This window comes from Pseudarthrobacter scleromae (genome assembly GCF_014644515.1).
GTDB classification, from domain to species: Bacteria; Actinomycetota; Actinomycetes; order Actinomycetales; family Micrococcaceae; genus Arthrobacter; species Arthrobacter scleromae.
The window spans coordinates 228,701-284,265 of sequence record NZ_BMKV01000005.1; the positions used below are offsets into that span (position 1 = coordinate 228,701).

54 protein-coding genes and 1 riboswitch (2 of these 55 running past the window's edge) are annotated in these 55,565 nt (G+C 67.9%); of the genes, 24 read left to right on the forward strand and 30 right to left on the reverse strand.

Annotated features, from left to right (window positions below; all coding sequences use genetic code 11):
• Window positions 1–39: the 5' end (the start) of a hypothetical protein gene (locus IEX33_RS14320; RefSeq protein ID WP_188731255.1), read on the reverse strand. 381 nt of this gene lie to the left of the window's left edge; the window shows 39 of its 420 coding nt (coding positions 1–39); it begins with the start codon at window positions 37–39; the stop codon falls past the left edge of the window.
• 160 nt (window positions 40–199) lie between these two features.
• Between IEX33_RS14320 and IEX33_RS14325 the strand changes: the two genes are divergently transcribed.
• Window positions 200–1,501, forward strand: a complete 1,302-nt coding sequence (locus IEX33_RS14325) for an MFS transporter (protein WP_188731257.1) — start codon at window positions 200–202, stop codon at window positions 1,499–1,501.
• A gap of 8 nt (window positions 1,502–1,509) precedes the next feature.
• Complete coding sequence (locus IEX33_RS14330; RefSeq protein ID WP_188731259.1) at window positions 1,510–2,898, forward strand: MFS transporter; 1,389 nt, start codon at window positions 1,510–1,512, stop codon at window positions 2,896–2,898.
• Window positions 2,899–2,967: 69 nt separating this feature from the next.
• Here the strand turns inward: IEX33_RS14330 and IEX33_RS14335 are convergent, their stop codons facing one another.
• Window positions 2,968–3,732, reverse strand: coding sequence for a class I SAM-dependent methyltransferase (locus IEX33_RS14335; RefSeq protein ID WP_188731262.1), 765 nt, complete (start codon window positions 3,730–3,732; stop codon window positions 2,968–2,970).
• A gap of 327 nt (window positions 3,733–4,059) precedes the next feature.
• On the opposite strand from IEX33_RS14335, the gene IEX33_RS14340 reads away from it, so the two are divergent.
• Window positions 4,060–5,955, forward strand: coding sequence for a DEAD/DEAH box helicase (locus tag IEX33_RS14340; RefSeq protein WP_188731264.1), 1,896 nt, complete (start codon window positions 4,060–4,062; stop codon window positions 5,953–5,955).
• Window positions 5,956–6,043: 88 nt separating this feature from the next.
• Here the strand turns inward: IEX33_RS14340 and IEX33_RS14345 are convergent, their stop codons facing one another.
• Entirely contained in the window at window positions 6,044–6,694 is a 651-nt protein-coding gene (locus IEX33_RS14345; protein WP_188731266.1) for an MBL fold metallo-hydrolase, read from the reverse strand.
• 179 nt (window positions 6,695–6,873) lie between these two features.
• Here IEX33_RS14345 and betT point away from each other — a divergent pair, with 179 nt between their 5' ends.
• The 3 genes from betT to IEX33_RS14360 are packed head-to-tail and all read left to right on the forward strand — an operon-like array spanning window position 6,874 to window position 12,139.
• Window positions 6,874–9,057 carry a choline BCCT transporter BetT gene (gene betT / locus IEX33_RS14350; RefSeq protein WP_229675395.1) on the forward strand — a complete coding sequence of 728 codons (2,184 nt, stop codon included), beginning with the start codon at window positions 6,874–6,876 and terminating at the stop codon, window positions 9,055–9,057.
• Window positions 9,054–10,553 (forward strand): aldehyde dehydrogenase family protein, encoded by a 1,500-nt coding sequence (locus IEX33_RS14355; RefSeq protein WP_188731268.1) that lies wholly within the window; start codon window positions 9,054–9,056, stop codon window positions 10,551–10,553. Before betT ends, IEX33_RS14355 begins: the two co-directional genes overlap by 4 nt.
• 5 nt (window positions 10,554–10,558) lie before the next feature.
• Complete coding sequence (locus tag IEX33_RS14360; RefSeq protein WP_188731270.1) at window positions 10,559–12,139, forward strand: GMC family oxidoreductase; 1,581 nt, start codon at window positions 10,559–10,561, stop codon at window positions 12,137–12,139.
• A gap of 59 nt (window positions 12,140–12,198) precedes the next feature.
• Here IEX33_RS14360 and IEX33_RS14365 read toward each other — a convergent pair whose 3' ends face one another.
• From IEX33_RS14365 to IEX33_RS14390, 6 genes are all read right to left on the reverse strand, one after another.
• On the reverse strand, window positions 12,199–13,191 hold the full coding sequence (locus tag IEX33_RS14365) for an aldo/keto reductase (protein ID WP_188731272.1): 993 nt from the start codon (window positions 13,189–13,191) through the stop codon (window positions 12,199–12,201).
• Between the two features lie 64 nt (window positions 13,192–13,255).
• A complete protein-coding gene (locus tag IEX33_RS14370; protein ID WP_188731274.1) occupies window positions 13,256–13,894 on the reverse strand; it encodes a nucleoside/nucleotide kinase family protein in 639 nt (212 codons plus the stop codon).
• 24 nt (window positions 13,895–13,918) lie between these two features.
• Window positions 13,919–14,287 (reverse strand): DMT family transporter, encoded by a 369-nt coding sequence (locus tag IEX33_RS14375; RefSeq protein WP_188731276.1) that lies wholly within the window; start codon window positions 14,285–14,287, stop codon window positions 13,919–13,921.
• Window positions 14,287–14,610, reverse strand: coding sequence for a DMT family transporter (locus IEX33_RS14380; protein ID WP_188731279.1), 324 nt, complete (start codon window positions 14,608–14,610; stop codon window positions 14,287–14,289). Before IEX33_RS14380 ends, IEX33_RS14375 begins: the two co-directional genes overlap by 1 nt.
• A gap of 9 nt (window positions 14,611–14,619) precedes the next feature.
• A riboswitch (guanidine-III (ykkC-III) riboswitch) is annotated at window positions 14,620–14,685 on the reverse strand.
• Between the two features lie 145 nt (window positions 14,686–14,830).
• Window positions 14,831–15,361, reverse strand: coding sequence for a ferritin (locus tag IEX33_RS14385; protein WP_188731281.1), 531 nt, complete (start codon window positions 15,359–15,361; stop codon window positions 14,831–14,833).
• An 86-nt stretch (window positions 15,362–15,447) separates the two neighbouring features.
• Window positions 15,448–16,629 (reverse strand): ROK family transcriptional regulator, encoded by a 1,182-nt coding sequence (locus tag IEX33_RS14390; protein ID WP_188731282.1) that lies wholly within the window; start codon window positions 16,627–16,629, stop codon window positions 15,448–15,450.
• Between the two features lie 127 nt (window positions 16,630–16,756).
• On the opposite strand from IEX33_RS14390, the gene IEX33_RS14395 reads away from it, so the two are divergent.
• The 6 genes from IEX33_RS14395 to IEX33_RS14420 are packed head-to-tail and all read left to right on the forward strand — an operon-like array spanning window position 16,757 to window position 23,700.
• Window positions 16,757–18,088 (forward strand): ABC transporter substrate-binding protein, encoded by a 1,332-nt coding sequence (locus tag IEX33_RS14395; protein WP_104186467.1) that lies wholly within the window; start codon window positions 16,757–16,759, stop codon window positions 18,086–18,088.
• A complete protein-coding gene (locus tag IEX33_RS14400) occupies window positions 18,088–19,002 on the forward strand; it encodes a carbohydrate ABC transporter permease (protein WP_219816813.1) in 915 nt (304 codons plus the stop codon). The genes IEX33_RS14395 and IEX33_RS14400 overlap by 1 nt, the downstream gene beginning before the upstream one ends.
• Complete coding sequence (locus IEX33_RS14405) at window positions 18,999–19,883, forward strand: carbohydrate ABC transporter permease (protein WP_104186465.1); 885 nt, start codon at window positions 18,999–19,001, stop codon at window positions 19,881–19,883. Before IEX33_RS14400 ends, IEX33_RS14405 begins: the two co-directional genes overlap by 4 nt.
• Before the next feature lie 23 nt (window positions 19,884–19,906).
• The gene (locus IEX33_RS14410) at window positions 19,907–20,995 is read left to right on the forward strand and encodes an ABC transporter ATP-binding protein (RefSeq protein WP_188731284.1); all 1,089 of its coding nucleotides are present in this window, start codon (window positions 19,907–19,909) and stop codon (window positions 20,993–20,995) included.
• Window positions 20,992–22,356 carry a glucosylglycerate hydrolase gene (ggh, locus tag IEX33_RS14415; RefSeq protein WP_188731286.1) on the forward strand — a complete coding sequence of 455 codons (1,365 nt, stop codon included), beginning with the start codon at window positions 20,992–20,994 and terminating at the stop codon, window positions 22,354–22,356. Before IEX33_RS14410 ends, ggh begins: the two co-directional genes overlap by 4 nt.
• 3 nt (window positions 22,357–22,359) lie before the next feature.
• Window positions 22,360–23,700, forward strand: coding sequence for a Gfo/Idh/MocA family protein (locus tag IEX33_RS14420; RefSeq protein ID WP_229675396.1), 1,341 nt, complete (start codon window positions 22,360–22,362; stop codon window positions 23,698–23,700).
• On the opposite strand, the gene IEX33_RS14425 is transcribed toward IEX33_RS14420, so the two are convergent.
• Window positions 23,690–24,319, reverse strand: a complete 630-nt coding sequence (locus tag IEX33_RS14425; RefSeq protein ID WP_188731288.1) for a HutD/Ves family protein — start codon at window positions 24,317–24,319, stop codon at window positions 23,690–23,692. The two genes, IEX33_RS14420 and IEX33_RS14425, sit on opposite strands and share 11 nt — an antisense overlap.
• Before the next feature lie 119 nt (window positions 24,320–24,438).
• Between IEX33_RS14425 and IEX33_RS14430 the strand changes: the two genes are divergently transcribed.
• Window positions 24,439–25,050 (forward strand): phosphoribosylanthranilate isomerase, encoded by a 612-nt coding sequence (locus IEX33_RS14430; RefSeq protein ID WP_104186461.1) that lies wholly within the window; start codon window positions 24,439–24,441, stop codon window positions 25,048–25,050.
• Window positions 25,051–25,149: 99 nt separating this feature from the next.
• A complete protein-coding gene (locus IEX33_RS14435; protein ID WP_104186460.1) occupies window positions 25,150–25,551 on the forward strand; it encodes a YccF domain-containing protein in 402 nt (133 codons plus the stop codon).
• 77 nt (window positions 25,552–25,628) lie between these two features.
• Here the strand turns inward: IEX33_RS14435 and IEX33_RS14440 are convergent, their stop codons facing one another.
• A complete protein-coding gene (locus tag IEX33_RS14440; RefSeq protein ID WP_188731289.1) occupies window positions 25,629–26,438 on the reverse strand; it encodes a 2-phosphosulfolactate phosphatase in 810 nt (269 codons plus the stop codon).
• Window positions 26,435–27,304, reverse strand: a complete 870-nt coding sequence (locus IEX33_RS14445; RefSeq protein WP_188731292.1) for a DUF4031 domain-containing protein — start codon at window positions 27,302–27,304, stop codon at window positions 26,435–26,437. The genes IEX33_RS14440 and IEX33_RS14445 overlap by 4 nt, the downstream gene beginning before the upstream one ends.
• Window positions 27,305–27,559: 255 nt before the next feature.
• Between IEX33_RS14445 and IEX33_RS14450 the strand changes: the two genes are divergently transcribed.
• The 5 genes from IEX33_RS14450 (at window position 27,560) to clpB (ending at window position 33,544) form a co-directional block, all read left to right on the forward strand.
• Window positions 27,560–27,967 (forward strand): TOBE domain-containing protein, encoded by a 408-nt coding sequence (locus IEX33_RS14450; protein WP_104186457.1) that lies wholly within the window; start codon window positions 27,560–27,562, stop codon window positions 27,965–27,967.
• Window positions 27,968–28,008: 41 nt separating this feature from the next.
• Window positions 28,009–28,746 carry a molybdate ABC transporter substrate-binding protein gene (gene modA / locus IEX33_RS14455; RefSeq protein WP_188731737.1) on the forward strand — a complete coding sequence of 246 codons (738 nt, stop codon included), beginning with the start codon at window positions 28,009–28,011 and terminating at the stop codon, window positions 28,744–28,746.
• Between the two features lie 25 nt (window positions 28,747–28,771).
• A complete protein-coding gene (locus tag IEX33_RS14460) occupies window positions 28,772–29,653 on the forward strand; it encodes an ABC transporter permease (RefSeq protein WP_188731294.1) in 882 nt (293 codons plus the stop codon).
• Window positions 29,650–30,696: a sulfate/molybdate ABC transporter ATP-binding protein gene (locus tag IEX33_RS14465; protein ID WP_188731296.1), complete on the forward strand. Its 1,047-nt coding sequence runs from the start codon at window positions 29,650–29,652 to the stop codon at window positions 30,694–30,696. Before IEX33_RS14460 ends, IEX33_RS14465 begins: the two co-directional genes overlap by 4 nt.
• 202 nt (window positions 30,697–30,898) lie before the next feature.
• Complete coding sequence (gene clpB / locus IEX33_RS14470) at window positions 30,899–33,544, forward strand: ATP-dependent chaperone ClpB (RefSeq protein ID WP_188731298.1); 2,646 nt, start codon at window positions 30,899–30,901, stop codon at window positions 33,542–33,544.
• Between the two features lie 48 nt (window positions 33,545–33,592).
• Here clpB and IEX33_RS14475 read toward each other — a convergent pair whose 3' ends face one another.
• Window positions 33,593–34,252: a septum formation family protein gene (locus tag IEX33_RS14475; protein WP_188731300.1), complete on the reverse strand. Its 660-nt coding sequence runs from the start codon at window positions 34,250–34,252 to the stop codon at window positions 33,593–33,595.
• Window positions 34,253–34,522: 270 nt separating this feature from the next.
• Between IEX33_RS14475 and IEX33_RS14480 the strand changes: the two genes are divergently transcribed.
• Window positions 34,523–34,756: a DUF3073 domain-containing protein gene (locus IEX33_RS14480; RefSeq protein WP_050053419.1), complete on the forward strand. Its 234-nt coding sequence runs from the start codon at window positions 34,523–34,525 to the stop codon at window positions 34,754–34,756.
• Window positions 34,757–34,966: 210 nt separating this feature from the next.
• On the opposite strand, the gene IEX33_RS14485 is transcribed toward IEX33_RS14480, so the two are convergent.
• From IEX33_RS14485 to uraD, 11 genes are all read right to left on the reverse strand, one after another.
• Window positions 34,967–36,784: an ABC transporter permease subunit gene (locus tag IEX33_RS14485; protein WP_188731302.1), complete on the reverse strand. Its 1,818-nt coding sequence runs from the start codon at window positions 36,782–36,784 to the stop codon at window positions 34,967–34,969.
• Window positions 36,784–38,334 (reverse strand): ABC transporter substrate-binding protein, encoded by a 1,551-nt coding sequence (locus tag IEX33_RS14490; RefSeq protein WP_188731304.1) that lies wholly within the window; start codon window positions 38,332–38,334, stop codon window positions 36,784–36,786. The genes IEX33_RS14485 and IEX33_RS14490 overlap by 1 nt, the downstream gene beginning before the upstream one ends.
• An 80-nt stretch (window positions 38,335–38,414) precedes the next feature.
• Window positions 38,415–39,821 (reverse strand): MFS transporter, encoded by a 1,407-nt coding sequence (locus tag IEX33_RS14495; protein WP_188731306.1) that lies wholly within the window; start codon window positions 39,819–39,821, stop codon window positions 38,415–38,417.
• Window positions 39,818–40,678, reverse strand: coding sequence for an ABC transporter ATP-binding protein (locus IEX33_RS14500; RefSeq protein ID WP_188731308.1), 861 nt, complete (start codon window positions 40,676–40,678; stop codon window positions 39,818–39,820). The genes IEX33_RS14495 and IEX33_RS14500 overlap by 4 nt, the downstream gene beginning before the upstream one ends.
• Window positions 40,675–41,493, reverse strand: a complete 819-nt coding sequence (locus tag IEX33_RS14505) for an ATP-binding cassette domain-containing protein (protein WP_188731309.1) — start codon at window positions 41,491–41,493, stop codon at window positions 40,675–40,677. The genes IEX33_RS14500 and IEX33_RS14505 overlap by 4 nt, the downstream gene beginning before the upstream one ends.
• A 213-nt stretch (window positions 41,494–41,706) precedes the next feature.
• Window positions 41,707–42,015 carry a hypothetical protein gene (locus IEX33_RS14510; RefSeq protein ID WP_188731311.1) on the reverse strand — a complete coding sequence of 103 codons (309 nt, stop codon included), beginning with the start codon at window positions 42,013–42,015 and terminating at the stop codon, window positions 41,707–41,709.
• 381 nt (window positions 42,016–42,396) lie between these two features.
• Window positions 42,397–43,557 carry a phosphoribosylformylglycinamidine cyclo-ligase gene (gene purM / locus IEX33_RS14515; protein ID WP_174175153.1) on the reverse strand — a complete coding sequence of 387 codons (1,161 nt, stop codon included), beginning with the start codon at window positions 43,555–43,557 and terminating at the stop codon, window positions 42,397–42,399.
• On the reverse strand, window positions 43,554–45,233 hold the full coding sequence (gene purF / locus IEX33_RS14520; RefSeq protein ID WP_188731313.1) for an amidophosphoribosyltransferase: 1,680 nt from the start codon (window positions 45,231–45,233) through the stop codon (window positions 43,554–43,556). Before purF ends, purM begins: the two co-directional genes overlap by 4 nt.
• Window positions 45,234–45,291: 58 nt before the next feature.
• Window positions 45,292–45,606 carry a hypothetical protein gene (locus IEX33_RS14525; protein ID WP_104186446.1) on the reverse strand — a complete coding sequence of 105 codons (315 nt, stop codon included), beginning with the start codon at window positions 45,604–45,606 and terminating at the stop codon, window positions 45,292–45,294.
• A gap of 89 nt (window positions 45,607–45,695) precedes the next feature.
• A complete protein-coding gene (gene uraH, locus IEX33_RS14530) occupies window positions 45,696–46,034 on the reverse strand; it encodes a hydroxyisourate hydrolase (RefSeq protein WP_066279543.1) in 339 nt (112 codons plus the stop codon).
• The gene (gene uraD / locus IEX33_RS14535) at window positions 46,031–46,528 is read right to left on the reverse strand and encodes a 2-oxo-4-hydroxy-4-carboxy-5-ureidoimidazoline decarboxylase (RefSeq protein WP_188731314.1); all 498 of its coding nucleotides are present in this window, start codon (window positions 46,526–46,528) and stop codon (window positions 46,031–46,033) included. Before uraD ends, uraH begins: the two co-directional genes overlap by 4 nt.
• A 279-nt stretch (window positions 46,529–46,807) precedes the next feature.
• On the opposite strand from uraD, the gene IEX33_RS14540 reads away from it, so the two are divergent.
• On the forward strand, window positions 46,808–48,028 hold the full coding sequence (locus tag IEX33_RS14540) for a GAF domain-containing sensor histidine kinase (RefSeq protein ID WP_188731316.1): 1,221 nt from the start codon (window positions 46,808–46,810) through the stop codon (window positions 48,026–48,028).
• Window positions 48,029–48,065: 37 nt separating this feature from the next.
• On the opposite strand, the gene IEX33_RS14545 is transcribed toward IEX33_RS14540, so the two are convergent.
• Genes IEX33_RS14545 through IEX33_RS14560 form a run of 4 tightly spaced genes read right to left on the reverse strand, consistent with a single transcriptional unit; the run spans window position 48,066 to window position 51,894 of the window.
• Window positions 48,066–48,491 (reverse strand): ATP-binding protein, encoded by a 426-nt coding sequence (locus IEX33_RS14545; protein WP_188731318.1) that lies wholly within the window; start codon window positions 48,489–48,491, stop codon window positions 48,066–48,068.
• Window positions 48,484–48,816 carry an STAS domain-containing protein gene (locus IEX33_RS14550; RefSeq protein ID WP_066279537.1) on the reverse strand — a complete coding sequence of 111 codons (333 nt, stop codon included), beginning with the start codon at window positions 48,814–48,816 and terminating at the stop codon, window positions 48,484–48,486. Before IEX33_RS14550 ends, IEX33_RS14545 begins: the two co-directional genes overlap by 8 nt.
• Window positions 48,806–50,785: a glycosyltransferase family 2 protein gene (locus IEX33_RS14555; RefSeq protein WP_188731320.1), complete on the reverse strand. Its 1,980-nt coding sequence runs from the start codon at window positions 50,783–50,785 to the stop codon at window positions 48,806–48,808. The genes IEX33_RS14550 and IEX33_RS14555 overlap by 11 nt, the downstream gene beginning before the upstream one ends.
• Window positions 50,782–51,894, reverse strand: a complete 1,113-nt coding sequence (locus IEX33_RS14560; protein WP_188731322.1) for a PP2C family protein-serine/threonine phosphatase — start codon at window positions 51,892–51,894, stop codon at window positions 50,782–50,784. Before IEX33_RS14560 ends, IEX33_RS14555 begins: the two co-directional genes overlap by 4 nt.
• A gap of 221 nt (window positions 51,895–52,115) precedes the next feature.
• Between IEX33_RS14560 and IEX33_RS14565 the strand changes: the two genes are divergently transcribed.
• On the forward strand, window positions 52,116–52,430 hold the full coding sequence (locus IEX33_RS14565; RefSeq protein ID WP_188731323.1) for a hypothetical protein: 315 nt from the start codon (window positions 52,116–52,118) through the stop codon (window positions 52,428–52,430).
• Window positions 52,431–52,610: 180 nt separating this feature from the next.
• Here IEX33_RS14565 and IEX33_RS14570 read toward each other — a convergent pair whose 3' ends face one another.
• Entirely contained in the window at window positions 52,611–53,189 is a 579-nt protein-coding gene (locus tag IEX33_RS14570; RefSeq protein WP_188731325.1) for a GNAT family N-acetyltransferase, read from the reverse strand.
• Between the two features lie 125 nt (window positions 53,190–53,314).
• Here IEX33_RS14570 and IEX33_RS14575 point away from each other — a divergent pair, with 125 nt between their 5' ends.
• Complete coding sequence (locus IEX33_RS14575) at window positions 53,315–53,518, forward strand: hypothetical protein (RefSeq protein WP_188731327.1); 204 nt, start codon at window positions 53,315–53,317, stop codon at window positions 53,516–53,518.
• A gap of 59 nt (window positions 53,519–53,577) precedes the next feature.
• Window positions 53,578–55,074, forward strand: a complete 1,497-nt coding sequence (locus IEX33_RS14580; protein WP_188731329.1) for an MFS transporter — start codon at window positions 53,578–53,580, stop codon at window positions 55,072–55,074.
• Between the two features lie 161 nt (window positions 55,075–55,235).
• On the opposite strand, the gene bcp is transcribed toward IEX33_RS14580, so the two are convergent.
• Window positions 55,236–55,565: the 3' portion of a thioredoxin-dependent thiol peroxidase gene (bcp, locus tag IEX33_RS14585; protein WP_188731331.1), read on the reverse strand. 150 nt of this gene lie beyond the right edge of the window; only the last 330 of its 480 coding nucleotides appear in the window; its start codon lies off the right edge, out of view — the gene reads right to left on this strand; it ends in the stop codon at window positions 55,236–55,238.

The window sequence follows — 55,565 nt, forward strand, 5'->3', positions numbered from 1 at the left end:
CCGTTTCTCCGGTGGCTCATTTGGTGGGGGAACACCCATTGCTCTCCTCGTGCTCTTAGTGGCTGATGGCTGACGACGCAACCGGCTGGTTTGCCTGCGCACAACTGCAGCTCCAACGTATGGAGGCAGCGGAGGAGCCGGAAGATGTCGCAGCCCGCATGTGGATAACCGGGGAAACAAGTCCTGCAAGAATGGGCGGGTGAGGGAAGCGACGAACGCCGGGGCAAGGAAGCAGCGGACTGTTGAACCTGCGGCGAGCGAGCCGGCAGGCACCCTGGTGGATGCCGAGGTTGATGAGTCGCCTGTACCCGGGCCCACCCACGTTGGGAGCCGGCGGCAGCTCGCCTACCTGGGGCTGTGCCTGGTCCTGATAGGACTGAACCTGCGCACAGTCTTCTCCAGCTTTTCGGCGGTCCTGCCTGAGGTGACGGCCCAGGCCGCACTCCCCGGCTGGGCCGTGGTGGTGCTGACCACGGTTCCCGTTACCCTGCTGGGCGTGTTCGCGCCCCTTGCCCCGGTCCTGGCCAGGCGGTTCGGCGCTGAGCGCGTGCTCCTCGGCGCCATGGCAGTACTCACGGCCGGACTGCTGCTGCGCCCGGTTGAGCTGCCCGGTCCCAGCCACTTGCCCGCGCTGCTCGCCGGGACAGCCGCATGCGGCGCCGCCATCGCCCTGTGCAACGTCCTGCTGCCCGGCCTGGTCAAGCGCGACTTCCCGCACCGGCTGGGCCTGATGGGAGGGCTCTACACCACGGCCATCTGCGCCTCGGCAGCACTCGGGGCGGGCTTCACCTACCCGCTGTACACGGCCTCGGGGGAGTGGACCCTGGCGCTGTGGTTCTGGGCGGCGCCTGCCGCCGTCGTACTTTTGCTCTTCCTTCCGGTGGCACTCCGCCAGCCCCGCATCCAGCACCAGGCCGTCAGGGACGGCGTCAACGTGTGGCGCTCTGCGGTGGCCTGGCAGGTGACCATCTTTATGGTGCTGCAGGCCATGATGTCCTTCAGCGTCTTCGCCTGGCTGGCCCCGATCCTGCGGGAACGGGGCGTGGACGGGGCCACGGCGGGGCTGATCGTCTCCATGTGCATCGTCCTGCAGATGCTCGGCTCGCTGTTCGCGCCCGCGCTCGCAGCCAGGTTCCACGATCAACGGGCCATCAACACCGTGGTGGCCCTGATGACCGGCGGCGGCTTCGCCCTGAGCATCTTCGGTCCCCTTGACCTGGTCTGGGTGTGGGCGGGGCTTCTGGGCCTTGGCCAGGGAAGCCTCACCGCCGTCGCCCTCACCATGATCATGCTCCGGACCCGCGACGGGCACACTGCGGCGCACCTGTCCGGCATGATGCAGGGCGTGGGCTACGGGCTGGGCTCCACCGGGACACTGATGGTGGGCCAGTTGCACCAGGCCACCGGGTCCTTCACCGCCGCAGGAGTCCTGTTCCTGGTGGTCGGCCTGCTGGCGGGGATCTTCGGGTACCGCGCCGGCCGCAACCGGTACGTCAGCTGAGGGACCAGGTGCAGGATCCCGTTGTTCCAGCCACCCGTCCGGCGTCAGGCATTCTTGCCGGCCCGTACCTCTGGGTGACCGTAGGGACGTGCGCCCTGGTGTTCCTGGCCGCGTTCGAATCCCTTGCCGTCACCACCATCATGCCCCTCGTCAGCCGCGAACTCGACGGCGCGGCACTCTACGCCCTCGCCTTCGCCGGTCCGCTGGCAACTGGGGTGATCGGCATGGTTGCGGCCGGAAACTGGTCCGACTGGCGCGGACCCACGGCCCCGCTCTACACCTCCGTCGCGTTGTTTGTGCTGGGACTGCTGATCGCGGGAACCGCTGTATCGATGCCGGCGCTCGTGGCAGGCCGCCTGGTGCAGGGCCTCGGCGGGGGAGCCCTGACCGTCTCGCTGTATGTGCTGGTGGCCCGCATCTATCCCGGCGCGCTGCATCCGAAGATCTTCGCGGCGTTCTCCGCCGCGTGGGTGATCCCGTCCCTCGTGGGCCCGTTCGCCGCCGGCATCGTGGCGCAGGTCTTCAGCTGGCACTGGGTGTTCCTGGGCGTGGTGGGCCTGGTCATCCCGGCGCTGCTGATGATCGCACCTGTCCTCAAAAGGCTGGACAGTAAACCCGCCGCACAGCCCTCCACGCCGTGGGCGGTGGGCCGGCTGGCGTGGGCGGCGCTGGCCGCCGCCGCGGTGCTCGGGCTCAACCTGTCTGCCGGGGTTCGCGTTCCCGGCATTCCCGCAGTTGCAGGCGCCCTCGCCGTCGCGGCCGTGGGCGTGGCGCTGCTGGCAGTCCGGCCACTGGTTCCCCGTGGCACCCTCACTGCCCGGCGCGGACTGCCCAGCGTCATCCTTACCCGCGGGCTCGCCTCGGCCGGGTTCTTCGGCGCCGAGGTCTACCTGCCCTACCTGCTGATCGAGCAGTACGCCTTCCCGCCCACCTTCGCGGGCCTGACCCTCACCGCCGGGGCACTGTCCTGGGCAGGCGCGTCAGCCGTCCAGGGCAGGCTGGGTGCCAGGCTGCCGCACCGCCGCGCCGTGGGCATTGGGGCGCTCATGGTCCTCGGAGCGGTGGTCCTGGCCCTGGCAACGGCAGCGCTCAACTGGCCGGCCGCCATCGCCATCGCAGGCTGGATCTCCGCCGGCGGAGGCATGGGGCTGCTGTATCCGCGGCTCAGCGTGATGACCCTGGCACTGTCCACCAAGGAGAACGAGGGCTTCAACAGCTCCGCCATGTCCATTGCGGATTCCCTGGGCGGGGCGCTGGCACTGGCCATCACGGGCATCGTCTTCGCGGCCTTTACGACGACGGCGGGTTCCTTCGCCGGGGTCTTTGGCCTTGCCGCCGTGCTCGCCGCAGCCGCGGCCGCCGTGGCGCCCCGCGTCACCGCCGCCAAAACCCCCTGAGATTTTGTCCAGATATGCAGGGAGTCAGGCCTGGAACCCTGCCTATCCGGACAAAAACTCCATAGGGGGTCAGGGGAGCCGGGTTGCGCGCACCACCACGTCGGCGATGGTTGCGTGCTGGCCCTCCGGTCCCGTCACCGGCCGTTCCCGGCTGGTCTGGACCTCCAGCTGCCACTCCGGTCCCTCCAGTCCCAGTTCCTGGACCAGTTCATCGCCGGTGTAGAACATCTCCCGGTGGTGGTGCCCGGCACCGCCCCACGGCGGCAGCCGGTCCGGGTGGTGGCCCACCACCAGCAGCGTTCCGCCGGGCTTGACCGCTGACGCAGCCGTGCGCAGCGGGCCCTGCCAGGCGAGCTCCTGGGAGTGCAGGAACTGCGCTGTCACCAGGTCGAAGGACGCCCCGGGCTGCCACTGCTCCAGGTCCGCCTGCTGCCAGGTGATCCGGCTCGCGATGGCGGCATCCGCGGCGTGGACGGCTTCCCGGGCCAACGCCGCCTTCTCGTGCGAGCGGGCCCGGTCCAGCGCCACCGCGGAAACGTCGACGGCGGTGACGGTCCAGCCCTGCTGGGCGAGCCAGATGGCATCCGCGCCCTCACCGCAGCCCAGGTCCAGCGCCTTTCCCGGCCGCAGGCCCCCGGCCTCCCGGACCAGCTGCGGGTTGGGTTTGCCGCTCCACATCTGGGGTTTGCTCCGGTACCGCTCATCCCAGGTGGCAGCGGCGTCCGCTGCGCCGCCTGTCGCCGTGCCCCCGGCAAGCGTGCCGCCGGAAAGGCCGGGGCCGCCGTCGTGCGGGTGATGCTGCGTGTCATGCTGGTGGGCCGCGTTTTCGCTCATGCCCCAAGCCTGCCCCGCGGTGCCATTCAAGGCAACGGGGAGGGGCGGGGGAAACCTGCCGGCGGCGGGATGCTAGACTGGTGGAACTTGATGTGCAGTGATGCCCAGGTTTTCCTGTTCGGAGGTACACCTCCAGCCAGGGACTGGGCTTTTTTCATGTGAGAGGCACATCCTGCGTCGATGAACGCGTTCCATTTGGTCCCGGCTGACTGCCAAAATTTGCAGCGGCCCGGTTGATCACCTGACTTTTCTTCGGCGAACCCCTGGTCCAACCGGCATCGGGGGCCGATATCCGCCTGGATACCGCCTGAAAGACCGTATAAATACATGACTACTTTTTCTGCCCTCGGTACACCCAAGGCCCTTGCAGACACCCTCACCGCACAGGGAATCGTTGAACCGTTCCCCATCCAGGTCAAGACCCTCCCGGACACGCTGTCCGGGCGTGACGTCCTGGGCCGCGGCCGGACCGGATCCGGTAAAACCATCGCTTTCGCCATCCCGCTTGTAGCAAGACTCGCTGAGCGGGAAGCCAAGCACTTCCGCAAGCCCGGACGCCCCATGGGCCTGGTCCTGGCACCCACCCGTGAGCTGGCAACCCAGATCAACGCCACCATCGAGCCGCTGGCCAAGGCCGCCGGCCTGAACACCACCGTGATCTACGGCGGCATCTCCCAGGCGCGCCAGGAAAAGGCGCTGCGTGCCGGCGTCGACATCGTCATCGCCTGCCCCGGCCGCCTTGAGGACCTGATCCGCCAGCGCGTCCTCACACTTGAGGCCGTGGAAATTACGGTCCTGGACGAGGCGGACCACATGGCCGACCTCGGCTTCCTGCCCGTGGTGAAGAAGCTCATGGACATGACCCCCAGCCAGGGCCAGCGCCTGCTCTTCTCCGCAACCCTGGACAACGGCGTGGACAAGATCGTCCAGCGCTACCTGTCCAACCCGCTGACCCACTCCGTGGACGATCCGCAGGCCGCGGTCACCACCATGGAGCACCACGTGCTGGTGGTCAACGACCAGACCGTCAAGAAGCAGCTAATCGTTGAGCTTGCCTCCGGTGCAGGCCGCCGCGTACTTTTCATGCGGACCAAGCACCACGCCCGCAAGCTCGCCAAGACCCTGACCGACGCCGGCATCCCCGCCGTCGACCTGCACGGCAACCTGTCGCAGAACGCCCGCGACCGCAACCTGGCCGAGTTCTCCTCCGGTGACGTCCGCGTCCTGGTGGCCACCGACGTCGCAGCCCGCGGCGTGCACGTGGACGACGTCGAACTGGTTATCCACGTCGACCCGCCCACCGAGCACAAGGCGTACCTGCACCGCTCGGGCCGTACCGCCCGCGCCGGTTCCGACGGCACCGTGGTCACGCTGACGCTCCCGGAGCAGCAGACCGACGTGAAGAAGCTGATGAAGGCCGCCGGCGTGGAGGTCAACTTCGAGCGCGTCACCGCCAACTCCCCGCTGGTTGCAGAGCTGGTGGGCGAAATGGCCGAGAAGATCGATCCGCGCACCCGCGCAGCGCTGCTGGCCAAGAAGGCCGCACAGCAGGGCGGCGGCACCTCCACCGGTGCCAACGCCGAGCGCAAGCGGGCCCGCCGCCAGGCCGCGCCCACTGCAGGTGGACGTGGCGGACGCGGTGGACGCGGCCGGGTTTCGGCTGAGCCCACCCGCACCGACATTCCCCGCGCAGAGCGCCGTGCCGTCGCTTTCGAGGGCCGGACCGAAGCCCGGGCTGCCTTCGACCGGGTGTCTGAGCAGAACGAGGACCGCGCAGTGGCAGCAGCAGCTGCACGCCGCAACAACCGCGGACGCGGCACGGCCTCCACGCACCGCAACGACGTCCCCGCGGCAGGTGGCCGTGCATCGGCCGGCCGCGGTTCGGACGGACGTGCAGAGTCACGCGTCACCCGCAGCGACGCCCCGCGTGGCGGCACCGGAAGGCCGGCTTCCTCAGGCCGTCCGGCTGCTTCCGGCGGCCAGCGCAGCGGCCGCCCGGCAACGGGCCAGCGTGCAGCAGCAGGTGCAGGTGCCCGGACCGGTGGCGCCCGCTCCGCCGGTGCAGCTTCGGCCGGCGGCGGCAACAAGGCCGTCTGGTCCTCCAACACCGGTGGCACCTCCGGCGGATCCTACGCCGGCAACGGCGGCGGCTCCGGCCGTCCCGCCCGCAGCGGACCCCGCCGCGCATCGGCCCCGGCGTCCAACGAACGGCGCAGCCGCTAATACCCACTAGTTCCCACATCGAGTGCTCCGTAGTTGTCCTTTAGACGCGTCATAAGGACAACTACGGAGCACTCGATGCGTTTAACAGCTACCAGCCGCGGGCGCGCCACTCCTCAAGGTAAGGCCGCTCGGCGCCCAGGGTTGTCGGCTTGCCATGGCCCGGGTGCACCACGGAGTCATCCGGGTAGGCCCCGAACAACCGCTCGCTCACATCGGTGAGGAGCTGGTTGAACCGCTCCGGGTCCTTCTGGGTGTTGCCCACACCCCCGGGGAACAGCGAATCACCGGAGAAGATGTGCACGGGTCCTTCCGGGGCTTCGTAAACAAAGGCAATCGAGCCGGGCGTGTGACCGCGCAGGTGGACCGCCGTCAGCGAAAACCCGTCCACGGCGACCGTATCCCCGTGCTCCAGGTTCCGGTCCACCGCAACCGGCAGCGCGCCGGCGTCGTCCGTTCCTGCAGCGGTGGGGGCCCCGGTGGCCTCCGCGAGCTCCTTCAGCGCCCGGACGTGGTCCCAGTGCTGGTGCGTGGTGGCGATCAGCCCCAGCCGCGGGGCCGCGGACGTGTCCGCAGCACCGTCTGCCAGCAGCTGCCGGATGGCGGGCGCATCATCCGCGGCGTCGATCAGCACCTGTTCGCCGCTGGCCTTGGCAGTCAGCAGGTACACGTTGTTGTCCATCTCGCTGACCGAAATCCGGCGGATGGTGATGTCACGGAGGCCGTGAATGAGTGAGTCCATGGGCTTCAGTCTGGACTAGTGACCGGACTCATAAAAGTCGGCCCTTCGGGAAACGGCTTGGTAGCGTCGAAAACCAAGCCACAGTCACTCATGGTGCGGGCTGGGGTCTTTCGGCGGTGTCCGAAAGCCAATGAGCCGACGTCGTCCGCACCACAGCCTCAAAACTGGAATGGGACACGATGAGCCATAATGCAACGCCACCCGCGGCCACCGCGGGAACGAAAAACGCTGATCCAAAGTCGCAGCAACCACCCGCCGGGAAGAACACGCGGGCCGCCGACGCAGGCCCCGAAGCCACCACCCGGGTGAACAAGGCCGTGTTCTTCGGCTCGGCTTTCGGGGTGCTCGGCATCGCCGTGTGGGCCATTGTTGCCAAAGACAACGCAGAAGCCGTGATCGGATCCATGGTGGGCTCGGTGTCCACCAACATGGGCTGGTACTACTTCCTGATCGTCACTGCGGTGGTGGTCTTTGTCCTGTTCGCGGCAGTGTCCCGGGTGGGCAGGACCAAGCTGGGCCCGGACCATTCCAAACCGCAGTTCGGAATGTTCACCTGGGCGGCCATGCTGTTCGCGGCGGGAATCGGCATCGACCTGATGTTCTTCTCCGTTTCCGAGCCCGTCAGCCAGTACCTGGCGCCCCCGCAAGGGGAGGGCGGAACCGCCGAGGCCGCACGGCAGGCTTTGGTGTGGACGCTGTTCCACTACGGCATCACGGGCTGGGCCCTGTATGCCCTGATGGGGCTGGCGCTGGGGTACTTCTCCTACCGCCACAACCTGCCGCTGAGCATCAGGTCGGCGCTGTACCCCATCTTCGGGAAGAGGATCGAAGGCCCGATGGGGCATGCGGTGGATATCGCCGCGCTGCTCGGCACCATCTTTGGCATCGCCACCTCACTGGGCATCGGCGTCGTGCAGCTCAACTACGGGCTCAACTTCATGTTCGGCATTCCGGAGAACCTTGCCGTGCAGATCGGCCTGATCGCCCTGTCCGTGGTGATGGCCACTGTGTCCGTGGTGTCAGGCGTGGAAAAGGGCATCCGGCGGCTCTCGGAACTCAACGTGATCCTGGCCGTGGCCCTGATGCTGTTCATCCTCGCCACCGGCAAGACGAACTTCCTGCTGGACGGGATCGTCCAGAACATCGGTGACGTGGTGAGCCGTTTCCCCGCCATGACCCTGGACACGTTTGCCTATGACAAGCCCACAGAGTGGATGAACGCGTGGACCCTGTTCTTCTGGGCGTGGTGGATTGCGTGGGCGCCCTTCGTGGGCCTGTTCCTGGCCCGCATCTCCCGCGGCCGCACCATCCGGGAGTTTGTGCTGGGCACCATGACGGTCCCCTTCCTCTTCATCGTGCTGTGGATCTCCATCTTCGGAAACTCCAGCCTTGAGCTGGTCATGGGCGGCAACATGGCCTTCGGCGACGCTGCCATGAGCCATCCGGAGCGTGGGTTCTACAGCCTCCTGGCTGAGTACCCGGCTGTCCCCCTCACAGCGGCCGTAGCAACATTCACGGGGCTGCTGTTCTATGTGACATCGGCGGACTCCGGCGCTCTGGTGATGTCCAACTTCACCTCCCACCTGAAGGACGCGGATTCCGACGGGCCAGAGTGGATGCGCGTGTTCTGGGCTGTGGCCACCGGGCTGCTGACCCTGGCCATGCTCACGGTCGGCGGGGTCACCACGCTGCAGAATGCCACGATCGTCATGGGCCTTCCCCTGTCCCTGCTGCTGGTGTTCATCATGCTGGGCCTCTACAAGGCCCTCCGGGTGGAGAACTCGCTCAACGACAGCTACCGCGCCAGCCTGCCCGGCATCATCACGGGCCGCTCCAGCGACCTGCGCGGAGGACGCACCTGGCGGCAACGGCTCAGCCGCGCCATGAGCTACCCAGGGCGGAGGCAGACCGTCCGGTTCGCTGAAACGGTGGCCGTCCCGGCACTGCAGGAAGTCGAAGCCGAACTCAAAGCGCAGGGTGCGGAGACGGCACTGACAGTGACCACCGTGGAACCCTGCGGCATCCGCAGCATCGACCTGCAGCTGCCCATGGGCGAGGAGCGGGCCTTCAAATACCAGATCTACCCGGTGCAGTACGAGACGCCCAGCTATGCCACGCGCAGGGCTGATCCGGACGACCACTACTACCGCATGGAGGTGTTCTCCCAGGAGGGCAGCTACGGCTACGACCTCATGGGCTACACCAAGGAACAGGTCATCACGGACGTCCTGGACCACTACGAACAGCACCTTGAATTCCTGCACCTGAACCGTGCAGCGCCCGGAAATACCGTCCTGGTTGAGGACCAGGTGGCAAAAGACAATTGGGAATCCGACTTCGATATGCAGGAGGAAACGAAATGAGCACGGCAACGCTTTACATCGGCGGCAGCTGGACCGCAGCGTCCGACGGCGGCACCCGGGACATCCATTGCCCGGCCGACGGCGAACTGGTGGGGTCTGTCTCGGAGGGGACCGCCGCGGATGCGGACCGTGCCGTGGAGGCGGCGAGGGCAGCCTTCGACTCCGGCGCCTGGTCCGGGAAATCAGCGCTGGAGCGGGGCACCTTCCTGATCAGCGTCGCCAACCGGCTGCGGGAGCGCAAGGACGAGTTTGCCCGCGCCGAGACGCTGGACACCGGCAAGCGCCTGGTGGAAAGCGAAACCGACATGGACGACATCGCCAACTGCTTTGAATACTTCGGCAAGCTGGCCGGCCAGGATTCAGGCCGCGTGGTGGATGCCGGCAGCGCCACGGTGGTGAGCCGGATCGAATACGAGCCCGTCGGCGTGTGCTCGCTGATCGCCCCATGGAACTACCCGCTGCTGCAGGCCGCCTGGAAGATCGCACCCGCGCTCGCCGCGGGCTGCAGCTTCGTCCTCAAGCCCAGCGAACTGACGCCGCACACCTCCATCCTGATGATGGAGGTCCTCGCGGAGCTGGGACTGCCCGACGGCGTCGCGAACCTTGTGCTGGGCGACGGCAGGACCGTGGGCCCCGTCCTTTCCGGCCATCCGGAGGTGGACCTGGTGTCCTTCACCGGCGGCCTGGAAACTGGCAAGGCCATCGCCGCCTCGGCGGCAGCGTCGGTCAAGAAGGTGGCGCTGGAGCTGGGCGGCAAGAACCCCAACATCGTCTTCGCGGACGCCGATTTCGACGCCGCCCTGGACAACGCCCTCAACGCCGCATTCGTCCATTCCGGCCAGGTCTGCTCGGCCGGCGCCCGGCTGATTGTGGAGGAGTCCATCGCGGAGAAGTTCGTGGATGAACTGGTGCGCCGCGCGGAGCAGATCCGCCTCGGCGGCCCGTTCGACCCGGACGCCGAGACCGGCCCGCTGATTTCCGCCGCCCACCGCGACAAGGTCACCGCCTACGTGGAGAAGGGCATCGCCGAGGGCGCCCGGCTGCGCTGCGGCGGCGCCTGGGGCGAAGGGGAGCTGGAGAAGGGCTTCTACTACCTGCCCACCGTCCTGGACCGGGTCAAGAGCGGCATGTCCGTGGTGGTGGACGAGGCATTCGGCCCCGTGGTCACCGTGGAAACCTTCACCACCGAGGCGGAAGCCGTGAAACTCGGCAACGACACCCACTATGGCCTGGCCGGTGCCGTCTGGTCCCAGGATGCGGGCAAGTCGCAGCGGGTGGCCCGGGCGCTGCGCCACGGCACCATCTGGATCAACGATTTCCACCCCTACCTGCCGCAGGCGGAATGGGGCGGGTTCGGCCAGTCCGGCGTCGGCCGCGAACTGGGGCCCACCGGCCTGGCCGAGTACCAGGAAGCCAAGCACGTCTACCAGAACATCGATCCGCAGGTCACCGGCTGGTTCGCGGACCACGCCGCCGCACCTGCAGGGAGGAACTAAGGCACATGGCAGCAAAGACGGAATTCGACTACATCGTGATCGGCGGCGGCTCCGCCGGGGCCGCCGTGGCATCCCGCCTGAGCGAGGACCCGGCCGTGGAGGTTGCCCTGGTGGAAGCCGGGCCCGATGACCGGAACCTTCCCGAGATCCTGCAGCTGGACCGCTGGATGGAGCTGCTTGAATCCGGCTACGACTGGGACTACCCCATCGAGGAGCAGGAAAACGGCAACTCCTTCATGCGGCATGCCCGGGCCAAGGTCATGGGCGGCTGTTCCAGCCACAACTCCTGCATCGCCTTCTGGGCGCCCCGCGAGGACATCGACGAGTGGGAGCAGAAGTTCGGCGCCACCGGCTGGAACTCGGACCTGGCCTTCCGGCTGTTCAAGCAGCTGGAAACCAACCAGGACGCCGGCCCCGACGCGCCCCACCACGGCGACAGCGGCCCGGTGCACCTGATGAACGTCCCGGCGTCGGATCCCGCCGGCCGGGCCATGCTGGAAGCCTGCGAACAGTCCGGCATCCCCAAGGCGCACTTCAACACCGGTGAGACGGTGATCAACGGCGCCGGATTCTTCCAGATCAACCGCCGTGCGGACGGTACCCGGTCCTCGAGCTCGGTGTCCTACATCCACCCGATCATGGACCGCGGGAACTTCACGCTCCTGACCGGGCTGCGGGCCAAGGAACTCACCTTCGACGCCGCCAACCGCTGCACCGGCGTTGCCGTGGTGGACAACGCTTTCTCCCGGACGCATGAGCTCACCGCGCGGGCCGAGGTGATCGTTTCCACCGGAGCCATCGATTCCCCCAAGCTGCTGATGCTTTCTGGCATCGGCCCGGCCGCCCAGCTGGAGGAATTCGGCATCCCCGTCCGTGTGGACTCGCCGGGCGTCGGCGAGCACCTGCAGGACCACCCCGAAGGCGTGATCCAGTGGGAGGCCAGGCAGCCCATGACGGAGACGTCCACGCAGTGGTGGGAGGCAGGAATTTTCACCACCACCGAGGAAGGCCTGGACCGTCCCGACCTGATGTTCCACTACGGCTCGGTGCCGTTCGACATGCACACGCTGCGGCAGGGTTTCCCCACCACGGAGAACGGCTTCTGCCTCACGCCCAACGTCACGCACGCCCGCAGCCGCGGGACGGTGAAACTGCGCAGCAAGGATTTCCGGGACAAGCCGAGGGTGGACCCCCGCTACTTCACCGACCCGGACGGCCACGACATGCGCGTGATGATCGCCGGAATCCGGAAGGCCCGCGAAATTGCCGCGCAGCCGGCGCTGGCTGACTGGGTGGGAACCGAGCTGTACCCCGGCCCGGAGATCCAGAGTGATGAGGAGATCACCGACTACGTCCGGAAGACCCACAACACCGTGTACCACCCGGCCGGGACGGTCCGGATGGGCGCGGCCGACGACCGGATGTCGCCGCTGGATCCCGAACTGCGCGTCAAGGGCGTCACCGGGCTGAGGGTGGCTGACGCCTCCGTCATGCCGGAACTGACCACCGTGAACCCCAACATCACCACCATGATGATCGGCGAACGCTGTGCCGAGCTGGTCCGGGAAGCACGTTCCGCCTCCTGACCTGACGCGTGACGAAGGGCGGTCCCCTGCGGGGCCGCCCTTCGGCGTCGTGTGATGCTTTATTCGCGCCCTTCGGACACAAAGCTGGGGTCGGCTGAGCGGGAACCGACGACGGCGTCCGACGCTTCGCCGAGCGCGTCCAGGTGCGCCGGGGTCAGTTCCAGGTCCAGGGCGCCGAGGTTCTCGTCAATCCGGTGGGCTTTGCGGGTGCCGGGGATGGGGACGACGGGCAGCTCCAGCCTCCTGCCCTGGGCGAGCAGCCAGGCGAGCGCAACCTGCGCGGGTGTCGCGCCCAGGCTGTCCGCCACGGCCTGGACCGTGTCCACCACTGCCTGGTTGGCCCCGGCAGCATCGGGGGCGAACCGGGGGATCCGGCGGCGGAAGTCCTTCTCGCCCAGGCTGGAGGCGTCGACGGTGCCGGTGAGGAATCCCCGGCCCAGCGGCGAGTACGGCACGAAACCGGTTCCCAGGGCGGCAGCAGCAGGAACGACGTTGCGTTCCACGTCGCGGCTCCAGATGGACCACTCGCTCTGGACCGCCGCGATGGGGTGCACGGCGCTGGCTTCCAACAGCTCCCGGGCCGTCACTTCGGACAGCCCCAGGTGCCTGATCTTGCCCTGCTGCACCAGTTCCGCCATGGCCCCCACGGTTTCGGTCAGGGGAACGCGGAGGTCGCGGCGGTGCATGTAGTAAAGGTCGATCACGTCTGTGCCCAGCCGGTGCAGGCTGCGGTCCACGGCCTGGCGGATGTAGGCGGCGTCGCCGCGGATGTCCGTGTAGCCGTCCGCCGGCGTGCCCACCAGCCCGAACTTGGTGGCCAGCTGGACCTCGTCCCGCCGCTCCTTCAGCAGCTGCGCGATCAGTTCCTCGTTGCTGCCCCCGCCGTAGATGTCCGCAGTGTCGATGAAGGTGACACCGGAGTCGACGGCGTGGTGCAGCGTGCGGAGCGCGTCCTCCTGGTCCACCTCCCCGTACACGGGCGTCAGGGCCATGCCGCCGAAGCCGAGCGGGCTGACGGTGAGTCCGTCTCCGAGGTTTACCACGTGTGCCATCAGTTCTCCTGTTTCTTCGCCATGACCGGCGCTGTTTCGAGATGCCGTTGGTAGTGGCAACCCCTTAGTGCCAGGGAATAATCCTGCTGGCCGCCGGACGGGTGGCCTCGATCAGCGCGGCGTTGGCCTGGTCCGGGCCGGCTGCCCAGGCTTCCGCCGCGGCCCGTTCCATTCCGAACGAGATGTGCCGTTCCACCAGCCGGTTCAGCCGCAGCGTTGGGGGAACATCAACAAACCAGACCTCGTCCAGCTGCGCCCGGATGTCCTTCCAGGGTTCCTGCTCGAACAACAGGTAGTTGCCTTCCGTGATCACCAGGGAAACTTCCGCGGGGATGGCGATGGACGCCGCCACAGGTTCATCGAGGGTGCGGCGGAACTCCGGCGCGTAGACCACTGCCTCGTCCCGCCGCACCAGCCGGCGCAGCAGCGAAAGGTACCCGCCGGCGTCGAACGTGTCGACGGCACCCTTGCGCTGCCGCAGCGGCGTGCCTTTAATGATGGCGTTGCCCAGGTGGAAGCCGTCCATGGGCACCACCACCGCCTGCCCGGGCCCGAACTGCTGCTGCAGCCAGGCAGCGAACGTGGACTTGCCGGCGCCCGGCGCACCCGCGATGCCCAGCAGTATCCGCCGCCCGCCGCCCGGGGCGCTACGCAAGGCATCGCGCAGTCCGGCGACAGCTGCGGCGATCTCGGGGGAGTCCATGTCAAAAGCCTAGACTGCCCGCCCTCAGCGGTGCGCAGGTTCGGCAGCCGGCTGGTCCCTTTCGGCCGGCAGCGCCTTAAGGCCGGCGGCGCAGCCAACGATCCCGGCAATGAACACAACCTTCAGCACGCTGAACGGCTCCACGCCGGTGGCCATCGCCCAGCCCACCGTCAGCGCGGCGCCGATGCCCACCCACACGGCATAGGCGCTGCCCAGCGGGATGGTGCGGATGGCCCAGCCCAGGCCCAGCATGCTCAGGGTGGCCGTCACGGCGAAAACAAGGGTGGGGACGGGCCGGCTGAAGCCGTCGGACAGTCCCAGCGCGGTGGCCCACACGGCTTCGAGGACGGCCGAGGCCAGCAGCACCAGCCAGGGAAGTGATCGCCGCAGCATTACGCCACCACCTTCAGGCCAACCACGCACACAGCGATGCCGGACAGCAGGAGGAGGCGCGCCGTCGTCGGGCGTTCCGCCTTGGTGACGATGGCGTAGGCGGAGGTCAGCACCACGCCCACCCCAACCCAGACCGCGTAGGCGGTGCCGGTGGGGATGGACTGCATTGCGATGGCAAGGCCGCCCGTGCTCGCGGCGACGGAGACCAGGAAAAGTGCGGCCGGGGCGAGGCGCTGCCGCCCGGAAGCCTGGAAGGCGCGGTGCAGGGATGCGGCCCAGACGGCCTCGAGCGCACCGGAGAGAAGAAGTATTAACCACGACATGGCAGATCCTTTGGCCAGTCTTGTCGCGTTCCGGGTACTGAACCGTCGTCCGGAGGCTCAGGTGCGGAGCCTTGGTTTCCAGAATAGCAACGCGCGACGGCGTCGGGCTCGTTTGGTGCCCAACCTCACCACCGCCTGCTCCACCCAACTAGGTAGCAGCAGATGCTCTTTTGGCGGCTCAATCCGACATCTGCTGCGACCCAGTTGGGCCGGGCGGGGGTTAGAGCGCCCCGCCGGCAGCCTCGGGGGCGGAGGAGTCCCGGCCGCCGTCGCCGATGGTTTCGCGGGCAATGAAGTTTTCGATGTCGAACAGGTTGTCCGCGCGCTCTGCGATGTTCACCAGGGTGGTCATGGACGCCACTTCCTCCACCTGCTCCTTCAGGAACCACAGCATGAACTGCTCGCCCAGGGCATCGTTTTCGCTGCGGGCGGCCCGGAACAGGTCCTCGATGTTGCGGGTGACTTCCCTCTCCTGCTGCAAGGCCAGGGCCAGGGGCTCGGTGACGGAGGCGAAGTCGTTGCGGACAGCCGGAACGCCGGGAATGGTGAAGGGGATGTCCCGGTCAAGCATGTACTGCACCATCATCATGGCGTGGTTCCGTTCCTCCACGGACTGGCGGTAGAAGTAGCGCGCCAGCTGGGGGAGGTCCTGGTTGGCGAACCAGGTGGCCACGGCAATGTACTGCTGCGACGCGGTGAACTCGTTGCCGATCTGGGTGGACAGGAGCGCATTGAACGATGAAGTGGTCATAGCCCGAGTCTAGGGACGGCCCGGGGGAGCCACCAGTGTGGAAAGGCTCTGCTTCTGCAAGGCAAGGCTGCCCTGTGGCACTTTGCTCAGCCGGCCCGCTGCGCCAGCAGCTGTTCCACCCGTTCCGGCGCGTAAAGGCTCTCTTCCACGAGCTTGCACAACCCGACGGCCGTGGCCGTCCGGCTGTCCGCGGAGACAACCTCAAGGTCCACCAGGGACGGTTCAAAGGCGTCGTCGAGGATCTGCTGCCGGCAGGCTCCCAGGAAATCCGGCAGCACGCCCACCAGTCCGCCCACGGCGATCCGGCCGGGATTCAGCGTCCCCACCGTCGCTGCGAGCGCGCGTCCCAGCACCCGTCCGGCTTCCGTGACCGCGGAGTGCACGGCGGGATCGCTGCCGCACGCGTCAACGAGCTGGCGCAGGGTGCCGTAGCGGGCAAGTTCCGGTTTCGCGAGGAGCGCGCGTCCTGACGCCGCGGCCGCGAGGCAGCCGTCCCTGCCGCAGCGGCAGCGGCGGCCCGCGGCCTCGGGAATCCGCACGTGCCCGATGTCCCCGGCGGCACCGTGGGCGCCGCGGACCAGGGCGCCCCGCACAATGATGCCGGAGCCGACGCCGGTGCTGACCTTCACTGCCACGAGGGACTCGAGCGGCTCCCGGACCTCGCCGACCGCCATCGAGCGGGCGTCATTTTCCAGCAGGACCGGGCAGTCCAGCCTCGCCTCCATGACGTCCTGCAGGCGCTGCAGGTCCCAGTGGGCCAGGACGGTGCGTTCCAGGCCCAGCCGGTGGAGGGGGTCCACCGGGGCCGGCAGCCCCACCCCTGCTCCTACCGGCTGCCGCCCGTCGAGGAGCCGCAGGGACTCCTCAATGACAGTGCCGGCCACGCCTTCCTGGGGCTGGCTGATCTTGATGGGCAGCCGGGCGGAGGCCACGATATCCCGGCCCAGGGACAGGAGGTGGATGCTGGCGTGGGTGTGCCCGATCTCGATCGCCAGGACCAGCTTGTTGCGGTCATCGAAGCGGAGGGCCCGGGGCGGCCTGCCGCGCTGGGAGCGCAGCGGCGTGGATTCATAGACCAGGCCCGCAGCGAAGAGAGCGTCCAGCCGCTCATAAAGGGTGGACCGGGCCATTCCCGTGATATCCAGCAGGTCCGCCCGGCTGTATCCGGCCGGGCTTGAGCGCAGGAGCTGGAGGACGTGGCCGGCGCTGGTGGCGGGCCCCACGGGAGGTTGGCCTGAGCCCCCGACGAGCGTCCTCTGCTGGGTCATCCTGCCCGCTTCCTTTGCATGTGTGGCCTGCCCGCGCCGCGGGCAGGCCATTGACGTGGTCTAGATCACACAATTATGATCGATCATCAGACAAAAATACTATCTGCCCTTGCAGCAGGAGGTTCCAATGTCGGATCTTGCCCACCGTGACCTCAGCCGGCGGACCTTGCTCAAGGGAGGGTTGATGGCCCTGGCCACCGGCCCCCTACTGGCAGCCTGCGGCGTGAACACCAGCGGGAGCGGAGGGGAAGGCTCCGTCAACTTCCTTTCCACCCAGTTCTCCCCCGTGGAGGAGCGGCAGAGATATGAAGCCACGCTGAAGAAGTTCGCCGGTGACATCCAGGTGGCCTACAACCCCGTGGACACCGGCATCTTCAACACCACCCTGAAGTCCCAGCTCGCCGCCGGAAAGGTTGAGATAGGCATCGCAGCGGGCCTGCACAGCGACCTCATCCCCTTCGCGTCCCAGTTCGAGGACCTCAGCTCCCTGACCAACGACCTTTCGTCTGCCGGCTACTCCGACGACCTGCTGGAGCTGGCGAAGCTCGGAACGGATTCTCCCCGGTACATCCCCTGGATCCAGGCGACCTATGTGGTGGCGGTCAACAAGAAGGCGCTGGATTGGCTGCCCTCGGGCGCCGACGTCAACAACCTGACCTACGAGAACTTCCTGGCGTGGGCCCAGGCAGCCAAGGCGGCGAACGGCGGGCGTCCGGTATTCGGCATTCCGGCCGGGCCGAAGGGCCTCCACCACCGCTTCTACCAGGGCTTCCTCCTCCCCAGCTTCACCGGCGGGCAGATCACCACGTTCCGCAATGACGATGCCGTCACCGCCTGGACCTACATGCGTGACCTGTGGGCCAACATGAATCCGGCCTCCGCAAATTACGACTTCATGCAGGAACCGCTGGGCAACGGGGAAGTCCTGGTGGCATGGGACCATGTGGCACGCCTCATCAACGCGGTCCAGGACAAGCCTGACGACTGGCTGATGGTGCCCGCCCCGTCCGGCCCGAAGGGCAAGGGCTACCTGCTCGTCGTCGGCGGCATGGCCGTGCCCCAGGGTTCGCCGGAAAAGGACAAGGCCTTCGAGCTGATCAAGGCGCTGTCAAAGCCGGAGGCGCAAATCGAGACGCTGAAGTCCAACGCGTTCTTCCCGGTGGTGGAGGCGGATATCGGAAGCGACCTGCCGGGCGGCATCGCCCTGGAGGCCAAGGCCGTCAAGGCGCAGCAGGAAGCCCCGGACGCCATCCTCGCGCTCCCGCCCGTGGGGCTGGGCGACAAGGACCCGCAGGTCTCCCAGCTGTTCAAGAACTGCTTCCAGGAGATCTGCCTGAACAACGCAGACGTCAGGGCGACGCTGGACCGCCAGGGGGCGGAGCTGGCCAGCATCATGGACACGCTGAATGTTCCCTGCTGGGCCCCGGACCCCGACGCTGACCAGTGCAGGGTTGCGTGATGGCTTCCCCGGACGCACCCGCTGCCGCAAGGCCCCGGCCCCGGCCCGCCAGGCCGCGCGGCCGGCCGCCGCGGAGGAGCGGAACGTCGGCGGCAATGCTGCTGATTGCCCCGTCCATCGTCTTTATGACCCTGCTGTTCGGCTGGCCCATGGTCAGCGGCATCCTCCAGGCGTTCGGCGGCCCGGAAGGACTGACGACGGCGAACTTCACCCGGATGGCGCAGGACCCCTATTTCTGGTCTTCTGTGGGCAACACCCTGCTGCTGATCGTGGTGATGATTCCGATCCAGTTCGTCCTGGCGCTGGCCATGGCCCTGCTGATCCGGGCCAAACCGCGCGGATCCTCGGTGTACTTCTATATCTGGGCCATCCCCCTGGCGGTCAGCGACCTTGCCGCCGGCCTGGTCTGGCTGACGGTCTTCACGGACCGCGGGTACCTGAACTCCGTGCTCGCCTCCGTGGGCCTTGAACCCGTCTCGTGGCTCGCCTACGACAACTACGCATCCATGTTCATGGCCGTGCTGATCGCGGAAGTCTGGCGGGCAACGTCGCTGGTGTTCGTGATCGTCGTCGCCGGGCTGCAGTCCATCCCCAAGGACTATGAGGAGGCGGCCGGCGTTTTCGGGGCCGGCTTCTGGGACCGGCTGTGGCACGTGACCCTGCCGCTGCTGCGGCCCAGCCTCCAGACCGCCCTGATCCTGCGGACCATCCTGGCCTTCCAGACCTTCGCGGTGGCACTGGCCCTCACCGGACAGAACTTCCCGCTGGTGGTCGGCGAGACTTACCGCTGGTACACCGGGCTGCAGGACGCCAACGTGGCGTCGGCCCTGGCCCTGGTGGTGATGGCAGTGTCCATGGTCACCGCCGTCGGGTACCTCAAGCTCCTGAAAGACCAGTCGGAGGCCCCGCGATGAGCCACGCCACCACCAACAAGGCAACGGCCCCGGCAGACCGCCCGGCGCCGGAGGTGGACCGCAGGCCGCTGGCAAAGCGGCGGCGGAACCGGATCCTGCTCCAGGTGGGCTGCATCCTCATCACGCTTTTCATGGCGCTGCCGATTTACCTGATCGCCCTGTCCGCCACCTCCAGCAGGGCGGCCCTGCAGGATTTCCCGCTGAGCTTCATCCCGAACAATTTCTCCCTTGAGACCATGCAGACGTTCCTGCAGTCCACGGGCATCCTGGGCGGCCTCATCAACTCCGTCCAGGTGGGCATCTTCACCCTTTTGCTGTCCCTGATCATCGGCGTCCCGGCCGGTTACGCGGTGGCGCGTTTTGCCTTCCCCGGCAGGGACCCGTACCAGCTTTTCCTGCTCTTCACCCGGGCCCTGCCCATTGTGGTGCTTTCCGTGCCGCTGGCGCAGCTCTTCCTCCAGACCGGGCTGTACGACAGCGTCCTGGCCGTCGTCCTGCTCCACACAGCGCTGGCACTGCCCACCACCATCCTGATCACCTCCTCGGTGTTCCTGGGCGTGCCGCGCGACGTTGAGGAAGCCGCCCGGATCTTCGGCTGCAGCCCGGTGCAGGCCTTCATCAAGGTGGTGATGCCCATGGCCATCCCGGGCATTGCCGCGGCCTCGATCTTCACCTTCGTGATGTCCTGGAACGAGGTGCTGGGCGCGTCGATCCTTACGCTGAACCAGCGCACCCTGCCGGCCCAGGTCCTCAGTTCCCTCGCCGAGTCACCGCTGGCCTACCGTTTTGCCGGCGGCTTCCTGCTGGTGATCCCGGCACTGATCTTCATCTTCTTCATGCGCCGCTACCTCACCAACATGTGGGGCTCCACCATCCGCTGAGTGCGTTCCAGAGAGGCTGTTCCATGGCTGACATCTCGATCAAGGGTCTCAAAAAGACCTACCCGGGCAGCACCGAGCTGGCCACCAACAACGTTTCCCTTGATGTTGCCGAGGGCGAGTTCATGGTGCTCCTGGGGCCTTCGGGCTGCGGAAAGACCACCCTGCTGCGCATGGTAGCCGGACTGGACTTCCCGGACGAGGGAAGCATCTCCATCGGCGGCAGGGACGTGACCTACCTGCCGCCACAGGACCGGAACCTGTCCATGGTGTTCCAGTCCTACGCTGTCTTCCCGCACCGGAAAGTCCGCACCAACATCGCGTTCGGCCTGGTCATGAAGAAGGTTCCCAGGGACGAACTGGAAAAGAAGGTCGCGTGGGCGGCGGACCTGCTCCAGCTGACCCCCTACCTGGACCGGTACCCCGCCCAGCTGTCGGGCGGGCAGCGGCAGCGCGTCGCCGTCGCACGCGCCATCGTCATGGACGCCGACGTGCTGCTCATGGACGAGCCCTTGTCCAACCTTGACGCGCTCCTGCGCCTCGACTTCCGGGCGGAGCTGAAGAAGATCGTCCAGCAGCTGGGCTCCACCACCCTCTACGTGACCCACGACCAGGTGGAGGCCATGAGCCTTTCGGACCGGGTCGCCGTGATGAAGAAGGGGCAGATCGCCCAGCTGGGCCATCCCATCACGGTTTATGAGGAGCCCGCCGACCGGTTCGTGGGAGGGTTCATCGGCTCACCGCCCATGAACTTCCTGGAGGGCCGCGTCACCCAGCATGGCGCCCTGGAAGTCGCCGGCCAAAGCACCGAGGCCCCTGAATTCCTGGCCCGCTCCGCAGCCCGGTCCGGCGGCCTCCCCGTGATGGTCGGAATCCGGGCGGAGAACATCTACCTCGAGGACCGCGGCACGCCGGGCACCCTGGACGCCACCGTGGAAGTGGTGGAACCGCTGGGCCACGCCACGCTGCTGACCGTGGACCTGGGCGGGCAGACCATCAAAGTGCAGGTGGCCTCCACCGTGCGGGTCTCCTCGGGAGAAAAGGTGGGGCTGCGCTTCGACCAGGCCGCCATCCGGTTCTTCGATACGGAAACCCAGCTTGGACTCACGGCATGAGCCACGCGCCGGAGGGTAACAGCGACGACAGCTATCCCATCCGTACCCTTGGGGAGCTGGGGAGCCGGGCGAGGGACGTCCTGGCGGCCAACGACATCGGCACGATGGTGACGGCGGCGCCGAACCTGTACCCGCACATGTGGAGCTGGGATGCCGCCTTCGTGGCCACCGGCCTCTCCACCGTGAGCGTGGCCCGCGCCCTGCAGGAGCTGGACTACCTGGTGGCCGCGCAGTGGAAGAGCGGAATGATCCCGCACATCGTGTTCTCCGACGTCCCTGGCTACTTCCCCGACGTGGACCGGTGGGGGACCCGCGGCGTTTCGCCGGAGGGCGTGCAGTCCAGCGGCATCTGCCAGCCGCCGGTCCACGCCACCATGCTGCGCCGCATCGTGGAACGGGCGACGGCGGCGGGCGGCGAGGATGCCAGGCTCGCGGAGGATTTCACCCGGCGGACCCTGCCGCACTGGATCGACTGGCACGCCTGGCTGCGGAGCGCCCGCGGCGGGGACGGCTCGGGCCTGCTCACCATCTACCACGGCTGGGAGTCCGGGATGGACAACTCGCCGCGCTTCGACGGCCCGTACTCCAGGGTCCAGCCCGGCGACATGGAGCCGTTTGTCCGCACGGACACACTCAAGGTCACGGACCACAGCCAGCGTCCCAGCGACGAGGAGTACAGCCGCTACCTGTGGCTGGTGCAGCAGATGGCCGACGTGGGATTCGACGACGCCCGGCTGCCCGGGGTGATGTCCTTCCAGGTCAAGGATGTCTTCATGTCGGCGATCTTTGCCGCGGCCAGCGAGGACCTCGCCGTGCTGGCTGAACAGTTCGGCCTGCCCGAGGAAACGCCCCAGCTGCGGCAGTGGGCCAGGGAATTCCGCGACGGCGTCGACGCGACCGTGGATGCGGAGACGGGACTTGCGCGGGACAGGGACGTGCTGGCGGGCGAATGGATCGGACCGCCCACCATCGCCGGGTTCGCGCCCCTGGTTTCCACCGCGGACCAGGCCCTCCTCGACAGGCAGCTTGAGATCTTCGAAGGGCCGGACTGGACCGGAGACCCGCGCCTGGCCTTCCCGCTGCCGGCCTCCACCTCCACCACGTACGAAGGATTGAAGCCCCGCCAGTACTGGCGGGGGCCGGTATGGCCGGTGATGAACTGGTACCTGGCCCACTGCCTGCGCAGGCGCGGCGACGGGAAGCGATACGGCCAGTTGCGCGAGGCCTCCCTGGCGCAGCTGATGGAGGGCCACTTCGGTGAGTACTACGAGCCCTTCACCGGTGAACCGCTGGGCAGCATGGACCAGTCCTGGACAGCGGCCGTGGCGCTGGAATGGCTTGCCGATCCTGGGAACGGCTGATCCGTGGGCGCCCTGCCGCCGGGCCTCCCCGCACACGACGACGGCGCCGCCAGCAAGCACGCAGGCCCGGTGCGCCTCCTCATCGCCGGCGCCGGAGCCAGGGGCGCCGCCTATGCCCGGCTCGCCGCTGCCACCGGCCGGGCCACCGTGGTGGGCCTTGCCGAGCCGCGCGCCGAGCTGCGCGATCCCCTGGCAAAAGAACTCAGGGTCCCGGACAGCGGGGCTTTCGGTACCTGGCAGGCAATGCTGGCCACCCGCCTGCCGGCCGACGGCATCATCATCGCCACACCGGACCGTGAACATGCGGGCCCCTTCGCAGCAGCCGCAGCCCACGGCTACCCGATCCTCCTGGAAAAGCCCGTCGCTGTCGACCCCGCCGGCTGCGCCGAACTTGACCGCCTCAGCCGTGAAACCGGCACCAGGGCAACGGTGTGCCACGTGCTGCGCTACACCCCGCTGACCGCACTGCTCAAGCAACTCCTGGCCGGCGGAGCGGTAGGCCGGATCATCTCCGTCCAGCACCTGGAGCCCGTTGGTTTCTGGCACTTCGCGCATTCCTACGTCCGCGGGAACTGGCGCCGCGAGGAAAACTCAAGTCCGTTCCTGCTGGCCAAGTGCACACACGACGTCGACTGGCTCTCCTTCATCATCGGCAGCAGGCCCCTGCGGGTATCCTCCTTCGGGCAGCTGGCCCACTTCCGTCCCGAGGGGGCACCGGAAGGCGCAACCCGGCGCTGCATCGACTGCCCGGCTGAACCACGCTGCCCCTACTCCGCGCTGAAGATCTACGGCGCCGGGCGGCCACCGAACGGCGGCAGGCCGGACCCGGCACGGGCGTACTTCGCCGACGTCGTGGATCCTGGCGGCACCCCCGAATCACTGCTGCACGCCCTGGCCACGGGACCCTACGGCCGCTGCGTCTATTTCTCGGACAACGACGTCGTGGACCACCAGGTGGTGAACATCGAATACGAGGACGGCACAACCGCCGCGTTCACCGCCACGGCCTTCACCGCCGCGGGCCCCCGGCGGACCCGCATCTTCGGCAGCCACGGGGAGATCACCATCGAAACCGGAGCCATCTCCGTCTACGACTTCCTGACCGGAACAACAACTGTCCACCCCGTGCCCGCTGCCGTGCCGCAGGTCCGGGGCGAAAAGCACGAGGGCGGCGACCGCGGCCTCATCTCCGCCTGGGTTGCCGCGCTAGCCGGCGGAGACTGGTCGGGGGTGGTGTCCGGACTGGACGAGTCCCTGGTCAGCCACGCCGCCGTCTTCGCCGCCGAGGAAGCGCGCCGGAACAATGCCGTAGTGGACGTCGGGCGCTTCAGCCTCAGCCAGTAACCTCATCGATGGACACAACGGCCAGGAAGCCGCGGCCCAGGATCTCCGGGGAACCGCTGTCCGAGCCCACCACGGCGTCGTAGCGGTCCAGTGCCACCGGCCCGGGCACCCCGGACCCGGCTGCAGCGGCCGCGGCAGGGGCAGCAGGGGCAGAGACCGTGGCCTGGCCCTGCAGCAGGACGCCCAACTGGCCGGCGAAAAGGGGGTGGGCGCGTTTCTTCGAGAGCTCGATGATGGACGTAAAGCCCTTGTACTTCCCCGCCCGGGTGATGACGTTGAGGTTGCGGACGTCCCCCGTGGGGAGGGCGCAGGTGGTGTCGGCCCCGCCGGGGAACCGGAACGGGCGGTACTTTTCGAGGGGATGTTCAGCACCATCCACGGTGAGCAGCAGGAGCTCGCCCTCAACCACCGTGAGCACCCGCTCCATTCCGGGAAACGGCGAGAAGTCCCCGGCTTTGCTGACCTCGGCGATGCTGACCCGCCAGTCCCACCCGCCGTCGTGTCCGGAGGCGCCGTGTTGTCCGGAGGCGGCGCCGGAGTGGCCCGCGATCTGGCGTGTTACCCCGCCGCCGTTGCGCCACGGTTCGGATTTAAGGTCGGCAAAGCGGATGATCTCCATCTGTTCAGCCTAGTTGCCCGCGCAGGGCGGGGTGCAGGCGGCAGGTGTCGGCAGCTCCCATCCTTCCCTGCTACTCTCCTCCGGGGGGACAACACGAAAACAGCCTGAAGGAGCCGGGAATGTTCGTCAAAGTGTGTGGTCTCAGCACGCCAGAATCTGTCCGTGAAGCGGTGGACGCCGGAGCGGATGCGGTGGGTTTCGTCCTCACCGCCAGCCCCCGCGTGGTTTCGCCCTCGCAGGCATCGGCCCTGCTGGCAGAGGTCCCGGAAAGGGTTCTGCCGATCGGCGTTTTCCGCGACGAGCCCGTTGTTGACGCCGTGGCCATTGCCCGCGCCGCCGGGCTGGAATGGATCCAGCTGCACGGCACGCGCACCCGCGGGGACGTTGCCACCGTGCACGACGCCGGGATGAAGCTGGTCAGGGCCGTCACCTTGAGTGCCACGCCCGAGGAGCTGGAGGACTGGGGCGAGGACCTGCTCCTGATCGACGCCGCCGTTCCCGGTTCGGGCGAGGCCTGGGACTACGGTTCGGTGGCCGGCCTCCCTGCCCTGCAGGGACGCAGCTGGCTGCTGGCCGGCGGCCTGGACCCGGAGAACGTGGGGAAGGCATCAGCTGCCGCCCACGCCTGGGGAGTGGACGTTTCCTCCGGTGTTGAGGCATCCCGCGGCGTCAAGGACCTGGCCAAGGTCCGCGCGTTTGTGCATGCGGCGAAAGCCGAGTCCACGGTTTAGGCGGCACCGCGGTTGAGGCGGCACATCGGGAGCCGGTTCAGGGGCCTCTCAGGGAAGCCCCTGAGCTGTTTGCCGGCGGACGCGGGGGACAATGGATGAATGAAGACACTGCTCAACATCATCTGGCTGGTTTTTGGCGGATTCTGGCTCGCGCTCGGATATTTCGCGGCCGGTGTCATCTGCTGCCTGCTGGTCATCACCATCCCGTGGGGCATCGCCTCGTTCCGGATCGCTGCCTACACCCTCTGGCCCTTCGGCCGCACCGTGGTGGACAAGCCCGGCGGCACCGGCGTCTTCCCTCTGCTGGGCAACGTGATCTGGCTCCTGGTGGCAGGCGTCTGGATCGCGATCGGGCACGTGGTCACCGCTTTCGCCATGGCGGTCACCATCATCGGCATCCCGCTGGCCATCGCCAACCTGAAGCTCATCCCGGTGTCCCTGATGCCGCTGGGCAAGCAGATCGTGCCCACCAGCCAGCCGTTCGTCTCCACCTATCGGTAGGCGGGAGCTGCCGGCCATTTTGCCTGCCGGCCTGGGCACCAGCCTCCGTCTAGAGGCCAGCCCGTTGGCCGCACCGGTCAGCGCGGACTGAACACCCCGTTGACCAGGAGGGCCACGGCGTCGCTGTCGTCCAGTTCGGCGGCGATATCGACGTCCGCCCCGTAGCCGCCGCCGGCCAGTTCGCGGCCGCTTGAACAGCCGTGGAGCATGTCGCGGAGGCGCGGCTCGGCGGCTTCAAAGGCGGCCATGGCCGCTACGGCCTCCGGCGAGTAGCCGTGCCGGCCGTCTTCGGGCTCGTACCCGCCCTTGCCCGCGGCCACCAGGCCGGCGATGAACGCGCCTGCGCCGATCTGGTCCTCCACGGCGGGGCGGAGGCCGCCGCCGGGCCAGCGCTCCCCGGCGGCAATCACTGCGATGACGGCATCCGCGGAGAGGTTGGCGGCCGCCCACTCGGCGGTGGCGGCAGCGTTGCGGAGGCTCACGGCGGCCACCAGGGGGACCTCGCGGGCCAGCTCGTGGCAGAGCGCGGAGCCGTTGGGCGACGGCAGGACCACCCGGTCCAGGGATGCCGCGGCCCGGAAGCTTGCGGGGGAGAGGCTGAGCCCGCCCCCGTCGCGGGGACCGGCCAGGTGCGCGCCGTGGCGTGCGGCGAAGTCCTCAGCGCCGGTGTCCTTCCACGGAAAGGGGAAAACTTCCGCTCCGCGGTCCAGGGCGACGCTGACGCAGGTGCTGAAGGACAGGACATCCACCACCACGGCAAGGTCCGCGCCGGACGCTACTGTCCTGGCGCCGTCGAGCCCCCACTCTATCCGGACGGCGGAGGGCAGCTGCCGGTGTGCCGCGCTGGCCGTCATTGTGTGGCGGGGATTGGAGGTGGATGCGTTCACGCCAGTTCGCCTTTCAAGTTGCGGTGTGCGGCGTCCAGCCACAGCTCCCGTGCCCTGCCGCTGTGGAACAGCGGGTCCAGTTCCAGCAGGCGGCGCACGACGGCGGTGCGCCCGGCGGCGAAGTCGGCGTCGCCAATGTGCGCGTAATCCTGGCGGACGGCCGCAACGTACCGTGCGTACTCCCCAGGTTCCCCGCCGAGGACGGAGAGGTCGGCGTCGCAGAGGAGCGCGCCGTCGTCGTCCCCTTGTTCCGGGCGGTGGTCCGAAGTCAGCCGGACCAGCCGCCCCACCTCGTACGCTTCCGTTTCCGGAAGACCTGCTGCCTGCAGCCGCTCTTCGGCGAGGCGGGCGGACTCCTCCTCGTCCTGGCCGGCCACGCCGCGGTAGACGGCGTCGTGGAACCAGGCCGCCAGCAGGACCGTGCGCGGCGGATCGGCAGGATCGGTGAGCAGGTCGAGGGATTCAAGGACGGACAGCAGGTGGGTGCAGCCGTGGTACCGGCGGTGCGGCTCGCTCCAGCGGTCCAGGAGGTCCAGGAAGAGGGCGTCGTGGCCGGGCATCACGGTGTTCCAGCGGTTCAGCAGCGGAACCTTCAACGACTTGTTGCGGCGGCGGGCGGGGATGCGGAGGCCGCTGGCGATCAGCGTGCGGACCAGGATCCGGGCTTCGACCGGAACGGCACCGGCAGCCACCAGGTCATCGAAGCGGCGCTCCGGGACGTCGTAATGGTCGCCGTCGAACGCCCGCTCGGGGATGCCCGCCGCGGCTGCGAACAGGTGCAGCTCCTCCAGCGACTCATCCGAAACGAGGTGGGAGAAGTGGGTTCCGTGCGCAGGCCACAGCGGCGGGTCGATGTAGATGGCCATGGGGGAAGTCTAATTGGGCCGGAACCCTTGGAGGGGGTGCGCTCCCGCCCGGTTACGTGGTGGCGGCGGCCGGTTTCCGCGCCGACCCGCCGGCAGCTCCGGCGTGTCCGGGCAGGCAGCCGGGCAGGAGCGCACGCCGGGCCGGAACCAGGCACAATCAGGGTGTCCACCGGAGTGGCGCCCGCAACCTAACGATCGCCGGAAATGCGACAGCAGGGGGCGCTTTCATCCGTATCTGCGGATTAGACTGATGGCATGACGATTATCCGCGTGGCCGAGGCGGCCCGGTTCCTGGGCGTCAGTGACGATACCGTCCGGCGCTGGACGGAGAACGGGAGCCTCACCCCGGTAAAGGACGACGCCGGCCGGCTGGCAGTCGACGGGCTGGAGCTGGCCCTGCATGCGCAGAAACTCGCGCAGCTTCCGGATGATCCCCACCGCACGGGCAGCTCGGCCCGCAACCGGTTCGTGGGCCTGGTCACCAACATCACCGCGGACAAGGTCATGGCCCAGGTGGAACTGCAGTGCGGGCCGTTCCGTGTGGTGTCGCTGATGAGCAGCGAGGCCGTGCGGGAGCTGGGGCTGGAACCGGGTTCCGTGGCCACCGCAGTGGTCAAAGCCACCACGGTGATCATCGAAACGCCCCGGGGCAAGGCGCTGTGACGGGGAAACAAAGACTGACGGCGCTGCTGCTGGCGGTACTGATGACCGCTTCGCTGGCCGCGTGCACCGGCAAGGGTGACGCGGATGCCGGCAGTGGCAGCAGCACGCTGACCGTGTTCGCCGCAGCCTCCCTCAAAAGCAGCTTCACCGAACTCGCCGAACGCTTCGAAGCGGAAAACCCCGGCACCACCGTCACCCTCAGCTTCGCGGGATCAGCTGACCTGGCCACCCAGCTCAGCCAGGGAGCGCCCGCGGACGTGTTCGCGTCCGCGGACTCCGGCACCATGGCAAAGGTGCAGGAGGCCGGCCTGGTGGACGGCGGACCGCGAAACTTTGCCACCAACACCCTGGCCATCGCAGTCCCGCCAGGAAACCCGGCAGGCATCCGCTCCTTCGCGGACCTGGCCAAAGCCGGTATCAAACTCGTGGCCTGTGCCCCGCAAGTGCCCTGCGGGGCGGCTGCCGCCAGGGTGGCGGACAGCACCGGTACCGTGCTCAGCCCGGTCAGCGAGGAAAACTCCGTGACGGACGTCCTGGGCAAAGTCATCTCCGGTGAAGCGGATGCAGGGCTCGTATACGTCACGGACGTCCGGTCAGCCGGCGCCCGGGTGGAGGGCATCCCCTTCCCGGAGGCAGGAGCCGCAGTGAACCCGTACCCTGCCGCCGTGCTGGCCGGCAGCCGCAATAAAGCCGCAGCCGGCAGGTTCCTGGATCTTCTGGCCGGACCCGAAGGCCAGGAGATCCTGGCGGCGGCCGGCTTTGGGCCGGGCCCCGCGTGATGCGCATCCACGGGGCGGGCGCCAGGTGACCGGCGGGCACGCGCGCCGCCAGGCGTACACCGGCGTTCCCCGCTGGCTGTATGGGCTCGCAGTCCTGGCCGCCCTGGTGGTGGTCCTCCCGCTCGTTGCGATGGTGGCGCGGGTCAACTGGGCCAACTTCATTCCGCTGGTCACGTCCGCGCCGGCACTGGCGGCGCTGGGCCTGAGCCTGCGTACGGCGGCGGCCAGCACTGCCCTCTGCATTGTGCTTGGGGTACCGCTCGCGGTGGTCCTGGCCCGGGGCAGGTTTCCGCTGCTGGGGCTCCTGCGCTCGCTGGTGTTGCTGCCGCTGGTCCTGCCGCCGGTGGTTGGCGGCATTGCCCTCCTGTACACGTTCGGCCGGCAGGGACTCCTGGGCGGGGCGATCGAGGTGCTGGGACTGCAGATCGCGTTTTCCACCACCGCCGTGGTGCTGGCCCAGACGTTTGTGGCCCTGCCGTTCCTGGTGGTGAGCCTCGAAGGTGCCCTCCGGACCGGCGGCCAGAGGTACGAGGCCGTGGCCGCGACGCTGGGGGCAACGCCGGGAACCGTCTTCCGGCGCGTCACGCTCCCGCTGGTCTTGCCGGGGCTGGCATCCGGGGCGGTCCTTTCCTTCGCCCGGAGCCTCGGGGAGTTCGGCGCCACGCTTACGTTCGCCGGCAGCCTGCAGGGGGTAACCCGGACACTGCCGCTCGAAATCTACCTGCAGCGCGAGACCGACCCGGACGCCGCCGTCGCGCTTTCCCTGGTACTGGTGGCTGTGGCCGTCGCGGTGGTGGCCCTTGCCTACCGGCGCTCCGGCGGCAGGGGCCCGGATGGGAAGGCCAGGAAGCAGGCTTCGGGCGAGCGGCCGACGACGGCTGCCGGGGCGGGCGGTGCCCTCACGTGACGTTCTCGTTCCAGGCAGCCGTGGCAGAGCGCGGTTTCGACGTTGCCCTGTCGCTGGGCGCCACGGAAACTGTGGCCGTGATGGGTCCCAACGGCGCCGGCAAGTCCACCCTGCTCTCGGTCATCGCCGGGCTTGTGCGGCCGGACGGGGGACGGGCCGAGCTGAACGGCCGGACTCTGTTCCACCTGGGGGACGGGGAGAAGCGGTGGGCCGCCCCCCATCACCGCGGGACGGCGCTGCTGGCCCAGGAGCCGCTGCTCTTTCCGCATCTCACCGCGGCTGACAACGTGGCTTTCGGGCCGCGGAGCGCGGGGACGCCGAGGCGCCAGGCTATGCAGCAGGCGGTGCGGTGGCTGGACGATGTTGAAGCCGGGGACCTTGCGGGCCGCCGTCCTGCCGAACTGTCCGGCGGGCAGGCGCAGCGCGTGGCGGTGGCCCGGGCGCTCGCCGCGGATCCCGGGCTCCTCCTCCTGGACGAGCCGATGGCGGCGCTGGACATCCATTCCGCCCCGCTGCTCCGGCGCCTGCTCAAGCGGGTCCTGGCGGACCGGCCGGCCATCATCATCACCCATGACGTCCTGGATGCCCTGATGCTTGCCGACAGGGTGGTCATCCTGGAGAACGGCCGGATTGCTGAGGAAGGCCCCACCCGGCAGGTCCTGCACAAGCCGCGCAGCGCGTTCGCCGCCGGGCTGGCGGGACTCAATTTTGTGGTGGGAACCTCCGCCGGTGACGGCATCCTGGCCGCCCGCGGGCATATTGCCGGCCACAGCGAGGACCCCGTCCCCGCCGGCCGTCCCGCGGTGGCCGTGTTCCCGCCGTCGGCCGTTTCTGTATTCCTCACCGACGCGCACGGCAGCCCCCGGAACTCCTTCGCAGTGGCCATTACGGACCTGGAACCTCATGGGGACCAGATCCGGGTGCGGGGCGGCGGGCTGGCGGCTGACATCACGCCTGCCGCCTTGGCGGACCTCGGGCTGGTCCCGGGGATGACGGTGCACCTTGTGGTCAAGGCCGCAGCAGTGTCCGTCTACCCGCTGTAGGACTATCCGCAGCGGGGATGTCCTAGGGGCTGTCCTACAACGGGGGCAAGCACCAGCCCCGCCGAAATAGGGTCTGTCGCCCCTGTCGCCGGCCGCGTGGAGCTGTTTCGCTGTAGGCAAACAGTCATCAGGAACGGCGCAAAACCAAAGTTGAGCGTAGTAGACTCAAGTTAATAAAAACTGCCCCCGGAAGGAGCTCTCTTTGGACGTCAAATTCACCACCAAGAGCCAGGAGGCTCTCTCGGCTGCGGCCATGAACGCCTCCACGGCCGGAAATCCCCAGGTTGAACCGGCCCACCTGCTCAAGGCGCTAATGGACCAGCGCGAAGGCGTGGCCGTGGCGCTGCTCCGCGCCACGGGTGCGGACCCGGACTCCGTCAGCGTCCAGGCGAGCAGCGCCATTAAGGCGCTCCCTGCCACCTCCGGCGGATCCAGCCAGCAGGCGCAGCTCTCCCGCCCTGCGCTGCAGGCCATCCAGAACGCCAAGGAGGAAGCGGACCGGCTGGGCGATACCTTCGTCTCCACCGAGGTCCTCCTCCTGGGCCTCTCGGCCGGCAACGATGCCGCGGCCCGCCTGCTGCGCGACGCCGGCGCCTCCCATGAAGCGCTGCTCGCCGCCCTGCCGGGTGTCCGCGGCGACGGGAAGGTCACCAGCCCGGATCCGGAGAACACGTTCCAGTCCCTGGAAAAGTTCGGCACGGACCTGACCGCCATGGCCCGCTCCGGCAAGCTTGATCCCGTGATCGGCCGGGACGCCGAAATCCGCCGGATTGTCCAGGTCCTGAGCCGCCGCACCAAGAACAACCCCGTGATCATCGGTGAGCCCGGCGTCGGCAAGACCGCCGTGGTGGAGGGCCTGGCCCAGCGCATCGTGGCCGGGGACGTGCCGGAAAGCCTCCGCGGCAAGACCCTCATCGCCCTGGACCTGGCGTCCATGGTGGCGGGCGCCAAGTACCGCGGCGAGTTCGAGGAGCGGCTCAAGGCCGTCCTGGAGGAGATCAAGAACTCCGAGGGCCAGATCGTCACGTTCATCGACGAGATCCACACCGTGGTGGGTGCCGGCGCCACCGGCGACTCATCCATGGACGCCGGCAACATGCTCAAGCCCATGCTGGCCCGCGGCGAGTTGCGGCTGATCGGTGCCACCACCCTGGACGAGTACCGGGAGAACATCGAAAAGGACCCGGCGCTGGAGCGCAGGTTCCAGCAGGTGTATGTGGGTGAGCCGAGCGTGGAGGACACCATCGGCATCCTCCGCGGCCTGAAGGAGCGCTACGAGGCGCACCACAAGGTGACCATCGCGGATGCCGCGCTGGTGGCTGCCGCCACGCTGTCCAACCGCTACATTTCCGGCCGGCAGCTGCCGGACAAGGCGATCGACCTGGTGGACGAGGCCGCGTCCCGGCTCCGCATGGAGATCGACTCGGCGCCCGAGGAAATCGACCAGCTGCAGCGGCTGGTGGACCGGCTCACCATGGAGGAGCTGGCCCTCCAGGACGAAAAGGACGCCGCGTCCATTGAGCGGCTGGCCGCACTCCGGGCGGACAAGGCGGACAAGGAAGAGGAACTGAACGCGCTTAAGGCGCGCTGGGAAGCCGAAAAGGCAGGCCTCAACCGGGTAGGCGATCTCAAGGCAAAGCTGGATGAACTGCGCAGCGCCTATGACAAGGCCGCCCGCGAAGGTGACCTGGAAACAGCCTCGCGCATCCTCTACGGCGAGATCCCCGCCCTGGAACGCGAGCTGAACGCTGCCGCGGAAGCCGAGGCCGCCGTCGTGGACAAATCCACGCAGATGGTTGCCGAGCAGGTAACCGCTGACGACATCGCCGAGGTCATCTCCGCCTGGACCGGCATCCCGGCCGGGCGCATGCTGCAGGGCGAGAGCCAGAAGCTGCTCCATATGGAGGAGGAACTGGGCAAGCGGCTGATCGGCCAGACGAAGGCGGTCACGGCGGTCTCCGACGCCGTCCGGCGCGCGCGGGCCGGCATCAGCGACCCCAACCGTCCTACCGGATCGTTCCTCTTCCTGGGGCCCACCGGCGTCGGAAAGACGGAGCTGGCCAAGGCGCTGGCGGACTTCCTCTTCGACGACGAACGCGCCATGGTGCGCATCGACATGTCCGAGTACGGGGAGAAGCACTCCGTGGCCCGGCTGGTGGGTGCGCCTCCGGGGTACGTGGGCTACGAGGAAGGCGGCCAGCTCACCGAAGCCGTCCGCCGCCGCCCGTACTCCGTTGTGCTCCTGGACGAGGTGGAGAAAGCCCACCCCGAGGTCTTCGACATCCTCCTGCAGGTGCTCGACGACGGCCGGCTCACCGACGGGCAGGGCCGCACCGTGGACTTCCGCAACGTCATCCTGGTGTTGACCTCCAACCTGGGCAGCCAGTTCCTGGTGGACCAGACCCTGGATCCGGACGCCAAGCGGAACGCCGTCATGGCCACCGTCAATGCGTCCTTCAAGCCCGAGTTCCTGAACCGGCTGGATGAGGTGGTGCTGTTCGACGCCCTCACCGTTGAAGAGCTGGCGCACATTGTGGAACTGCACGTGGACGAACTGGGGCGCAGGCTCCGCGACCGCCGCCTGACGCTCGAGGTCACGGAAGGTGCGCGGGCCTGGCTGGCCCTCTCCGGGTTCGATCCCGCCTACGGTGCCCGGCCCCTGCGCCGGCTGGTGCAGCGCGAGATCGGCGACCGCCTGGCGAAAGCCATCCTGGCCGGCGATATCAGCGACGGCGACACGGTGCTGGTGGACACGGCCGCGGACGTCGGAGAACTCACCGCGGCCGGAACCGACCTCCCGGCGGCGGAGGGTCGCAGCAGCGGACTCTCTGTCCGCCGGAAGGACTAGGGGCGGCCGGAAAACAACAGGCAGGGTGCTGCCCTGGCGGCGTGGCCGCTAGGGCAGCACGCTTGCGTTGATCACGTTCCCGCCGGGGGCCGTCACGTAGCAGTCCACCCTGCGGTCACCGGATTCCCAGCTGGTGGTGCTCGGGAAGCTGCGCTCGTAGTTGAGGTCGTAGTCGTTGGCTGCCGGGCCCAGCCTGGCGGCCTGGCACGCTTCCAGCGCCTTGGCCTTCAGTGCCTCGGCGCCGGGGTAGGAATCACCCTCCGGGTACCGGAACAATGCCACGAGCTGGGCCGAGTGCCCGGTATCGCAGGCCACCACGGTGGATGCCAGTGCCTCGGGGTCGAAATCCTTGAAGCAGTCGCCCAGCGCGAAGTCGGCGGGCGCCACCCCCTCGCGGGGCAGTGGCAGCGCCGTGGCGGGCGGCGCTACCGTGGTTTCCAGCACCCCCGCAGCACCACTTCCGGAAGCGCCCGGTTCCTGGTTTGAGTCCAGCCACAGGGCAAGCCACACCAGGGAACCGACGACGGCCAGCAGCACAACAACGAACACTGCAATCCACAGCGTCCGCCCGTTGACCCTTCCGGAATGCGCTGCGTCCTCCGGTTCCATGCGGGGGTGCAGGACCGGTTCGGCCGCGGGTGCAGGCACGCGCGGCAGGCCGGCGGCGGGTGGCGAGGCCGGCCTGGGCGGGACGTCCTGGTGGTTCACGTGGTGCATCCTCCTGGTTCTCTGCGCAGCGGCGGGCCGGCCCGCTGTCCATATCAACAGATGTTTTAGCGACTCTACCGAAGAAAAAAGCGGGAAACCCGCGGTTTGGCGCCCTGATGGTAACCCAGGCCACCCCAGGGCGCCGCGCGTGGCAAGCGGGGGCAGTCGAAAGCATGTAATCTAGGTGTACGACAAATTGACCAAACATTCCGGGGCCTCACCTACGCCAAGGTGACCACCTCCGGTCCAAGTACAAAAGGGGGTCACGCCATGGGGCGCGGCCGTCAAAAGGCAAAAGCTACCAAGCAGGCTCGGGATATCAAGTACTACTCCCCGAACACTGACTATTCGGCACTTCAGCGTGAGCTGACGGGTCCGGGCAGTCGTGCCACGAGCCATTATGCGAATGAGCCAGTCGAACCTGACTATTCGGCTTATGTGGATAAGTACGCGGATGATTTGGAAGAAGACGACGACGAGGTAGACACCCGTCGGATCGGCTAGTTGTCTCAAGGTGCTGCTGCCGTAACGGGGCAGTCCTGGTGACGCCGCAGCACCAGTGGACCCAATGCATGGATCCTGGTCTTTGGACCAGTGCAGCGCTTCTTTTCGGCCCCCCGGTCCCACTGGACCGCTGGGGCTGACTTCAGTTATTGGGCCCGCTGCCCGCACCGGAAACGGCGCAGGCAGCGGGCTTTCTGCTGCCCAGGAGACCTACCGCGCCCCTGCCGGCGCCTGCACGCGCTCCGGCGCCTGCACCGGATCTGTCCCGGACCGCGGGACGGCTCCCGCCCCGTTACCGGCGGTGACCCTGGCCCCGTGTCCGGCTCCTGCCAGCCCCACCGCCACCACCGACGCCAGCACCAGCGCGGACGCGGGTGCAAGCACCGCCCAGGGGGCACGTTCAACGTAGCCAATGCCCTCGGCCAGGATGAGTCCCCACTCCGGCGTCGGCTGCTGCGGGCCCAGTCCCAGGAAACCGAGCGCCGCCAGCGCAAGGGCAACCCCCGGCAGCCGGAGCATCGCGTGGCGCAGCAGCGGCCCTGGCACCGCCGGGAGGACATACCGGAACATGATCCGAGCCCTCCCCACCCCCAGCACCGGAAGGATCTGCACATAGGGCTGGGCGCGCGCCTCCTGGGCCAGGGCCGCCGTGTGCGCAGCCAGGGGAGCCCAGCTGACCGCGGCCACCGCCACGGCAGCGCCGTGTGCCGAGGGGCCGCTGAGCGCCGCCACCACCAGGCCAGCGAGGATGGGCGGTGCCGCGTTCGCCACCTCAAGCGGTCCCGTGGCTGCCAGTGGAAAGAGCCCGACGGCGATTCCCACGGCCAGGCAGGCCAGCACCACAACCAGAGCGGTCCCCAGCGTCCCCACGGCTCCGTGCCCCACACGGGCCAGCAGGTCGCGACCGCTGGCATCGGCACCGAACGGAAGCGACCAGCCGGGAGCCGCAAGCCTGGCATGGTCCGAGGTGAAGGGATCGCGCAGCAGCCCGGCCCCCACAATCAGGAGCAGGGTGACGCCGGCCGCCGCAGGCAGGGCCAGCTGGCGGCGGTTCCCCGGCCGCGGAGGTTCCGCAAGCGGAAGGGTGCCGAAGCGGACCGCAGGGCCGATCAGCAGGTACCGGGCCGCCGTCGTCAGCGTTCCCACCAGCAGGGCGAGGCCCATGAGCGCCAGCATGCCCGCCTGGAGCGTGGGGATGTCCTGCGCGCTGGCGGCTCCGAGCAGCGCCCGGCCGAGCCCCGGGATGGCGTAGACCTTTTCCACAGCTACTGCGCCGCCGGTCAGTCCAATCAGGACCAGCCCGATCTGCGGCAGCACTGCCGGCAATGCGCGGCGGAGCACCGCGGCGGTCAGCCGGACAGGCCCGGCCCCGGACATCCGCCAGGTGGCCACCCACTGTTCGGCGAACCCTGCACGGATGGCGTCTGAGGCCAGGAGCCCGATCAGCCCGCCTGCAGGAATGCCCAGGGACAGGGCCGGAAGCACCGCGTACTCCGGACCTTTCCACCCGAAGGGCGGGAACCACCGGAGCCAGATGGCACCGGCCACCAGCAACATGGCGGCCAGGAGGAACTCCGGCAGGGAGGTGAGGGCTGCTGACAGGGCTCCCGACGCCGGCCTCCTCCGTTGCTGCAGCCCGTCCATGACCGCGGGTGTGCAGAGGAGCAGGGCGATGATGGCGACCGCGGCAAGGGCAAAGGCCATCAGGGTCACGGAGACACTGAGGGCGGATACGATGCCGGGCGCCACGGGCGTGTTGCTGATCCAGGACGTGCCCAGGTCTCCGGCGAACACGCCACGGATCCAGGACAGGAAGAGGGGGAGTGGCCCCTGCTCCAGGCCGAGTTCCGCCCGGACCGCGGCCAGGGCCTCGGGTGTTGGCTCCCGGTCCGAGTACCGTGCCCGGAGAATCGTGTACTCGGCGCCGCGGCCCGAGAGCCACGGCATCATGCCGATCAACACCACCAGGGCTACCAGGGCGAGGACCCGTGAAACGGTGACTTTCACAAAAGCCGTTCCGCCGGGCATCAGCCTGCGGAGCCTGTGCTGCCGGCGATCCGGGTCCTGCTGGTCACCAGCGCGCGCTCGCGCGGGTCACGCTCCACTCCGCCCACGCGCGTGGATTCGCCCTGGATGACGCGTTCGTGGAGCAGGGGGATGGCGGCGTCACGGGCAAGGATGAGGCTTTCGGCCGCGGAGATGGCGGCCCTTCGTTCGGGGCCGGCAGGAATGCCCGCGGCCTTGGCCAGGGCGGCGTCCACCGCGGGGTCGCAGAACTGGGAGATGTTGAAGGAGCCTGCACAGGAGAAGTCGCTGTAGAGGTAGGCAACCGGGTCACCGGAATCAAGCACCGTGGCGCGGGAGAGGATGAAGGCATCGAACTTACCGGCCAGGGCGTCCGCCTCGATGTGCTGGTACTCCCTGACGTCCTGTTCCACCACGAAGCCGGCAGCCTCCAGCTGCTGCTCCAGCTGGACAGCCACCTCCGGCAGTTCGGCGCGGTCGGTGAAGGTTCCGAGCCGGATGGGCGTTCCCGGGACCGCGGTTGCCGCCGCCCGGGTGGCCAGGGCAGCCGCGTATTCCGCGCTGTTCCGCTGCTCCGCGGCCCAGGGAAGGGCCGGGCCCAGCAGCCCGGCGGCTTGGTCCGCCCGGCCTTCGTAGACCCTGTCCACGATGGTCCCGGCGTCGGTTGCGGACCGGGCGGCGGCGCGGACAGCGGGATCGGCAAACGGTCCCGAGGCCGTGTTGAGGTACAGCGTGTTGGTCCGCGGCATGGGCACCTCGTGCACCAGCGCCGGATCGATCTGGGCCACCTGGCCCACGGGGATGGCTTCGACGATGTCCGCGTCGCCGGTCCGGATTGCGGCGGCCCGGGCGGTTCCGTCCGGGACGAACTGGACGTCAACGCCCTCCGCTTCCGCCTGCGGTCCCCAGTACCCGTCGAAACGGTCCAGCCGGGCGGAGGACGTGCCGTCGACCGAAACCAGGCGGTAGGGCCCCGTTCCGGCATTGACCGGGCTGACCACGCCGCCTTCCCCGTACGCCGAGGCTGCGAGGATGGCCAGCTGGGGGCTGGACAGCCGCTGGGGCAGGAGGGGGTCGGGCGTCGCCGTGGTGATGGTGACGGAGTTGGCGTCCCCGGCCTGGGCAGTCAGCTCCACGCCGTCCAGGATCCGGGGCTTGGGGCTGGCCTGTGCCGCGGCTGTCAGCGAAGCCGCTACTTCTGCTGCGGTCATCGCTGTTCCGTCATGGAACCCGACACCCTCCCGCAGGGTAAAGTTCCAGGATGCCGGACCGGTCTGCTGCCACTCGGTGGCCAGCGCAGGCTGCGCCTCACCGAGCTCGTCCAGCTCCACCAGCGTTTCGGCGGTTTTCCAGCGGGACAGCTTGAACGCGTCATCGCTCAGCGGGGACAAGCCGGACCGCGGCGGCTGGAGCATGGCCAGCTTGATCCGGCCTGAATCGGTGCCGGGTCCGGCTGCCTGGTCGTTTCCGGCCGCGAAGCATCCGGTCAGGCTCGTGGCCAGGAGCAGCACTGACAGGCCGGTAAGTGCCGGGCGGAGGCGGGGTCTGGACATGGGGGAGTACCTTTTCCTTCAGTTGGGTTGTTTGAATGCTGTGTTGCCGGGTGTGGGCGCCTGCGCCAGGTTCCGGCAGGTTAGGTTTTGGTGGGCAGGAGCCGGGGAAGTCCGACGGCGGGAAGCACCGTGAGTGCCGCCAGCAGCACCCAGGGCCAGGCGGCGTCAGGCCCCGGCTGGGAGACTCCTGCGTAGAGCGGTCCCAGGACAATGTTGCCCAGCAGCACGGCGCAGCCGCCCATGCTCGCCAGGAGGCCGTAATAGATCCCGGTCCGGCGGCCGCGGGCGAAGTCCAGGACCAGCGGCATGGCCACCGGGCCGATGCACATGTGGCCGAGGCACAGTCCCACCACGAGCAGCAGCGGCGGCAGGAGCTGCATGGTGCCGGCGGCCGGAACCTGGGCAAGTACGGCCATGCTGCCGAAGGCCAGGCCCTTGAGGATGAACCCCACAGTGAGGGCCCGTCCTGCGCCCATCCTGGCTGTCAGCCGGGAGATGGGCCACTGCAGCGCAACGGTCAGCAGGGACGCGACGGCGAACAGGCCGGCCAGCACCTCTGGGCCTGCTCCTGTCCTGGCCAGCTCGACGGGAAGGCCGAAATAGAGCTGGTTGTAGGCGAGGAGGTTCACGCTGTACAGGGCGGCGAACGCCACAAAGCGCCTGTCCCGCAGCATTGCGGCTGTCCCCTCGGTTCTTCCGGTTCTTCCAGAACGCTCGGAACCACCGGAACCACCGGAACCACCGGAACCCTCGGTCCCGTCGAAACCACCGGAACCATCGGCCTTCTCAGCCTTCTCAGCCCTCTCGGTGCTCTGGGGCGCTGCGGCCTGCCGGGCGGCTGGCCGCAGCGGGGTGGCAGGCTTCTGCATGGCCGGTGACTGACGTGGCTCTTCCGCAGGCAGGCTGTGCCACAGCACCCCGGCCATCACGGTGAAGACCACTGCCCCGGCCAGCGCGGCCCAGGTGAAGGAAACGCCCAGCAGCAGGGCGCCCAGCAGGGGACCTGCCACGGCTCCGATTTCCCCGCAGATGGCAAGCAGCGCAAAAAGTGCCGGTGCCTTCCCGCCGGTGCTCCGCCGTCGTTCTTCCGCCTTCCCCACCAGTGATTCCAGCGCCGGTGAGAAGAGGGCGCCGCCCATGCCCGTGAGCACCGCGCCCAGGAGGAACAGGGGAAAGCTGCCGGCCATGGCCAGCGTGAGGTAGCCCGAAACCCGGACCAGGCAGCCCGCCAGCATTGCCCGCCGTGCTCCCCACCGGTCCGTAATCATGCCGCCCACCAGGAAGAGCCCCTGCTGGCTGAAGACGCGCGCGCCCAGGACGATGCCCACAGCCGTTGCCGCCAGGCCGAAGTCGCGGGTCATGACCAGGGCCAGGAAAGGCACCACGGCGTAAAAGCCGATGTTGAAGACCAGTTGGCTGGCCAGGAGCAGCCCGGAAGCGGGACGCAGCGCTGTGGCGGTCCGCCCCGTGGTCTCAAGCGTCGTCACGCGGCACCGGCTGGGATGGCTGGCGGAAAGTGCAGGGCTGCTGATGCCTGCACCAGCGCGGCCGCTTCGGGGCTGCCCGGACTGTCCAGCACCCGGTGTGTGGGCCCGTGCTCCACAATGCGGCCGTGCGCCATGACGGCGGTGGTGCCGCACATCCGGGCAGCGGTGCCCAGGTCGTGGGTGACCAGGAGCAGCCCCAGTCCTTGCTGGTGCACCAGACTGCCGAGCAGTGACAGGACGGTGTCCCGCAGGGGAAGGTCCAGGCCGCTGACGGGCTCGTCGGCCAGCAGGTAGGCCGGCTGCACTGCCAGTGCCCTGGCGATGGCCACCCGCTGGTTCTGGCCGCCGGACAGTTCGCCCGGCCGGCGCTCCAGCAGCCCGGCAGGCACCTCGACGCGTTCCAGCGCCTCACCCACCATCGCCCTGTGGTTGCCCGCCACGCGGAGTTGGCGCAGGGGCTCCCTCAGCAGCTGGGAAACGGTCATGCGCGGGTCCAGGCTTCCTGCCGGGTTTTGCGGGATGTACTGAACCGCCTGCCGGTACCAGCGGAGGGACCGGGCCAGGCCGGGTTTTACCTCGTGGGCGCCCAGGGCCACCGTTCCTGCGGAGGGTTTTGCCAGCGCCAGCAGGATGCGCACCAGGGTGGATTTGCCGGAGCCCGAGCTTCCCACCAGGGCGGTACTGCTGCCGGGTGCCAGGTGCAGACTGACGTTGTGGAGGGTGCCGTCGTGGCGGGGGCCGTGGATTCCGCCCCTGAAGCGGGGTGCTGGATAGGCGAACGAGACGCCGTCTGCGGCGAGTGCTCCGGTCGTCTTGCCGCCGCCGTCGCTGTTGCTGAACGCGCCGCCGTCGCTCACGCCGCAACCGCCGTCGCTGTTGCTGAACGCGGCGCCGCACCTTCCGCTGAACTGTCCGCTGCCAGCGGCTCCCCTGACCGCGAGGCAGCCTGCACCAGGCGCACGGTGTAGGGGTGGCGGGGGTTGCGCAGCAGGTCCGCCATGGGACCCTGCTCTACGATGCGCCCGGCCTCCATCACCAGCGCGCGTGTGCACAGCGAGGCGGCCGCGGCCAGGTCATGGGTGATGAACAGGAGGCTGCGGCCCCCGGTGCTCCACATGCGGAGGGTTTCCAGGACGGTATTTTGCGTGACGGCGTCCAGGGCGGTGGTGGGCTCATCCGCTACCAGGACGGGGGCGCCGCAGGCCAGGGCAAGGGCGATGCAGGCGCGCTGCAGCTGCCCGCCGGACAATTGGCCCGTGTATCGCGGCAGGAACTTGGCGGGTTCCCCAATGCCCGCCCGCGCCAGCAGCCGGGCGGCTTCGGCCTGTGCGTCTGCGCGGCTGTATCCAGCGGAGCGCAGGGGGATGGCGAGCTGCCTGCCGATCGGAACCAGGGGGTTGAGTGCCGTTGCCGGATCCTGGCGGATCAGTGCGGCCTGGCCCTTGCCTGATCCTGCCCCGAATCCTGCCCCGAAGGTGATGGTTCCCCCGGCTGATATCCCCTCGGGAAGCTGGCCGGCCAGGGCTGCGGCCGTCAGCGACTTGCCCGATCCTGAGGCGCCCAGCAGCGCAACGCGCTCCCCAGCCACCATTGAGAATGTCAGGGGGTGCACCAGCTGCCGGCCGCCGCTTGAGAGCGCGAGGTCTGTCACGGACAGGGCGGGTGCAGGCATGGCAACGTCATTTCATGTGAGGACTGAGCAGGGGTCGCTTCACATGCTATCAATAATCATTCGCATTAAGGTGCAAAGCTGCGGGAATCGTGGTTCGTGCGCTTGGCGCGTGCGCGCAAAAGAGCCCCGGCTAGTGGCCGGGGCTCTTTTCATGAAGCTCTAAAAGAGGGTGTTGGGTGAGGCGTTCTCTCGCCTGTCCCTCACTGGCTCCGTTTACTTGTTATTTACGATGCGAACCGGACCGGTCGCGGTATCGCAGACGGTTTCCTCGGAGCCGGTGGCATCCACTGCTTCACCGAGAACCGCGATTGAGCCGATGTCCGCAACGTCGCACAGGGTTGCTGCGACGCTGGCGCCCACATTGACGTCCACAGCATCCTTGACGGTGATGTCGCCCACCGTGACACTGACGAGGCCGTCATTCAACGTGGTGTTATCTGCCGCCTGCGAAGGTCCGGCAACGGCGCCCATGAGGAACAGGCTTCCAGCGGCTGCGGCGGTGGCTTTCTTAAGAACTGACATAGTTTTCGCTCCCTTGATATCTGCCCTGGTGCCCCTGTCCTGCAGTCCGCGGATAACTCCGGGCTGCCTGACGGCCGTGCTGATGCATGGCGGATGGGGGCGGGGCGGCTCTGTGGTTGCTTCTTCTGGCGTCCGCCGGTTCGGCGGGGGAAGGCGGTTCAACCGGGTGGGCGCCCAGGCGCCGGTGGATTCCGGCGGGGCATCAAGCCTTGGAGAAACCCGGTTGACTATTCTGTTATGCACTTCCGACTTAAACACTAAAGCTAAGTATGCTTAGCAGTCAAGGGGATGACTAACTAGTTCCTTTTTAAGCGCATCGAGTGCTCCGTTTCGGCCGTTCTGAAGGGTCAAAACGGCCGAAACGGAGCACTCGATAGGGATCTAGGCGTAGGCGTTGACCAGCCGTACAGCGCCGCCGTCCACGCCCTTGGCACCCTGCACGTAGTCAGGGCCGGACTTGAGGATCGCGTCCGAATCCTCGGTGACGGTGCCCATCACCCAGGACGGCAGGCCGCGGTCGTTGAGGCGGGCAACTGCTGCATCTGCGGCTTCGGGGGACACGATGGCCACCATGCCCACGCCCAGGTTCAGCGTACGCTCGAGGTCGGCCAGCGGGACGTTGCCCAGCTCGGACACCAGCTTGAAGATGGCCGGCAGTTCCCAGGTGGAGCGGTCCACGGTGGCCACGAGGCCGTGGGGGAGGACGCGGGCCAGGTTGGCGGCCAGGCCGCCGCCGGTGACGTGGCTGAATCCATGCACGGCCGCACCGCCGGTGACGGGGAAGGTGCGGGCAAGGTCCAGGCAGTCCGCTGCATAGACCCGGGTGGGTTCGAGGAGTTCCTCGCCGAGCGTGCGGCCCAGCTCGGAGACCTGGCGGTCCAATGCCCAGCCTGCGTGGTTGATGACCCGGCGGACCAGGGAGTAGCCGTTGGAGTGGAGGCCGGATGAGGCCATGCCGATCACCACATCGCCGGCACGGACGCGGTCCGGTCCCAGCAGGTGGTCGGCCTCGATGACGCCGGTGGCGGCTCCCGCCACGTCATACTCGTGCTCGCCCAGCAGGCCGGGGTGCTCAGCGGTTTCGCCACCCACCAGGGCGGTGCCGGCTACGGAGCAGGCGGCGGCAATACCGCGGACGATATCGGCGATGCGCTCGGGCACCACCTTGCCGCAGGCGATGTAGTCCGTCATGAACAGCGGCTCGGCGCCCACCACAACGATGTCGTCCACCACCATGCCCACCAGGTCGAACCCGATGGTGTCGTGGATGTCCATGGCCTGGGCGATGGCCACCTTGGTGCCAACGCCGTCCGTGGACGTGGCCAGCAGCGGCTTCTTGTAGGTGAGCAGCCTGGAGACGTCGTAGAGGCCGGCGAAGCCGCCCACCCCGCCGATCACCGAGGAGTTGTGGGTGGCCTTGATGGCACCCTTCATGAGCTCGACGGCGCGGTCGCCGGCTTCAACATCGACGCCCGCGGAGGCGTAGGTGATGCCGGCAGTGTTCCCGGAGGTGTTGCCGGAGGCGGGGGCAGCGGAAGTCATACGGACTCTTTCTTGTCGGCGCCGGGGGTGGTGGCTACGTGATGAATCTCTGGCACGAGGTCGGCTTCGGTGAGCAGGTTTTCAAACTCGGAGTCCGGCCCGGGATCGCAGCCCGTGGCACCTGACTTCTCGGCGGGGTCCTCTTCGGGATCCACAGCCAGGGCTGCGGTTGCACCCGGAAGGGCGGACGGGGAGGGCTTCAGTCCGCCCAGGTCGGTACGCTCCAGCAGGTTCTTGCCCAGCTTGTCCGAGCCCGGAAGTTCAATGGGGTACTTGCCCGTGAAGCAGGCGGTGCACAGCCGCTCACGCGGCTGGCGGGTTGCGCCGATCATGCCGTCTTCGGAGATGTAGGCCAGCGAGTCGGCGCCGATGGCCTGGGAAATTTCCTCGATGGTGGCCCCGTTGGCGATCAGCTCCGCGCGGGAAGCGAAGTCGATGCCGTAGAAGCAGGGCCACTTCACGGGCGGGGAGGAGATCTTGACGTGGACGGCGGCGGCACCGGCCTCACGGAGCATCCGGACAATGGCGCGCTGGGTGTTGCCGCGGACGATCGAGTCATCCACCACCACCACGCGCTTGCCGCGGATCACCGATTCGAGGGCGTTGAGCTTGAGCCGGATGCCGAGCTGGCGCAGCGTCTGCGAGGGCTGGATGAAGGTACGGCCCACGTAGGAGTTCTTGACGAAGCCGTGCGCGAACGGAATACCGGATTCCTCGGCGTAGCCCACGGCTGCGGGTGTTCCCGATTCCGGCACAGGGATGACGATGTCCGCCACCTGGGTGTTTTCGCGGGCGAGCTGGCGGCCCATCTCAACGCGGGACTCGTACACGGAACGGCCGGCGATGGCGGCGTCCGGACGCGCGAGGTAAACGTACTCGAAAACGCAACCGGCCGGCGTCGGCTCCGCAAAGCGCTGGGACCGCACGCCCTGCTCGTCGATGGCAATGAATTCGCCGGGCTCGATCTCGCGGATGAAGCTGGCGCCCACAGTGGCGAGGGCGGACTGCTCGGAGGCCACCACCCAGCCGCGCTCCAGGCGGCCCAGTACCAGCGGGCGGATGCCGTAAGTGTCGCGCGCCGCGTAGAGGGTGCCTTCGTCCATGAATACGAAGCAGAAGCCGCCCTTGATCTTGGGCAGCAGCTCGGTGGCGGTTTCCTCGAGGCTCTTGCCCGGCTCACCTTCCAGCAGGGCGGTGACCAGGGCAGTGTCAGAGGTGTTGCCCTGCTTCATTTCGCCGGTGAGCTGGCCGCCGTTCCGTTCCTGGATCATGGCGTTGAGCTCGGCGGTGTTGGTCAGGTTGCCGTTGTGCGCCAAGGCCACGGTTCCGGTGCTGGTGGCACCGAGGGTGGGCTGGGCGTTGGCCCAGTGGCTGGCTCCGGTGGTGGAGTAGCGGCAGTGTCCCACCGCCAGGTGCCCGGTCAGGGTGTTCAGCGTGGTCTCGTCGAAGACCTGGGAGACGAGTCCCATGTCCTTGTAGACGTTGATCCGCTTGCCGTCGCTGGTGGCAATACCAGCCGACTCCTGACCGCGGTGCTGTAGTGCATACAGCCCGTAATAGGTAAGTTTTGCTACTTCTTCACCTGGTGCCCAAACGCCGAAGACGCCACAAGCGTCCTGCGGGCCTTTTTCGCCGGGGAGAAGATCATGGGAAAGTTTTCCATCGCCGCGTGCCACTGGTCGATTATCTCACGACATGGGGTATGACTTTTCCGGCCGCCCGTTTATGACCGGGCTAGGGCTGCCCGTCCGTGTCCGGCTCGGAATCCGGCACGGCTTCCACGACGGCCCGCTGCTGCCGCTTGATGCTCCGGCGGTCCAGGACCAGCGCCAGTACGGCACCGAGGATGGCGCCGCCGCCGGCGAACCACACCAGGAAGAAGCCGAAGACCGCGCCGGCGTCGAAACTGGGGTTTGCCGGCACCGCGTAGGCGGCCACAGCTGCGGCCGCGACACCCACCAGTGCGCCCAGGATAAGGAACGGCACATACTTGGGCGCGCGGCGGACGGTAACTTCGCGGCGCTCGGCAGGAGGTTGTTCAGAAGGCATGCATCAAGCCTACATTTCCGCCGTTGCCCTCCCCGTACTGCTGCCAGACGCCCGGACGGGGTCCGTACGTGGCAGGGCAGCGGGCGGGATCAGCTGCCGCGGTACGTGGAGTACGCGAACGGGCTGAGGAGGAGGGGCACGTGGTAGTGCTCCGGGCCGGTCACCTCGAACACCAGGTCCACTTCGGGGAAGAACGTGGCCGTCTGCAGGCCGGCGTAGTAGTCCCCGGTGGCGAAGTTGAGCTTGTAGTGCCCGGCTTCCAACTGCTCCGGGCCAAGGTCCTTGGCGCGGCCGTCGGCATCCGTGGTGGAGTCGGCAACATGCCGCCAGGTGCCGCCGTCGTTCCGGTAAAGCACGACGGCGACCCCCGCCGCCGGGCGTCCGGCGCCTGTGTCGAGGATATGGGTGGTGACGTGGGAGACGCTCATTCTGTGATCAGTCCTTCCAGCCGCAGAACGGCGATTTCGCGCAGCTGCTGGGCCACGATGGTGTCCTCTTCGGCTGGCGTGTTGGCCAGCCGTTCCTTCAAAACCCGCAGGATTTCCGGGGCGGTGCGGCCGGCGGCGCGGATCAGGAAGACCCGGCCGAACTTTTCCTCATAGTCCCTGTTGCCCCGGGCAAGGGCCTCGGTGACCGCGCTGTCCGCAGGGTCCACCCCGGCCTGCTCCGAACGTGACATGGACGCCTCGGTGGTGGCCGCCGTCGGACGTTCCCCGATGCGCGGATGGTGCGCCATGGCGGACTCAACCTCGGCGGACGTGAAGGGGCTCGCAGCCTGGGACGCAAAGGCCAGCAGCGAGTCCTTGGTGGCGAACGGCCGGGCTGCGGCGACGGTCTCCACCCAGCGGGCGACGTCGATGCAGGGTCGGAGGGTTTCGGCGGCCCGGGCGGGTTCCGCGGAGTTGAATTCGGCAAGCTTCATGCTGGCTGGTCCCTTGGTGAGAATCTGCTGGCATCCATGGTGACGGCTATGCGGAGGCCGGACTTCCCGGCACCCGGCGACGTAATTTCCCGTCATCCCAGGCTTCCGCATCATGGAACTGTTATTTCAGCATACGTAATATTCAAAAGCAGGCTTCCTGTGGTGTCAAGAAGACTACAACGGCGCACAGGACCAGCCGGTATCATCACGGGAGAGCCGGGGAGCTCGAGTGGATGAGGCTGGGGGGCGCAAAAGAAGATGGACGGTACGGCTCTGCACATGCTGACCGATCAGGACGCGGCACGCGACGCGGGGCTGCGGAAGTATGGGCTGGTCCCTGCCGCTGCGGACGAGCTGCCGGTCCTTGCGGACGCCTCGACCCGTAGTGCGCTGGACAACCTGGTCCAGCTCGCCGCCTCCCTGTGCGGCGTGCCCTACAGCGTGGTCAACATCATCACCGCGGAGCAGCAGCTGCAGATCGCGGCCTTCGGCATCGACCCCGGGATCTGCTCCCGGGAAGACTCGATGTGCGCCACGGTCTTCCTGAGCCACAGGACGACGGTGGTGGCCGATGCCTCGCAGGATTCGCGTTTCGCCGCCAATCCGTTCGTCACCGGAGAAATTGCCGACGTCCGCTTCTACGCGTCCGTGCCGTTGGAGACCCCGGCGGGGCTGGTGCTCGGTTCACTGTGCGTCTTCTCCAATGAGTCCGGACGCCCGAGCGCCGGGCAGATAGGGATGCTGGAAATGCTGGCCCAGCAGGTGGTGGAGCTCCTGGAGCTGCAGCACCGCACCCTGCAGCTCAGCGACGCCCTGGCCGAGCTGCGGCGCAGCAACGCGCTGCTGTCCGAGTTCGCCGGCCGGGTCAGCCACGACCTCCGCGCCCCGCTCACCGCCATCCTGGGGTACGTGGAGCTGGCGGAGGACGATCCGGACATCCCGGCGGACCATCCCTCCGTGGAGTACCTGGGATACGTCGGCAGCAGCGGACGCCGAATGCTGGGAATGCTGGAGGACGTGCTGGACTACTCCAAGGCGGACGGAGCACTGAACCGGGAGCGGGTGTCCCTGCTGGCGGTCACGGCGGAGGCAGCGCGGGACCTTGGCGTGGACCTGGGAGCCGCCAGCGGCATTTCCTGCGAGGACGCGGAACTGTTTGCCGACCGGTCCCAGCTGCGGACCCTGGTCCAGAACCTCCTGGCCAACTCCCTGAACTACCGGAGCGGCACCCGCCCGCTGCGGGTGGCGGTCAGCGCCGACACCGGGCCGCTGGGCGTCACTGTCGAGGTGGCAGACAACGGCAAGGGCATACTGCCGTCGGAGCGGCACCGGGCAGTGGAACCGCTGGTCAGGCTGCACCGGCCCGGGGACGGCCCCGGAACAGGGCTGGGCCTGTCCACCTGCCAGCGGATCGCCCAGGCACACGGGGGAGAACTCTCCATCACGGACACCCCGGGAGGCGGGGCCACTGTCTCCGTGCTGTTCCCCGCCGAGCCTTAAGCCCCCCACCTTAGGGGGTGGTCAGACTTGAGGGTGGTCAGGCGTGCTGGGAGGTCCGGGTGAGGACCCAGGTGTTCGTACCGTCCTGGCGCTCGAACGTGACCGTGGTGACCAGTGCTTCGATCAGCGCCAGCCCGCGGCCCGATTCGGCGTCCTCATCCGGTGACCCGGGGATCATTGGTCCGAACGGCGGCGCGGCGTTGTAAGCGCTGACGCGGGCCCGCAGCAGTGCGGGCTGGACCTCAATGTCCACGCCGAGCTCCACGGGATCCTGCCCCACGGGTTCCGCGTGCTGGACGATGTTCGACGCCGACTCGATCACCGCCGTCGTAAACGTCATCTGGTCCATGTCCCCCACGAAGGGGACGTCGAGCCAGAGGCTGTCCAGGTGGTTGTGGACGGCTTCGATGGCCTCTTCGGCAGCCGGTCCCCGGAAGCTGCGGGACGCCAGGACATTAGTCATTGCTGAACGCCTCCTCGGCAGAACCATAGGACGTCAGCACCTTGTCCATGCTGGTCAGCTGCAGGACCATCTTCACCTGCGGCTGGACGGCCGCGATCCGGAGGTCCCCGCCGGCCTGGCGCGCAGCCTTGAGGCAGCCAATGAGCGCCCCGAGGCCTGAGGAGTCCATGAACGCCGTGTTTTCCAGGTTGACCACGATCCGGTTGGACCCGCCGGCGATCACGTCGGTGACGAACTCCCGCAGCTTCGGCGCGGAGACCATGTTGAGCCGGCCGTCCGCCTTCACCTCGGCGTACGAGTCTTTGACCTCATAACTAAATTCCATCGGAATTCCTCTCCGTATTAGTTGGTTCTGCGTGTTCTGCGGCCGGGTCGTACCCCTTGTAGAGCACGGCGCGGACCAGGATGCTCATGACCACCAGGTCGAAAATGACCCAGGCCACGTTCACCAGGGTGCCCAGGGGTTCCGCCAGGCCGTTGGCCAGGCGGATGAGTCCGACGACGGCGGCCACGGCCAGCAGGACGGACACCACGATCTGGGGCTGGATCAGGCTCCAGCTGGGTCCGCCGCTCTGGCGGGCCTTGGGGGTGACGGCAAACCCGAGGGGACGGCCGAACCAGACGTTGCGGGCCGCCGTCGAGCACGCCTTGATCCAGGTGGGGAACAGCGCCAGGCTGTACTGCTGCCCCCGCCAGGTGGGGATGCCGCGGCCGGCAACGGCGAACAGCAGCTGGTTGACCACCATGAAGGGGATGAACCGGATGAAGAAGTCCCAGCTGAGGCTGGTGACGGGAAGGATGCCCAGCAGCAGGTAGATGATGGGCGCGGCGAAGTAGATGACTGCCGCGTAGCCGCTCAGGTAGGTCCACATGGTGGCGAAGTACATGAGCCGCTGGCCCAGCTTGAGGCCCTTCTGGACCAGCGGGTTTTCCCGCAGCAGCACCTGGATGGTGCCCTGCGCCCAGCGGAGGCGCTGGGTGAGCATGGTCTTCAGGTCCTCCGGCGCCAGGCCGTACGCCAGGACCTCGTGGTGGTAGACGCTCTCCCAGCCCATGGCGTGCATGCGCATGGCGGTGGCCATGTCCTCGGTCACGGAGATGGTGGCCAGCGGCATGACCGGCTGGGCTTCGTCGTTGCGTTCCACGGACAGCGCGTCCAGGACGGCCTGCACTGATTCAAGGGCGCCCAGCGGCGACCAGTCGCGGGCGGACATCCGCTGCACGGCGTCGTCCGCCACGACCGGGACGCCGGACTCGCCCACGTGGGCCAGTTCCATGGCGGCGATCTCTTCGAGGTCCGCCTGGAGGGCTTCGACGTCGGCCATCACCAGGGTCTGCACGGCAGCGTCCACGCGGCGGCGGACCCGGTAGGTGATCTCGCCCAGCGGCTGCCCGGCGTCGAGTTCCTGCTGGGCCTCGCGGGTGGCGGCTTCAACCTCATCGAGCACCTGGGCCACCAGCGGCGTTTCCATGTCCGCTGACTTTCGGGCCTGCTTGATGGCGGAGCGCGAGGCAGCCAGCGCCCGGCGGATGCTCTTCTCGGTCTCCTTGACGTAGCCCACCAGGCCCAGCTGCATCAGGGCCTCGCGGCGCAGGATGGCGTTGGAGCCGCAGAAGAAGGCGGCGTTCCAGCCGTCCTTGCCCTGTTGGATGGGGCCGTAGAACAGGGGAGCCTGGCTGCCCAGCGGATCGTCGGCGGGGACGTTGCTGAAGTACTGCGGTGTCTGGACCAGCGCCACCCGGCGGTTGTTGAAGTAGCCGAGGGTCTTTTCCAGGATGTCCGGCTCCGGGATCTGGTCCGCGTCCAGGATCAGGAGGAACTCGCCGTGCGTCTGCATCAGCGCGTTGTTGAGGTTGCCGGCCTTGGCGTGCCGGGGCAGGTTGGAGGTCCAGTCCTCGCTTCGGGTGACGTATCCCAGGCCGTGCTGTTCGGCGAGGGCCTTCAGCTCGGGGCGGGCGCCGTCGTCCAGGATCCAGGTGCTGTGCGGGTGCCTGATCTTCTGCGCCGCCAGCGCGGTGGTCATCACCATGTCCAGGTCTTCGTTGTACGTGGTGATGAAGACGTCCACGGTGGCATCCGGCGGGGGCGGCGGGGCGGCCTTGCGGATCTTCAGCTTCCACACGGTCATGCCGAAGAGCATGACGTCGATGAGGCTGTAGGTCTCGGCGATCACCAGCGGCAGCGCGATCCACCAGGCGTCCCAGTTCAGTGAGGCGGCCCAGCGCCAGGCGATGTAGTTGACGCCCGTGATGACGGTCAGGACAACAACAAGCCGGGTCCAGAAGCGGGTCATGCCACGGCCTCCTGCGGAAGCCGGCGGACCACAACCACCGTGACGTCATCCTCAGCCGTGGCGGCCGGGGCCAGGGCGAGGATGGCGGTGCTCGCAGCCTGCGCCGACTCCTGGTGGTGCGTTGCCTGGAGCACGGCGTCCGTGAAGTCCTCCACGGAGTCGAAAACGTCCAGGACGCCGTCACTCACCACCACCAGGGAATCCCCCGGCAGCAGGTCCAGGGCCGACTGCGGCCATTCCGTTCCTGCCCAGGCGCCCACCGGGGGACCGCCGGAGGGAAGGCGGTGGACCGTCCCGCCTGACCGGACATGCAGCGCAAGCCCGTGGCCGGCGTCGACATAGCTGACCGTTCCGGAAGCGGCGTCCAGGCGGGCGTGGAAGAGGGTGACAAAGGAATTGGAGGAGTCCAGGTCAGCGGCGATCGCCTTGCTCGCCGAGCCGAAAGCGGTGTCCAGGTCATGCCGCAGGCCCGTCGAACGCATCACCGCGCGGACCGTTGCGGCGATGAGCGCGGCACCCATGCCCTTGCCCATGGCGTCGGCGAAGGTCAGGTGGAGCCCGTCCGGAGTCTGGTACCAGTCATAGAAGTCCCCGCCAACGTTCCGCGAGGGCCGGAACACTCCGGCGACGTCGTAGCCCTCAACCTGGATGTCTTCCTGGGGCAGGAGGCTTTTCTGCACCTCCGTGGCACGCTGCAGTTCGCTGCGCGCGGCCGAATCCGCGGCTGCGGAGGGCCGGCGGCGGAAGAGGGCATTGATCCTGGACTGGAGCTCGCGCGGGCTGAACGGCTTGCTGAGGTATTCGTCCGCGCCGTTGTCCAAGCCGGTCAGCTTATCCAGCTCATCGGCCCGGGCGGTCAGCATCACAATGAAGGCATCCGAGAATTCACGGAGCAACTTGCAGACTTCCAGGCCGTCAAGGTCCGGCAGGTTCAGGTCCAGCGTGACCAGGTCCGGCTGCACGCGGCGCACTTCCTCCACCCCCGCCAGGCCCGCTCCGGCCTGGGTGACGTCGAATCCCTGCTTAACAAGGACGCGGACCAGCAGCCCGCGGATGTCCGGGTCATCCTCGATGACAACGGCACGTCGGGATTCGGTGGGAGAGACCATAGGTCTACTTCTACCGTATTAACCCCTACGAGGCATGTCGCAGCGCTTCACACGGGTGGCAGAGCTGCTACCGGCGAGTACGGATCTTGTGGAAATCCTTGGACCTGCTTGCCCGGACATTGAGGTATGCCCGGGACACTCGAAGGCACGGAGCAGCTTTCACCGGACCAGTGCCAAGGACGGTCTGCCGGGAGGCTGGACGGCTCGGAAAAGGTGCGGTCATGGGGCAAATCAGGATCATAGATCAGGCGGCGGTCCAGGCCGCAGCTTTGGTGGCTTTGGACAAGGGCCGGGCGCTGCTGCGGGTCTACTTCCACAGGCGGAAAGTGCGCGCTGCGGCCACGGCGCTGGCGGCGGCTTTGGCCGAGTCCCGGGAGGTGTGGAGCTGGCCGGGAGACCGGCTTCCGGTGGGGGACGAGATGTCGCAGCAGGTGGAACGCCTGACCCGCCGGCTCAAACTCGAGACGGAAGCACACGTGAGGCTGGAGGCGCTTTTCAAGACTGCGGGTGGAGGGCGTTCCGTCCTGGCGCTTTAGGTGCCACACTTATGAGCAATCGAGTGGCTGGGGGTTACCGGGTCAGGAGATTGTTATGGGTTGGTGGACAGGTTGGGCGTACCTCATTGCGGGACTCATGACAGTGGACGCACTCCTTTTGGCGCTGTGGGCTATTGACGAAGACTGGCCACGGAGTTGGTGGAAGAAACCCTGACGCCTTCAGCGTGGCGGCAGCTCCAGCCGCATCAGCACCCGCGGGAACCCATTAAGCACTGATCCGGTGTCCGCGGCCTTGGTGAAGCCCGCATCCTCAAACAGTTTGCGCGTGCCCACATAGGCCATGGTGAGGTCCACTTTCCGGCCGCCGTTGTCCACCGGGTACCCCTCGATGGCCGGTGCCCCGTAGGCCCGGGCCATGTCCACCGCGCCGGCCAGCAGGTGGTGCGAGATGCCTTTGCCCCGGTAGCCGGGCCGCACCCGGATGCACCAGACGGACCACACCTTTGTGTCGTCCACATGCGGGATCTTGCGGTTGCCGGCAAAACTGGTGTCCGCACGGGGGTGGACCGCTGCCCACCCAACTACCTCGCCGCCGTCGTACGCCAAGACCCCCGGAGGGGGATCCTGCGCCACCAGCTGCTTCACCAGGGCGCCGCGCTCGGTCCCGCGCAGGGCCTGGTTTTGCTTCGACGGGATGCGGTAGCTCAGGCACCAGCAGACGTTGGCGTCGGGCCGTTTGGGTCCGACCATGGTTTTGACGTCCTCGAAGCTGGTTGCGGGACGGACCTCGATGCCCATGCGGCCATCCTGTCACCGGGCTGCAACGCTCTGCAACGGCGCTCTGCAACGTCGCCTGCCCCTGCGGGAGACAGCACCGCTACAATGTACCGACACGGCAACTGCGGATAGACATGGCGGGCACAATGAACGACAAGCTGCACCTCACTCCGGAAGATCAGTTCCCGGAGGACCTGGAAAACGTCTCGGACCAGGAACTGCAGGTCCTGGACAGCCAGGTCCAGCGCCAGCTCGACCACGAAATGGTGGTGGATGGTGAATCGGACCGCGAAACCGAGTTCCGCCACTACGAGCTGGACGAGGAATTCAGCGACCGAGACAAGCGCTGACAAAAACCCCCGGCCCCTGACCGTGTCCATGCTCCAAGGTTGTTATTACACTGGGACGCATGACCGAGCAGGAGCCGGTCCCGCCGCGCGCCGCTGCGGCTTCCGACGGCGGGAGAAGACTTAGCGAGGACGTTGCCTTAGCGTCCGCCGCACCCGAGGAGGGTGAGCCTCCGCGCCTCACTGATCCGAACGCCGTCGACACGTCTGTGCGCACCCCGGCCCAGCGGTCCCGCACCTTCGCCGGGATCCTGGTGAACACCGCGGCCGCCAACGTCACCACCAGCTATCTCTGGTTCGCACTGACGTTTTGGGTGTACCTGGAGACGCGCAACGTGATTGCCACCGGGGTAGTGGGCGGCGCGTACATGCTGCTGATCGCCGCGTCCAGCATCAGCTTCGGCACCTTCGTTGACCGCTACCGCAAGCTGGCCGTGATGCGATTCGCCGCGGCCTTCACCCTGGTGATGTTTGCGTTGTCCGGGGCCATGTTCCTGTTGACGCCCACCGCCTGGCTGCTGGACCTGACCCGGCCGTGGTTCTGGGTGTTCACGCTGGTCATCCTGATCGGCGCGGTGGTTGAGAACATGCGCAACATTGCCCTCTCCACCACGGTGACCATCCTGGTCGAGCCGGACCGCCGCGCCAACGCCAATGGGCTGGTGGGCATGGTGCAGGGACTGATGTTCATTGTCACGTCCGTGCTCTCCGGTCTCTCGGTGGGGCTGCTCGGCATGGGCTGGACCATCGCCGTCGCGCTGGCGCTCACGGCACTGGCGTTCCTGCACCTGCTCACCCTGCGCATGCCCGAGGAAGTCCGGGCGGCAGCCACGGATGCCCACGGCAGCTTCGACCTGCGCGGCTCCCTCGCCGCCGTGCTGGCCATCTCCGGGCTGTTCGCCCTGATCCTGTTCTCCACGTTCAACAACTTCATTGGCGGCGTCTACATGGCCTTGATGGATCCCTACGGCCTGGAGATGTTCCCCGTGGAGCTGTGGGGAATCTTCTCCGCCGTGGGGTTCACGGGGATCCTTGTGGGCGGTGCGCTGATTGGCAAGTTCGGGCTGGGATCCAACCCTTTGCGGACGCTGCTCCTTGCGGTGGCCCTCATGGGTTTCCTGGGTGCAATTTTCACAATCAGGGAGTGGGCGTGGCTGTACATCGCGGGAATCTGGGCCTACCTGGTCCTGGTGCCCTTTGTGGAAGCTGCGGAGCAGACTGTCATCCAGCAGGTGGTGCCGTTGCAGCGGCAGGGCCGGGTGTTCGGGTTCGCCATGGCCTTCGAGTCCGCAGCATCGCCTGTCACGGCGTTCCTTATCGCCCCGATCGCCCAGTTCTGGATCATTCCCTACGCCCGGTCCGCCGACGGCGCCGCCCAGCTGGCCCCGCTGCTGGGCGAGGGCACCTCCCGCGGCATCGCCCTCGTATTCCTCGTGGCCGGGGCCATCATGATCATCGCCGCGCTGCTGGCTTTCCTCACGCCCGTCTACCGCCGGGTCTCGGCGTCGTACGCACAGGCGGCGGCAGAAGAGTCGCGGGCACCGGACACCGCTGCGTAAACACCGAACGCCCCCGCACTGCTGACCAGTGAGATGGTGACCAGTGCGAGAGCGTCCGGGAAAAAGCTGCGGTAAGTGAGAGAGCGTCCGGGGAAAGCTGCGGTAAGTGAGAGAGCGTCCGGGAAAAAGCTGCGGTAAGTGAGAGAGGATCGGGGAGAGCGCTAGATTCCCAGGGCTTCCTTCAGGGCGGCCACGTGGCCATCGGCCTTGACCTGGTACTGCGCCAGGACGACGTTGCCTTCGGTATCCAGCACGACTGTGGAGCGCACAATCCCCTCAGTGATTTCGCCGTTGACCAGCTTCTCACCCCAGGCGCCGTAGGCCAGGGCAACTGAGTGGTCCGGGTCGGAGAGCAGCGGGAAGGTCAGGGAGAAGTCGCCGGTGAAGCCGGCCAGGGCCTCGGGCTCGTCGGGGGAGACGCCGATGACCTCGTAGCCCTTGCCCTGGAGGGAGGCCAGGCTGTCGCGGAAGTCGCAGGCCTCGGTGGTGCA

What these genes read in the sequence shown, in the direction of transcription:
- IEX33_RS14435 (WP_104186460.1), top strand. Translation starts at nt 25,150, where the DNA reads ATGAAGACACTGCTCAACATCATCTGGCTGGTTTTTGGCGGATTCTGG.
- IEX33_RS14445 (WP_188731292.1), bottom strand. Translation starts at nt 27,304, where the DNA reads ATGGCCATCTACATCGACCCGCCGCTGTGGCCTGCGCACGGAACCCAC.
- modA (WP_188731737.1), top strand. Translation starts at nt 28,009, where the DNA reads ATGACCGCTTCGCTGGCCGCGTGCACCGGCAAGGGTGACGCGGATGCC.
- IEX33_RS14580 (WP_188731329.1), top strand. Translation starts at nt 53,578, where the DNA reads ATGACCGAGCAGGAGCCGGTCCCGCCGCGCGCCGCTGCGGCTTCCGAC.
- IEX33_RS14405 (WP_104186465.1), top strand. Translation starts at nt 18,999, where the DNA reads ATGAGCCACGCCACCACCAACAAGGCAACGGCCCCGGCAGACCGCCCG.
- IEX33_RS14430 (WP_104186461.1), top strand. Translation starts at nt 24,439, where the DNA reads ATGTTCGTCAAAGTGTGTGGTCTCAGCACGCCAGAATCTGTCCGTGAA.
- IEX33_RS14380 (WP_188731279.1), bottom strand. Translation starts at nt 14,610, where the DNA reads ATGTCGTGGTTAATACTTCTTCTCTCCGGTGCGCTCGAGGCCGTCTGG.
- IEX33_RS14575 (WP_188731327.1), top strand. Translation starts at nt 53,315, where the DNA reads ATGAACGACAAGCTGCACCTCACTCCGGAAGATCAGTTCCCGGAGGAC.
- IEX33_RS14385 (WP_188731281.1), bottom strand. Translation starts at nt 15,361, where the DNA reads ATGACCACTTCATCGTTCAATGCGCTCCTGTCCACCCAGATCGGCAAC.
- IEX33_RS14355 (WP_188731268.1), top strand. Translation starts at nt 9,054, where the DNA reads ATGAGCACGGCAACGCTTTACATCGGCGGCAGCTGGACCGCAGCGTCC.
- IEX33_RS14335 (WP_188731262.1), bottom strand. Translation starts at nt 3,732, where the DNA reads ATGAGCGAAAACGCGGCCCACCAGCATGACACGCAGCATCACCCGCAC.
- IEX33_RS14450 (WP_104186457.1), top strand. Translation starts at nt 27,560, where the DNA reads ATGACGATTATCCGCGTGGCCGAGGCGGCCCGGTTCCTGGGCGTCAGT.
- IEX33_RS14545 (WP_188731318.1), bottom strand. Translation starts at nt 48,491, where the DNA reads ATGACTAATGTCCTGGCGTCCCGCAGCTTCCGGGGACCGGCTGCCGAA.
- IEX33_RS14345 (WP_188731266.1), bottom strand. Translation starts at nt 6,694, where the DNA reads ATGGACTCACTCATTCACGGCCTCCGTGACATCACCATCCGCCGGATT.
- IEX33_RS14510 (WP_188731311.1), bottom strand. Translation starts at nt 42,015, where the DNA reads ATGTCAGTTCTTAAGAAAGCCACCGCCGCAGCCGCTGGAAGCCTGTTC.
- uraD (WP_188731314.1), bottom strand. Translation starts at nt 46,528, where the DNA reads ATGAAGCTTGCCGAATTCAACTCCGCGGAACCCGCCCGGGCCGCCGAA.
- IEX33_RS14410 (WP_188731284.1), top strand. Translation starts at nt 19,907, where the DNA reads ATGGCTGACATCTCGATCAAGGGTCTCAAAAAGACCTACCCGGGCAGC.
- IEX33_RS14555 (WP_188731320.1), bottom strand. Translation starts at nt 50,785, where the DNA reads ATGACCCGCTTCTGGACCCGGCTTGTTGTTGTCCTGACCGTCATCACG.
- IEX33_RS14425 (WP_188731288.1), bottom strand. Translation starts at nt 24,319, where the DNA reads ATGGAGATCATCCGCTTTGCCGACCTTAAATCCGAACCGTGGCGCAAC.
- IEX33_RS14390 (WP_188731282.1), bottom strand. Translation starts at nt 16,629, where the DNA reads ATGACCCAGCAGAGGACGCTCGTCGGGGGCTCAGGCCAACCTCCCGTG.
- IEX33_RS14570 (WP_188731325.1), bottom strand. Translation starts at nt 53,189, where the DNA reads ATGGGCATCGAGGTCCGTCCCGCAACCAGCTTCGAGGACGTCAAAACC.
- ggh (WP_188731286.1), top strand. Translation starts at nt 20,992, where the DNA reads ATGAGCCACGCGCCGGAGGGTAACAGCGACGACAGCTATCCCATCCGT.
- IEX33_RS14395 (WP_104186467.1), top strand. Translation starts at nt 16,757, where the DNA reads ATGTCGGATCTTGCCCACCGTGACCTCAGCCGGCGGACCTTGCTCAAG.
- IEX33_RS14505 (WP_188731309.1), bottom strand. Translation starts at nt 41,493, where the DNA reads ATGCCTGCACCCGCCCTGTCCGTGACAGACCTCGCGCTCTCAAGCGGC.
- IEX33_RS14370 (WP_188731274.1), bottom strand. Translation starts at nt 13,894, where the DNA reads ATGGACTCCCCCGAGATCGCCGCAGCTGTCGCCGGACTGCGCGATGCC.
- IEX33_RS14565 (WP_188731323.1), top strand. Translation starts at nt 52,116, where the DNA reads ATGGGGCAAATCAGGATCATAGATCAGGCGGCGGTCCAGGCCGCAGCT.
- betT (WP_229675395.1), top strand. Translation starts at nt 6,874, where the DNA reads ATGAGCCATAATGCAACGCCACCCGCGGCCACCGCGGGAACGAAAAAC.
- IEX33_RS14400 (WP_219816813.1), top strand. Translation starts at nt 18,088, where the DNA reads ATGGCTTCCCCGGACGCACCCGCTGCCGCAAGGCCCCGGCCCCGGCCC.
- IEX33_RS14485 (WP_188731302.1), bottom strand. Translation starts at nt 36,784, where the DNA reads ATGCCCGGCGGAACGGCTTTTGTGAAAGTCACCGTTTCACGGGTCCTC.
- IEX33_RS14550 (WP_066279537.1), bottom strand. Translation starts at nt 48,816, where the DNA reads ATGGAATTTAGTTATGAGGTCAAAGACTCGTACGCCGAGGTGAAGGCG.
- IEX33_RS14340 (WP_188731264.1), top strand. Translation starts at nt 4,060, where the DNA reads ATGACTACTTTTTCTGCCCTCGGTACACCCAAGGCCCTTGCAGACACC.
- IEX33_RS14540 (WP_188731316.1), top strand. Translation starts at nt 46,808, where the DNA reads ATGCTGACCGATCAGGACGCGGCACGCGACGCGGGGCTGCGGAAGTAT.
- IEX33_RS14365 (WP_188731272.1), bottom strand. Translation starts at nt 13,191, where the DNA reads ATGGCACACGTGGTAAACCTCGGAGACGGACTCACCGTCAGCCCGCTC.
- IEX33_RS14490 (WP_188731304.1), bottom strand. Translation starts at nt 38,334, where the DNA reads ATGTCCAGACCCCGCCTCCGCCCGGCACTTACCGGCCTGTCAGTGCTG.
- IEX33_RS14560 (WP_188731322.1), bottom strand. Translation starts at nt 51,894, where the DNA reads ATGGTCTCTCCCACCGAATCCCGACGTGCCGTTGTCATCGAGGATGAC.
- purM (WP_174175153.1), bottom strand. Translation starts at nt 43,557, where the DNA reads ATGACTTCCGCTGCCCCCGCCTCCGGCAACACCTCCGGGAACACTGCC.
- IEX33_RS14525 (WP_104186446.1), bottom strand. Translation starts at nt 45,606, where the DNA reads ATGCCTTCTGAACAACCTCCTGCCGAGCGCCGCGAAGTTACCGTCCGC.
- IEX33_RS14375 (WP_188731276.1), bottom strand. Translation starts at nt 14,287, where the DNA reads ATGCTGCGGCGATCACTTCCCTGGCTGGTGCTGCTGGCCTCGGCCGTC.
- IEX33_RS14480 (WP_050053419.1), top strand. Translation starts at nt 34,523, where the DNA reads ATGGGGCGCGGCCGTCAAAAGGCAAAAGCTACCAAGCAGGCTCGGGAT.
- IEX33_RS14360 (WP_188731270.1), top strand. Translation starts at nt 10,559, where the DNA reads ATGGCAGCAAAGACGGAATTCGACTACATCGTGATCGGCGGCGGCTCC.
- uraH (WP_066279543.1), bottom strand. Translation starts at nt 46,034, where the DNA reads ATGAGCGTCTCCCACGTCACCACCCATATCCTCGACACAGGCGCCGGA.